Source organism: Stenotrophomonas sp. STEN046 (assembly GCF_056759755.1).
In genome coordinates this window covers 1-48,210 of the sequence record NZ_JBRRDR010000035.1, presented here as the reverse complement: position 1 = coordinate 48,210, position 48,210 = coordinate 1, and the positions used below count along the sequence as shown (strand labels likewise).

Genomic DNA, 48,210 nt, shown 5'->3' with positions numbered 1-48,210 from the left:
GGATGGCGCCATCGAGCCCCCATGGATGGGTTTACGGCGTGTCCTGACCACCCACACCGCCCCGCCATCCCACGAAATGCCGCTTTGGCTTTGGCTTTGGCCGTTGCATTGAGCAGGCGCAGGGCGCAGCCCTGCCGAAAACACCCCGACCATGACTGCAGTCACTTGTCCGAACGCCCGCCGCTGGCGAAAGTCGGGAGGTTGACGTGATCGGAGCGGTCCTTTGCCGCCCGCACGGTTGTGAGAGAGAGACGCAGTGCAACGACGTGAGTTCCTGGCATTTTCCGGTCTGGGCCTGGCGGGCCTGGTGTTGCCGCATTCGCGGCTGATCGCCGCCGAGCAGCTGCTGGCCCCGGTCGATACGGCCCAGCGCCGGCGCCTGGCCGAGGTCGCCCTCGCAGCCGCGCGCACGGCCAAGGCCAGCTACTGCGATGTGCGCATCGGCCGCTACCTCAACCAGTCGGTCATCACCCGCGAACACCAGGTCGGCAACGTGACCAACCGCGAGTCGTCCGGGGTGGGCGTGCGGGTGATCGTCAACGGCGCCTGGGGCTTTGCCGCCACCCACCAGCAGACCGAAGCGGCGGTGCGCACCGCCGTGGAACAGGCCACGGCCATCGCCCGCGCCAATGCCGGTATCCAGACCCGGCCGGTGCAGCTGGCGCCGACACCGTCGGTCGGCGAGGTGCACTGGCAGACACCGATCCGCCGCAACGCCATGGAAGTGCCGATCCAGGACAAGGTCGAGCTGCTGCTGGCGCTCAACGCCGCGGCACTGAACGCCGGCGCCGACTTCATCAATTCCACGTTGTTCCTGGTCAACGAGCAGAAGTACTTCGCCTCCAGCGACGGCTCGTTCATCGACCAGGACATCCACCGCATCTGGCTGCCGTTCACCGCCACCGCCATCGACAAGGCCAGCGGCAGGTTCCGTACCCGCGCCGGGCTGTCCTCGCCGATGGGCATGGGCTACGAATTCCTCGATGGCGACGCGCGCGGCAAGGTACAGCTGCCGGGCGGCATCACCGCCTACCGCGATTCCTACGACCCGGTTGAAGACGCGATCGCCGCCGCCCGCCACGCGCGCGAGAAGCTCAAGGCACCGTCGGTCAAGCCCGGCAAGTACGACCTGGTGCTGGACCCGTCCAACCTGTTCCTGACCATCCACGAGAATGTCGGCCATCCGCTGGAGCTGGACCGCGTGCTCGGCTACGAAGCCAACTATGCCGGCACCAGCTTCGCCACGCTGGACAAGCGCGACGCCGGCTTCCGCTGGGGCAGCGACATCGTCACCTTCTTCGCCGACAAGACCCAGCCCGGCAGCCTGGGTGCGGTCGGCTACGACGACGAAGGGGTGAAAACCCAGCGCTGGGACCTGGTGCGCGATGGCGTGCTGGTCGACTACCAGGCCACCCGCGATGAAGCCCATATCCTCGGCCGCGATGCGTCGCACGGCTGCAGCTACGCCGATTCATGGTCCAGCGTGCAGTTCCAGCGCATGGCCAATGTCTCGCTGGCGCCGGGCAAGGCGCCGCTGAGCGTGGCCGACATGATCAAGGACGTGGAGAACGGCATCTACATCCACGGCCGCGGCTCGTATTCGATCGACCAGCAACGCTACAACGCGCAGTTCGGCGGCCAGCTGTATTACCAGATCAAGGACGGAAAGATCGCCGGCATGGTCGAGGATGCGGCCTACCAGATCCGCACGCCGGAGTTCTGGAACGCCTGCACCGCCATCTGCGATGAGCGCGACTTCCGGCTGGGCGGTTCGTTCTTCGACGGCAAGGGCCAGCCCGGCCAGGTCTCGGCGGTCTCGCACGGTTCGTCCACCACCCGCTTCAACGGCATCAACATCATCAATACCGCGCGCAGTCTCGGCGCCTGAGTCTTCCCATCCTTCGACGTGGAGAGCAGCCTTGCAAAGACGTGACTTCCTGGCCCTGACCGGGCTTACCGCGGGCGGCCTGATCGTGCCCTCCTTCTTCGGCAAGGCGATTGCCGCCGAGCAGCTGCAGAGCACGCTGGACCTGGGGCTGAAGAAGCGCCTGGCCGATGCGGCGCTGGCCGCTGCGCGCCAGGCCGGTGCCACCTACTGCGATGTGCGCATCGGCCGCTACCTGCGCCAGTTCGTGATCACCCGCGAGGACAAGGTGCAGAACGTGGTGAACACCGAATCCACCGGTGTGGGCATCCGGGTGATCGTCAACGGCGCCTGGGGTTTCGCCGCCACCAATGCACTGAGCACCGCCGACGTGGCCCGCGCCGCGCAGCAGGCAGCAGCGATCGCCAAGGCCAATGCCGGTGTGCAGACCGCACCGGTGCAGCTGGCCAAGGCGCCGGGCGTGGGCGAGGTCAGCTGGAAGACGCCGATCCGCAAGAACGCGATGGAAGTGCCGATCAAGGAAAAGGTCGACCTGCTGCTGGACGTCAACGCCGCTGCAATGGGCGCCGGCGCCAGCTTCGTCAACTCGATGCTGTTCCTGGTGAACGAGCAGAAATACTTCGCGTCCACCGATGGTTCCTACATCGACCAGGACGTGCACCGCATCTGGGCGCCGATGACGATCACCGCCATCGACAAGGCCAGTGGCAAGTTCCGCACGCGCGAGGGCCTGTCGGCGCCCATGGGGCTGGGCTACGAGTACCTGGATGGCGCGGCGGCCGGCAAGGTGCTGACCCCCAATGGCGTGGTGAACTACGGCTCGTCCTACGACATGAAGGAAGACGCCATCGCCGCGGCCAGGCAGGCGCAGGAGAAGCTGAAGGCGCCGTCGGTGAAGCCGGGCAAGTACGACCTGATCCTGGATCCGTCGCACACCTGGCTGACCATTCACGAATCGATCGGCCATCCGCTGGAACTGGACCGCGTGCTCGGCTACGAAGCCAACTACGCCGGCACCAGCTTTGCCACCCTGGACAAGCGCGAGCAGCACTTCCAGTACGGCAGCGACAAGGTCAACATTTTCGCTGACAAGACCCAGCCGGGCAGCCTCGGCGCCGTGGCATACGACGACGAAGGCGTGAAGTGCAAGCGCTGGGATCTGATCAGCGACGGCAAGCTGGTCGATTACCAGACCATCCGCGACCAGGCACACATCCTGGGCAAGACCGAATCGGACGGCTGCTGCTATGCCGATTCGTGGTCCAGCGTGCAGTTCCAGCGCATGGCCAACGTGTCGATGGCGCCGGGCAAGACCCCGCTGAGCGTGGCCGACATGGTCAAGGACGTGGAGAACGGCATCTACATCATCGGCGACGGCTCCTTCTCGATCGACCAGCAGCGTTACAACGCGCAGTTCGGCGGCCAGCTGTTCTACGAGATCAAGAACGGCAAGATCACCCGCATGCTCGAAGACGTGGCCTACCAGATCCGCACGCCGGAGTTCTGGAATGCCTGCACCGCCGTGGCCGACGAGCGCGACTACCGCCTGGGCGGTTCGTTCTTCGACGGCAAGGGCCAGCCGGGCCAGGTCTCGGCGGTCTCGCACGGTTCGTCCACGGCGCGCTTCAACGGCATCAACGTCATCAACACCGCACGCAGCCTCGGCTGATCGGTCAGGAGCCCTTACACCATGAGTATCTTCACCGAAGCCCAGGCCAAGACCATCCTCGACAAGGTCATCGCCTTGTCCAAGGCCGATGAGTGCAGCGCCGTGCTGGCCGGTTCGATTGCCGGCAACATCCGCTTCGCACTGAACAACGTGTCCACCAGCGGCATCGTCGACAACACCGAACTGGCCGTCACCGTGGCGTTCGGCAAGCGCGTCGGTACCGCATCGATCAATGAGTTCGACGATGCAGCGCTGCAGCGCGTAGTACGCCGCGCCGAGGACCTGGCGCGCCTGGCACCGGAGAACCCGGAGTTCATGCCTGCCATCGGCAAGCAGAGCTACCGTGCCAGCCCGACCTTCAGCGAATCCACCGCGGCGATCGATCCGGCGTTCCGTGCCAAGGTCGCTGCCGATTCGATCGCACCCTGCCGGGGCAACGGCTTGATCGCCGCCGGCTTCCTCGAAGACGGCCAGGGCTTCTACGCGACAGCCAACAGCAATGGCAACTTCGGCTACCAGCGCACCACCAACTTCGACTACACCTGCACCGTGCGCACCGAAGACGGTCGTGGTTCGGGCTGGGTCGGTCGCAACCTGAAGGATGCGGCCGACTTCAAGGCCGACCAGGACGTGCGCATCGCCATGCGCAAGGCCACCGAGTCGGCCGAGGCCAAGGCGCTGGAACCGGGCAAGTACACCGTGATCCTGGAACCGGCGGCGGCGGCAGGCCTGATCAGCTTCATGATGAACTTCTTCAGCGCGCGCTCGGCGGATGAAGGCCGCAGCTTCCTGTCGAAGAAGGGCGGTGGCAACAAGCTGGGCGAGCAGGTGTACGACCCGCGCGTGACCATGCACGCTGACCCGTGGCATCCCGAAGCGCCGGTGCTGCCGTGGGATGGCGAAGGCATGCCGCGCGAGCGCATGGCCATCATCGAAAACGGCAAGATCGCCAACCTGGATTACTCGCGCTTCTGGGCTCAGAAGCAGGGCAAGACCGCCAGGGCGACCCCGGGCAACCTGCTGATGAGCGGCGGCGACAAGAGCACGGCCGAGCTGGTGCGCGGCACCCAGAAGGGCATCCTGGTCACCCGCACCTGGTACATCCGCATGGTCGATCCGCAGACCGTGCTGCTGACCGGCCTGACCCGCGATGGCACCTTCTACATCGAGAACGGCCAGATCAAGCACCCGGTGAAGAACTTCCGCTTCAACGAGTCGCCGGTGATCATGCTCAACAACATCGAAGAGCTCGGCAAGCCGGTGCGCGTGGCCGGTGACGAATCCAGCTTCGTGATGATGATCCCGCCGATGAAGCTGCGCGACTTCACCTTCACCTCGCTGTCCGACGCGGTCTGATGGATCGCCGGGCCTGCCTGCGCTGGTTGGCCGCTGCTGCTTCGGCAGCGGCGCTGCCCGCGTGGGCACAGGCAGGCCCGCGCAGTTCGCGCTACGACTTCTGGTTCACCCGCCTGCAGTACGACTCCGGCGACTGGGATGTGGACGCGCGCATGCCGTCCAACCTGATCACCTCGCTGATCGATTACACCGCGCTGCGGGTGGACCCGCAGGAGCACGTAATCGCGCTGGCCGACCCGCGCATGCTGGAAGCGCCGTTCTGCTACCTGGCCGGGCACACCCTGGTGGAGTTCAACGCCGCCGAGCGGCAGAACTTCGTGCGCTACGTCCGCAACGGTGGCTTCGTCTTCGTCGACGACTGCAACCACGATATCGATGGTCTGTTCGCCACCTCGTTCGAAGCGCAGATGGGCCGCCTGTTCGGGCCGAAGGCGCTGCACAAGCTGCCCAACAACCACGCGCTGTACCGCAGCTTCTTTCGTTTTCCCGAAGGCCCGCCGGCCACCAGTTTCGAACTGAACGGCTGGGGCGACGACCTGGTGCACGACTACCTGAAGGGCATCGAGGTCGACGGCCGCCTGGGCCTGCTCTACAGCAACAAGGACTACGGTTGCGAATGGGACTACGACTGGCGCAACAAGCGTTTTCTTGCCGAGGACAACACCCGTTTCGGCGTCAACATCGTGATGTACGCATTGAACAATTGAACGGACCACAGCCATGACCAGCCCCGACCTCGATTCCCTGCTGCCGCGCCTGCATGATCTGCGCGCTGCGCTCGCACGCGCCGTGGTCGGCCAGAACGCCGTGGTCGAGCAGCTGTTGATCGGCCTGCTGGCCGGCGGCCATTGCCTGCTGGAAGGTGCACCCGGGCTGGGCAAGACCCTGCTGGTGCGCTCGCTGGGGCAGGCGCTGGAACTGCAGTTCCGGCGCGTGCAGTTCACCCCGGACCTGATGCCCAGCGACATTCTCGGCACCGAGCTGCTGGAGGAAGACCACGGCACCGGCCATCGCCATTTCCGCTTCCAGCAGGGCCCGATCTTCACCAACCTGCTGCTGGCCGACGAACTCAACCGCACCCCGCCCAAGACCCAGGCCGCGCTGCTGGAAGCCATGCAGGAACGCACCGTCAGCTACGCCGGCACCACCTATGCACTGCCTGCACCGTTCTTCGTGCTGGCCACGCAGAACCCGATCGAGCAGGCCGGCACCTACCCGCTGCCGGAAGCGCAGCTGGATCGCTTCCTGCTGCACGTGCAGGTCGATTACCCCAGCGAGGACGAAGAACGGCAGATCCTGGAGCAGACCACCGGCGGTGCCACCGACGCGGTGCCGAAGGTGATGGATGCCGAGGCGGTGCTTGCGCTGCAGGGCGCTGTACGCCAGGTACATGTCAGCCCCGATGTGCTGGCCTGGATCACCCGCCTGGTGCGCGCCAGCCGCCCCGGCGAAAGCGCACCGGCAGCAATCAACCAGTGGGTGAAATGGGGTGCCGGCCCGCGTGCCGGGCAATCGCTGGTGCTGGCGGCAAAAGCGCGTGCGCTGCTGCAGGGCCGTTTTGCCGCCACCCGTGAGGATGTGCAGGCCCTGGCCGCGCCGGTGATGCGTCATCGCCTGCTGTTGTCGTTCGCCGCCGAGGCCGAGCAGAAGCGTGCCGACGACGTGGTCGCCGCGCTGCTGCAGGCCGTGCCGTTCCCGGGTTGATCCACGCGTGAACGCGGGTACGCCGTTGGCCCTGCCCCCCGAACTGCGTGCGCGCCTGCGCATGCTGCGGTTGCGCCCGCGCCTGGCCAGCGGCGCCAGTGGCATCGGCCAGCACGCCAGCCGCAGCCGGGGCGCCGGCCTTGAATTCGCCCAGTACCGCGCCTACGAACCCGGCGACGCACTGCGCCAGATCGACTGGAAGCTGTACGCACGCTCGGATCGCTTCTTCGTGCGCGAATCCGAACGCGAAAGCCCGATCACCGTCTGGCTGCTGCTCGATGCCACCGCCTCGGCCGGCCAGACCGATCGCGCGGCACCGCAGCGCACGCGGCTTGACCACATGCGCGGCGTTGCGGCCTGCCTGGTCGAACTTGCCCTGCAGCAGGGCGACCGTTTCGGCCTGCTGGCGATCAATGGCGATGGACTGCAGCTGGTGCCCGCAGCGAACGGCGCACGCCAACGTGACCGCGTGCATCTGCAACTTCATGCGCTGCAGGCGCGCGGCGGCTGGCCATCGGCGGACCGGCTGCGCCCACTGTGGGAACGCGTGCGCCCGGGCGACCTGCTGCTGGCCGTTGGCGATGGCTTCGATGAAGCCGGCATCGTACTGCTGGAACAACTGGCCAGCGCGCGCCGCGAAGTGGCCCTGCTGCAGATCCTGACGGCCGACGAACGCGACTTCCCGTTCGACGCCGGCCATCGATTCCGCGACCCCGAGACCGGCGATGAGCTGCTGGGCGATGGTACGGCGATCCGCATGGATTACCTGCAGCGCTTCGCCGATGCGCGCGCGGCGTTGCAGTCGCGCCTGCAGGCCAGTGGCATCGCCTGCGCGACCGGCTGGCTTGACCAGCCGCTGGACCAGCCGCTGCAGGCGCTGTTCGGCCGTGGGGGCGGCGCATGAGCCTGCTGTACCCGCTGGGACTGGCCGCCTTGGCGGCGTGGCTGCTGCCACTGCTGATCCACCTTGCGCGGCGACATCCGTATACGCCGCTGGATTTCGCCGCACTGCGCTGGCTGCGCGCACAGATCCGGCCGCGTCAGCGCATCCGCTTCGATGACTGGCCGTTGCTGCTGGTGCGCCTGCTGCTGCTGGCGGCGCTGGCGCTGCTGCTGGCACGACCGGCGTTGACCGGCCCGGCGCCGGCACCTTCGGCATGGCACGTGGTGGCTCCCGGGCTGGACGCCAACGCACTGCGCGGTGCTGATGAGGATGGCACCTGGCACTGGCTGGCACCCGGCTTCCCGCCCATCGGGCAGGCGCCAGCACCGTCCCCGGCCACCCTGCCGAGCCTGCTGCGCGAGCTGGATGCGCAGCTGCCTGCCGGCACCGCGTTGGCCGTCCACGTCCCCGATCCGTTGCCTGGGCTGGATGGCGCGCGCCTGCAGCTGTCACGCGACGTGCAGTGGCACCCGCAGCCGTTGCCGATCACCGCGCCTCAAGCTGCAACCGCGCCGCCGCGCCTGCGTGTGCACAGCGATGCAGCCGCCCCGGTCCGGCACTGGTTGGGTGCGCTGCAGCGCGCGTGGGGCATGCAGACGCCACCGGCGTCGCTGCCACAGGATGCGCTGCCCGAGCGCGGCGAGATCGGCGTATGGAGCAGCAGCGAGGCTTTACCGGCGAACTGGCAGGCCTGGCTGCACGGTGGTGGCAGCGTAGTGACCGCGGCCAAGCCCACCGCCAAGGCCACTGTCCTGTTGCGTGATACCAATGGCATGCCGTTGCTGTGGCAGCAGCGCATCGGCCAGGGCCGCCTGTTGTCGCTGACCGGCGAGTGGAACACCGCCAGCAACGCCGCACTGCGCGATCCAGAGCTGCCGCGTTCCCTGCTGCTGGCCCTGCAGCCGCTGCCGCCGCCGCGGGTAGGTGATGCAAAGGACCACGCGCCACATCGGACCGCGCTTCCCGCGGCAGAGCCGGCAGTGCGCGAGCCCACGGCGTGGCTTCTGCTGGCAATCGTGCTGCTGTTCGCACTGGAACGCTGGATGGCCAGCAGCGCGCGGCGCAGGGTAGTCGCATGAAGGCGCTGCAGCATGCCTGGCAACGTGCGCGTCGTCGGCGCGCCGCCATCGCCCTGCTGCTGGGCCTGCCGTGGACGCTGGCCGCCACGGTGCTCGCGCTGCGGCTGTTCGGCTTCGATATCGCCTGCGTGGTCGCCACGATCACCGTGCTGGCCTGCGCAGCGTTCGCCACCGCCCGCGCCCGCCAGCTGGATCGCCGATGGCTGCAGCGCCAGCTCGATGGCAGCGGCAGCAGCGAAGACAGCGCCGACCTGCTGTTCGCCGACGCGGCTACGCTCAACCCGTTGCAGCATCGGCAGCGCCGCCATGTGCTGGCCACGCTGGAAGGCACGATGCCGGACCTGCGCCCGCATTGGCCGCGCCGGGCAGTGGCGCTGTGCTGGATCGGTGGCCTGACTGTGGCCCTGCTCGCCTTCGGCTGGCCGCGTTCGGGCCCGGTCCCGGCAGCGCTTCCTTCCAGCGCAGCGGGCAGCACGGCCAGCGCAGGCCCGCTGCGACTGCAGTCCAGCCGCCTGCGCATCGACGCACCGGCTTACACCGGGCAGGCCACGCTGACCCAGAACACGCTGGATGCAAAAGTCGCCGTCGACAGCCGTTTGTCCTGGTCGCTGCGCTTCGACCGCACGCCCGACAAGGCGTGGCTGCAGTTCCACGATGGCCGGCGCCTGCCGCTGAGCGAGCACGACGGCCAGTGGCAGGCACAGGATGTGGCGCGTACGCCGGTGCTGTACCGGGTGGTGAGCGAACCGGCGCTGGCTGAAACCCGCCTGCATCGGCTGGACGTGATCGCCGACCGCGCGCCCAGCGTGCGTGTGCTGGAACCGGCCACCAGCCTGGTGCTGGGTGCGCCCGGGCAACGGCAGTGGGGGCTGCGTTTCGAAGCCAGCGACGATTACGGTGTTGCCGCGCAGGCCACGCTGTCGATCACCACCACCCAGGGCAGCGGTGAGAACATCACCTTCGTCCGGCGCAGCGTCGGCCTTGCCGGCAGCGGTGTACCCACGGCACGGCGCTTCGCTCACACCCTCGACCTGGCCACACTGGGCGCGCAGCCCGGCAACGATGTGATCGTCCAGCTGGAAGTGCGTGACAACCACGCGCCGGCGCCGCAGACCGGGCGCAGCAGCAGCGTGATCCTGCGCCTGCCCAGCGCCGAGGTCGCGCTCGGCGCCGAACTTGAAGGCCGCATCAAGAAGACCCTGCCGGCCTACTTCCGCAGCCAGCGGCAGATCATCATCGATGCCGAAGCATTGATCCGGCAGCGCCGCAGCCTGCCCGCCGAAGACTTCGTGAAACGCAGCGATGCGATCGGTGTCGACCAGCGCATCCTGCGCCTTCGCTATGGCCAGTTCCTGGGCGAAGAAAGCGAAGGTGCACCGAAGCTGCCGCCGACCAGCGACCTGCCCACCAGCGATACGCCGGCCGCAGGCGACCACGACGACGATCACGATCACGACCATGGCGCCGATGCCGGAGCGCACGACGGGCATGGCCATGATCACGGCGGCAAGGCTGCCAACGCCGATACGCCACCGGTGTTCGGCAGCGACACCGACGTGCTCTCCGAATACGGCCACACCCATGACCATGCCGAGGCGGCAACCCTGCTCGATCCGCAGACCCGCGCGACGTTGAAGGCGGCGCTGGACCAGATGTGGTCGTCCGAGGGCGAGCTTCGGCAGGGCCGCCCCGAGCAGGCGCTGCCGTTTGCCTACAAGGCATTGGCCTTCATCAAGCAGGTGCAGCAGGCCGAACGCATCTACCTGGCCCGCGTCGGCCCGGAGCTGCCGCCGATCGATGAAGGCCGCCGCCTCGGCGGTGATCGTGCCGGGCTGGCCAGCCGCGAGCTGCCGCTGGCCGCACGTACGCCGCCGGACCCGGCCATCGTCGAAGCCTGGCAACGCCTGGGCGACGACGCCGGCAGGCCCGACCTCGACGCGCTGGCCCAATGGCAGCAGCGCAACGCCGCCTACCTGCCCGACGCGCTGGATCTGGCCGCGGCGATCGAGCAGCTGCGCATCGAGCCCACCTGCAACGACTGCCGCAAGCGCCTGCGCGCGCAGCTGTGGCGTGCCCTGCAGCGCCCACTGCCGCAGCCGATGCGACGCAGTGCGGCCGATGCGATGGGGCAGCGCTACCTCGATGCGCTGGAGGCGCAGCCATGAACGCCTCCGGATTGAACCTGTGGATCGCTCTGGCACTGGCTCTGGTCGTTGTCATCGCCAGCGTGCGCCAGCTGCGCGGTAGCGCCACGCGTCGTGGTCGCCAGTGGATCGTGATCGGTCTGCAGCTGGTCGCCGCTGCGCTGCTGTACGTCTGCCTGGTGCCGCCCACCCATCAGCGACCTGCCGCGGGCCTGGTCGTACTCACCGCCGATGCCGGCAAGGCCGGCGCGCTGCCGGCCAGCAACAGCCCCCCGATACTGTTGCCGGAAGCGGCCGACATGCCCGGCGGCCAGCGCGTACCCGACCTCGCCACGGCCCTGCGCAAGTACCCGGCATCCACCGTCACCCTGGTCGGCGCAGGCCTGGTCGCACGCGATCGGGACGCGGTGCTGCCGCAGGACGTGCGCTGGCAGCCGGTGCCGGCTCCCCACGGCTGGATCGCATTGCAGGTGCCGGCCGATGTCGCTCCCGGTGCGCGCTTCGATGTGCACGCACAGGCACGCGGCGTGGCAAAGGCAAAGGCCGAACTGCTCGACCCGGCCGACAGCGTGGTCGATCGCGCGGACGTAGCCCGCGACGGACGCGTGCAGCTCAGTGGCATCGCCCGCGCTGCGGGCCGCAGCGTGTTCCGCCTGCGCCTGCTCGATGCCGACGGCCATGTGGTGGACAGCGTGCCCGTGCCACAGCAGACCCTGCCGGCGGCGCCGCTGCGCCTTCTGGTGCGCGCCAGTGCGCCGGGTCCGGAACTCAAGTACCTGCGCCGCTGGGCGGCCGATGCCGGCATCGCGGCGCAGGTGCAGGCCGATACCGGTGCCGGGCTCAGCGTGGGTGACGGTGCGGTTTCTCTCGATGCGGCCGCGTTGACGCGCAGCGATCTGCTGCTGCTGGACGAGCGCAGCCTGGCCGCATTGAGTGCCGGCCAGCTGGCTGCCGTGGCCCAGGCACTGCGCGACGGACTCGGTGTACTGGTGCGTAGCGCAGGCGCACCTTCAGCCAGCGCCCGCCAGCGCTTCCGCGAGCTGGGCCTGCCGCTGCAGGGCGATGGCAGCAGCCATGCCGTCGAACTTCACGGTGACGGCGAAAGTGCCATGCTTGCCGCGCGCCGTGGTCCGCTCGCCGCCGGCACCCTGCCGACCCGCGACGGTGAAGAGGCCGACCGCAGTTCGCACAGCGCGGCGCTGCCTGCGCTGGAAGTGCTGGCACTGCAATCGCCCGGTAGCAACACCCTGCTGCATGACAACGAGGACAAGGTGCTGGGTGGCTGGCGCGCGGTCGGCAAGGGCCGCATCGGCCTGTTGCCGCTGACCGACAGCTGGCGCTGGGTGCTGGCCGGCCGCGATGATCGGCATGGTGAACTGTGGAGCAGTGTGGTCGCTACCCTGGCGCGTGCGCAGGGCAGCGGCGATGCCCTGTGGTCGCCGCTGGCGCTCGCCTGGGCAGGCGAGCGACAGGCACTGTGTGGCCTGCAGGCGCCACTGCAGGCCTTCAACGAACACGGCGATGGCGTGCCGCTGATCGCCGATGGCAGCACGCCTGCAATGCGCTGCGCCGGCTGGTGGCCGCGTGACGCGGGCTGGCAGCGCCTGCAGCATGGCGACAGCACTGTCTGGCGCTACGTATTCGACCCGAAGGATGCACCCGCGCTGCATCGGCAGGCGATGATCGATGCGACCTCGCAGGCGCTTGCATTGACCTCGTCCAGCCGTACCCAGGCAATGCAGCACGTGCCCGGCTCACGCTGGCCATGGTGGTTCGCGTTCGTGCTGTGCGCCGGGTTGCTGTGGTGGCTTGAACGGCGGCGCTGATCCCGGGGTCGGATACCTTTCGCACGTGAAAGGGCTCTGACCCCACCGATCGGATCGCAGACAGCATCCACGCATGGCGTGGATCTACTAACCGGTTGCGCGTTTCAACGCGTGCCCACGCGCCGGTACACGCCGTTGAAGCGCACGTTCATGCCGCCGCACTCGCTGTTGTCGGCCACGATCAGTACGTCACCCAGCGAGTGCACCTGCACCTTGCAGGTATCCTCGGTGAATTCGACTTCGGTGCCGCGCGGTGCAGCACGTGCGTCCACCTGGCCCATGTTCGGTCCATACGGGCGCTGTTCCGGCGTAGGGTTCGCCGAAGGCCAGTACGCATCGCCTTCCACATGCAGCTGCCCACCCTGCACCGAAATGCGCAGGCTGTTGTCGCCATCCTGCCAGTCACCGGCCCAGTCCTGCAGGGTCGGCGTCACCGGCGGTAGCGGCTGCAGCCTGCTGCGGTCCACCCAACCGGCACTGCCGCCCACCTTGTTCGGGAAGAAGGCGCAGCGATAAGCCCCCTGGTCGCGCCCGGTCACCACGGTGTCACCGCGGACAACGTAGCTGCGCTGGCGGCAGGCGGGCTCGCCCTTGGCCGGGCACCCGTCCAGGTCACCCAGCAGGTACAGGCGCTGCGTGCCTGCCACCTTGGCCAACGCAAAGTCCGATTGTTGGGAAGGGAACGCGCCATTGCGGCACGAACCGTCATCGGTCAGGTCGCTGGCCAATGCCGCAAGCGGGCTCAGCGTGGCAAGCAATAGCAGGGAGCGCAGCCGCATCCGGATGGCCTCAAAGGGAAGGCCCGCAGAATAGCGCCTAGTTCTCCGGCGGTGCGCCGCACCCTTCCTGCTGCGCGCAGAACTGCAGCGCACGCCGCTGCTGCTCGGCGCTCAGTTCCGGCGGCGGGCGGGCGATGGCCGACTGGATCTGGTCCGGCCCGCCGGTCAGCTTGTTCAGGCCCCGGCCCGCTGCCATCACGCCCTTGACCACGCCCATCATGATGTAGCCGCCGGCCATGCTGACCTGCTCCGGTGAAGGCGGCTCGCTCCAGTTGCGGCTGAAGCGGTTGTTCTCCGCCTTCAGCGGATTCTTGAAGCGATACAGGTCCAGCGGCTGATCATCCTCGGGCTTGAGCGCGCGCACCTCACCCAGGGTGGTGACATCGCCCTGCGCCGGCGCAGCGATCACCGGCACGTCGTCGGCGGTTGCCGCAGCGGGCACCTGCGCCGCTTCCGGTGCAGGCGGGGGTGCCGTGACCGGTGCGGCCTGCTGCGCATGCGCGATGCCCGCCAGCAGCATGCCGGCCAGAAGTGCTCCCTGCGTTGCGTGTCGTGCCACAGCCATCGGCCCCTGCCTGTTGCGTCCAAGGGTTGAGGATACGGATCCTGCCTTCAGATTTCGTTGGCGGGCGTGGGGACGTTCAGCGTGTGTCCGAGCTCAGCGGTTTGCACCGCCGACGCACTGAATGATTCACCGCGTCCTGTCGTTGCGTCTCACACCCTGAGACCCATCTGTGGTGCCATGTGATCCCCTGGAAATCGTCTCCTCATGGCTTACGAACTCGCCAAGCGCACCGCCGATGCGGAGCAGAAGCTCGCCACCCGTGATGGCCTGCCCGCCCGCGACGGCGCCCTGCTCAGTGCGCGCCTGCAGCGCCGCTATCAGGACCGCATCACCGGCAGCTTCGCCATCCCCGGCCGCGAAGGGCGCTACGCGCCGATTCCCGCAACGGTGCCTCCAGCGCTGGCCGCCGCACTGAAGGCGCGTGGCATCGAGCAGCTCTACAGCCACCAGGCCGAAGCGTGGGACGCCAGCCAGCGCGGTGAACACGTCGCCATCGTCACCCCCACCGCCAGCGGCAAGTCGCTGTGCTACACCCTGCCGGTGGTGAGCGCGGCCATGCAGGACAAAGCCAAGGCGCTGTACCTGTTCCCGACCAAGGCACTGGCCCAGGACCAGGTGGCCGAGCTGCTCGAACTCAACCGCGCCGGCGACCTCGGGGTGAAGGCCTTCACCTTCGATGGCGACACCCCCGGCGACGCGCGGCAGGCGATCCGCCTGCATGGCGATATCGTGGTGTCCAACCCGGACATGCTGCACCAGGCCATCCTGCCGCATCACACCAAGTGGGCGCAGTTCTTCGAGAACCTGCGCTACATCGTCATCGACGAGGTACACACCTACCGCGGCGTGTTCGGCAGCCACGTCACCAACGTACTGCGCCGGCTCAAGCGCATCTGCGCGTTCTATGGCGTGCAACCGCAGTTCATCCTGTGCTCGGCCACCATCGGCAATCCGCAGGCGCATGCCGAAGCGCTGATCGAGGCACCGGTCACCGCCATCACCGAATCCGGCGCGCCCAGCGGGCCCAAGCAGGTGCTGCTGTGGAACCCGCCGGTGATCAATCCGGACCTGGGCCTGCGCGCCTCGGCACGTTCGCAGAGCAACCGCATCGCCCGCATCGCGATCAAATCCGGGCTGAAGACCCTGGTGTTCGCGCAGACGCGGTTGATGGTGGAAGTGCTGACCAAGTACCTGAAGGACATCTTCGACCACGACCCGCGCAAGCCGCCACGCATCCGTGCGTACCGGGGTGGTTACCTGCCCACCGAACGCCGCGAGACCGAACGGGCGATGCGCGCGGGCACCATCGACGGCATCGTCAGCACCTCGGCGCTGGAGCTGGGCGTGGATATCGGCAGCCTGGACGTGGTCATCCTCAACGGTTACCCCGGCAGCGTGGCCGCCACCTGGCAGCGCTTCGGCCGCGCCGGCCGCCGCCAGCAGCCGGCACTGGGGGTGATGGTGGCCAGCTCGCAGCCGCTGGACCAGTACGTGGTGCGTCATCCGGATTTCTTCGCCGAGGCCTCGCCCGAACATGCGCGCATCGCCCCGGACCAGCCGCTGATCCTGTTCGACCACATCCGCTGCGCGGCCTTCGAGCTGCCGTTCCGGGTGGGCGATGGCTTCGGTCCGATCGATCCTGAAGTGTTCCTGGAAGCACTGGCCGAGACCGAGGTGATCCATCGCGAAGGCGAACGCTGGGAATGGATCGCCGACAGCTATCCGGCCAACGCGGTCAGCCTGCGCGCGGTGGCCGATGGCAACTTCGTGGTGGTCGACCGCAGCGATGGCCGCCAGCAGATCATCGCCGAGGTCGACTATTCGGCCGCTGCACTCACCCTGTACGAAGGTGCCATCCACATGGTGCAGTCCACCCCGTACCAGGTGGAAACGCTGGACTGGGAAGGTCGCAAGGCCTACGTCACCCGCACCCACGTGGACTACTACACCGACAGCATCGACTTCACCAAGCTCAAGGTGCTGGACCGCTTCGACGGCGGCGTGGCCGGCCGTGGCGATTCGCACCATGGCGAGGTGCACGTGGTGCGCCGCGTGGCCGGCTACAAGAAGATCCGCTACTACACCCACGAGAACATCGGTTACGGCCCGGTCAACCTGCCCGACCAGGAACTGCACACCACTGCGGTGTGGTGGCAGCTGCCGCAGGCGCTGCTGCTGCGCGCGTTCGCCAGCAAGCAGGATGCGCTGGATGGTTTCCTCGGTGCGGCCTACGCGCTGCACATCGTCGCCACGGTGGCGGTGATGGCCGATGCGCGTGACCTGCAGAAATCGGTCGGCAACGGCGACGGTTCCTGGTTTGCGATTGCCGACCAGAGTGGCCGTGGCCAGCTGCGCGGCAGCGAGGGCGATCCCGGCGTGGTGGAGCTGCTGCAGGAATTCGTGCCCACCGTGTACCTGTACGACAACTTCCCCGGTGGCGTCGGCCTCAGCGAGCCGCTGTGGCAGCGCCAGGCCGAACTGGTGCAGCGCGCGCGCGAACTGGTGCAGCGCTGCGACTGCAAGGCCGGCTGCCCCGCCTGCGTCGGTCCGGTGCTGGCGGCGCAGGAAGAAGATGACACCTCGCCGCGTACGCTGGCACTGCGCGTGCTCGACCTGTTTGATGCCCAGGCCTGCCAGCACGTTCCCGACGTGGTGGTGACCACCCGCGATTCGATGGAACTGCTGGCACCGTGAGCCTGAGCCTGGACAAGCTGCGCCTGCTGCGGAAGCAGGCCGGTGACCCGAAGGCGGTTGCGCCGGCCGCGCCCGCGCCGACGCCCGTGTCATCGGCCCCGGTGGCCGCCAACGATGCCGCTCAGCCGCCGGCTGAACGCTCGGTGTTTGCGTGGGTGGAACAGGAGGTGCGGCATAAACCGACCGGTAGCGCTGCGGCGGTGCCCGTTCCATTGCGCCGCCCTGAAGTCGGCAGCCTGCATCGCCTGCTCGGCCTGCGTACGCGCAGCGGCCCCGCACCTGCACGCGCCAGCGAACAGGACCGCCAGCTGCCCGGCGAGGAAATCGCGCCCGGCCTGTTCCTGATCGAGTCGCTGCAGCCGCAGCCGATTCCGGCGCAGCCGCTGTCGCTGGATTTCGCCCGCCGCGAAGGCGAGCACGTGGCCGCGCGTGACCTGTTGTTCTTCGATACCGAAACCACCGGCCTGGCCGGCGGCACCGGCACCCGTGCCTTCATGATCGGCGCGGCCGACTGGCATGCCTGCCCGCAGCGCGGCGAAGGCCTGCGCATCCGCCAGCTGCTGATATCCACGATGGCCGCCGAGGACGCGATGCTGGCCACCTTCGCCGGCTGGCTGCAGCCTTCGACCGTGTTCTGCAGCTACAACGGCCGCAGCTACGATGCGCCATTGCTGAAGACCCGCTACCGGCTGGCCCGCCAGCCGTGCCCGATCACCGCGCTTGACCACATTGATCTGCTCTATCCGACCCGTCGCCGCTACCGCGGCACGTGGGAGAACTGCAAGCTGTCCACCATCGAGCGCCAGCTGCTGCGCGTGGTGCGCGAAGACGACCTGCCCGGCTCGGAAGCACCCAGCGCGTGGCTGCGTTTCCTGCGCGGTGGCGATGCGGTCAACCTGCGCCGGGTGGCTGACCACAATCATCAGGATGTGGTCACCCTGGCACTGCTGCTGCAGCGGCTGGTGCACGAAGAACAGCGGGAGCGCGAGACGCTGGCGCTGGTCGGTCAGTAGCCCCCGGGCCCGGTTCAGGCTGCGTTGACACCGCCGCTACGCGTTGCGGCGACACTGCCCGCAATCCCATCAGCTGGAGCCGTACCCATGCGTTCCTCTTCCCTCCTGCTGTTGGCGGCCATCCTGCCGCTGGCTGCCTGCAGCCATGCCGGGGCCAACAGCACGGCCGACAACGGCAGCCTGCCTGCCAAGGTGTCCGACGGCCCGCACGAATGCCGGCCGGATGCACTGGAAGCATTCGCCGGCAAGACCGCCGATGAAGCCACCATCAAGAAACTGGTCGCCGACAGTGGCGCGCGCAACGCACGCGTGGTCAAGCCGGGCATGGCGGTCACCATGGATTTCCGCCAGGACCGGGTGACTGTGCAGGTAGACGCGCAGAACCGCATCGAGCGCGCCAGCTGCGGTTGAGGGGGTAACGCCGGGCATGGCCCGGCGCTACCGTGCTGGGTTACAGCTGCTCGGCCTTGCCGCTGGCCAGCGCGCGGGCGATCACCTGCTGTGCTTGCTTCGAGGCCTGCACCTGAAGCTTTGCCTGGCGTTCGCCCAATGCAGCCTGTCGGCTGCCCAGTGCCGCCTGCTGACTGCCCAATGCAGCCTGCTGGCTGGCAAGGCGGCTCATTTCGCGGCTGCGCTCTGACTGCAGCGACTGGTTGCGCGCCTGCTCCGTCTCACGCCGGGCTTCGGCTGCCGCCTCGCGCGCGATGGCCGCCTCATTCATGGCACCGCGCGTAGCGCGTGCAGCTTCTGCGGCCGCTTCACGGTTGATGTCACGCGTGTTGAGGGCACTGCGTGCCGCGCGCGTTGCAGCGAGGGCGATCTCACGCGCTTCCTCGGCCTGCAGCCTGCCCAGCTCGCCCTGTTCGCGGCCGATTTCGCCCTGCTTGCGGCCCAGGTCGCTCTGCTGCCGCCCCAGTTCGCTCTGCTGACGGCCCAGCTCTGCAGCGCCGGCGTAGGCACGCTGCAACGTCTGGATCAGCATCGGGTCGCGCACCACATAGCGCTTGTCGCCCTGCCGGAACCACAGTGCCGGGCCATCGCCGATGCGGCTGCGCGCCTGCATCACATCGTCCATGCCGGCGTTGGCAAACGCCTGGCCATGATCGACCAGCACGAAGGCCTGCTGCGGCGGTGTGCCCAGATCAAGTTGGCCATGGGTGACGATCGTGGTCTCGGTACGCGTGTGGGTGCCCGCATCCTGCTCCTCATATTCGTCTGCGGCAGCAGCTTCCTCTGGCTCGACCGGTTCCACCGGCTCGGCCCAGTCTGCAGGTTCTGCGGGCTCGGCAGCCGCTGGCGGTGCGACTGGTGCGGCAGGCGCAGCCGGCGGTGGCGGCGGCGCAGGCACGGCGCGCGGCGGGGCTGGCGGGGCTGGCGGAACCGGTGCGGCCACCAGACGCATCGGCGCCACGCCCACCGCCAGCACGGCCACGGTCAGACCGATCGCCAGGATGCGCGGACAGGCCCGGCGCGACTGCAGCGACAACAGCCGGCGCTTGAGGCTGGTGGCACTCGGTGCGGCACTGGCCACGCCCAGATGTGGCTGCGGCGCCACACCCAGCTGCAGCAGCAGGCGGCCGTAGGCATGGCGGCTGGCGCCGTGCTGGCCGACCACCGCTGCATCCACCGCTTCTTCGCGCGCCTGGCCATACTCACGCACGGCCAGCCGCAGCAGCGGATGGAAGAAGAACAGATGCTGGGCCAGGGCCGGCAGCAGGCCCCATTGCAGGTCCCGACGCTGCAGGTGCTGCAGTTCATGGGTCAACGCCAGATCCAGCGCATCACCCTGCAGGGCGTTCATCCCTGCCGGCAGCAGCAGTACCGGGCGGAACGGCCCCACCAGTTGTGGTGCATCGACCTGTTCGCTCATCCACAACCGCGGTGCACGGCGCAGGCCATGTGCATCGGCTGCCAGCTGCAGCGCCTGCACCAGTGCCTGGTCCTGGCAGGGGTAGGAGGCAGCCAGCAGCGCGCGGCAACGGCGCCATTCACCGAACGTGCGCCAGCTCATCAGCAACACCCCGGACACCCAGAGTGCAGCCAGCGCCAACGCCCACCACGCCACCGGCGAGCCACCGGCTTCGCTGATCGGTGCCGCCGCCAGCATCTGCGCCGACAGCTCCGGCGCCATCGGATAGACCGCGTCGGCTGCAAGATCAACGGTGTTCATGGCCACCGTCTCGGGTGCGGGCAACCAGGCCAGCTGCAGCGGTTGGCTCCAGGCCAGGCCGACCAGGGCCTGCAGCGACACCAGCCACCACAACCGGCAGCGGGTGGCCGCTGAAACCGAAGGCAGTGCGCGGCACAACAGGTAGACCACCGCAACCAGCAGGGCGGTCTGCAGGCTGGTCCAACCCAGCCGCTCCAGCATCGGCATCAACATCGGCGTATCCATGGCTCAGTCCTCCTGACGACGCGATTGCAGTTCGGCCACCAGCGCTTCCAGCTCGGCCAGCTCGTTGTCGCTCACTTTCTGGCGCTGCGAAAGATAGGCCACGAAGGGCGATACCGAGCCTTGCAGGGTGTTGTCGACGAACTGGGCAACCGCGCCCTGCAGCACGCTGTCCGGGCCACGGGTGGGCTGGTAGCGGTAGATGCCCTGCTGCTGCCGGCGCTGCAGGTAACCCTTGGCGCGCAGGCGCTCCATCATCGTCAGCACGGTGGACCGGGCCAGCCCGCGCGGTTCGCCATAGCCACTGGCCACCTCGCCCACGCTGGCCGGCGCCTGCTCGTCCACATACTGCAGCAGGGCCAGTTCCTGGTCCCCGATCGTCTTGCCACGCATGACACCACTCCCTTGACTACACGTGTCGCCACTGTCGCCATGACGACAACTGTAGTCAACCCCCCGGAAGTCATGGGCCGACGAACGGCAGGGTGGAAGATGGCTTAAACCCTTTCCCCAGCCGCCGCATCCGATCCTCGACGCCCCGCCGGAAATCCGCATGTTCCGCCCAATGTTTCGAGTCGCACTCCTGCTCCTCAGCACCCTGCCCTTCGCCGCCGTCTCCAGCCCACAGGACCAGGCCAACGAACAGACCCGCCGCCTGATCCGCCAGATCATGCTGGAGCAGCGCATCCCCGGGCTGCAGATCGCCGTGGTGAAGGGTGGCCGGATCGTGCTGTCCGAGGCCTATGGCCTGGCCAATGTCGAGAACGGCGTGGCCGCCTCGCGCGATACCCGCTTCCCGCTCAACTCGGCCACCAAGGCCTTTACCGGTGTGGCCATCGCACAACTGGCACAACAGGGCCGGCTGGACCTGGATGCCCCCGCCTCGCGTTATCTGGATGATCTTCCGGCCGCCTGGAAGGATGTGCGCGTGCACCAGCTGCTGGCACATACCTCCGGACTGCCCGACATCCTCGATGCGAAAGGCCTGCTCGGCGGTGGCTCGGAAGCGCAGGCATGGGCGGCGGTCACCGCGCTGCCGATGGAGGCGACTGCGGGGCAGCGCTTCGCCTACAACCAGACCAACTACGTGCTGCTCTCGCGCATCATCGCCCGGCAATCGGGCATGCCCTACGCGCGCTTTCTGGCCTCCGGCCAGTTCAGTACTGCACGCATGGCGCGCACCACCTTTGGCGACAGCTACGACCTGATTCCGGATGCGGCCACGATGTACAGCCTGGCCCCGCGCGCGACCGACGCCGCCGATGCACCGCAGCGCCTGTCGCACTGGTTCTACGACATGCCACCCAGCCTGTGGGCGGGCGGCGGCATCCTCACCACCGCCGATGACACCGCGCGCTGGCTGGTTGCGCTGGGCGATGGCCGCCTGCTGGGCGACGCCGCGCGTGCACGGATGTGGACCGCCGAGCCGCTGGCCAATGGCGCAGCCGGCCCGTGGTCCGCCGGCTGGCCGCTGCTGCAGGGCGCGCCGGACCGCCAGATCGCCGGCATCGGCGGCGCGCGTTCGGCCTTCATCGTCTATCCCGATCGTGGCGTCGCGGTGGTGGTGCTGACCAATCTGGTGGGCTCCAATCCACAGCAGTTCATTCCGCGCATCGCCGATTTCTATTCACGCGACGCCTCAGCGCCCGCTCACGAATGGATCGTCGCCACAGGGCTTCAGGGGGCTGTCGTCGCAGGGCCATAGCGCTGCGGGCAGGGTTTGAGTGGCTTCGAAGCGATCCTGGTTCCAGCGCAGGAAGCCACCATGAACAGCGTTGCCGTGGTCGAAGGTGCGCGCGTCCTCGGCCAGAGGCTGCTCCGGATCGGCCTCAGCCACCCAGCGCAGCACCGGCAGCGTGTCCAGCTGCCCGGTGAAGGCGAACAGATCGCCAGCGCCCTTGGCCTGGTAGGCCGTCAGCGTCGCTGCGTCCGGCAGCCCCGCCTGCGCCAGCAATGACGCGGTGACATCCTGCAGCGGTGCGGTTCCCTCTGCGATGTAGGCGCGCATGCCTGCGGTGGTGCCCGGGCAGTCCTTCAGCTGCACCAGATAGCCGGTGGTGCCACCGCCGCCGGCAAAGGAACGGATCCAGTAACGGAAGCCAGGCCCACTGCGGTCGGTGACCATGAAATCCTGCTGGCCGCCCTGTGCAGGAAGGGAAAATACCTGCACGTCGCTGGCGCCGTCCACGTCGCACTTCAGTTGCGTCAGCACCCGCCTGGCCGGTTCCGGCAGCGGACCGTAGCGGCCGCCGGAATGGGCGCTGCCGGAGGCTTCCGGCAACCCGGGTAATCCACGATCAGGCGACAAGGGCTGCGCTGGCACGGATGACGGTTTCGCTGCGGGCGATGCAGGCGCCGGGCGGTCCTCTGCCGGCGCACATGCACTGCATGCCAGCAGCAGCAACAGCGAGGCACTCGGCAGCAAGTGGGATCGGAGCATGGTTCAACGCCCTCCCATCGCAGGGGCTTCGGGCTGCTGTGCGGGTATGTGCGCAGGTGCGCTCTGCTCGCGTGATTGCTGCTGCAACTGGCGCAGGCTGGTTTCCACCGACGTTTCGCGCACCTCCGCCGCATTGACCCCTGCGCGCAACGCCGCGGGATCACCCGGGCTGCCCTGCACCAGGAACAGCGTCTCACCGGCTGCACGACCCGCGCTGGGGTTGCTGACCACGATCTGGTCGACCTGGGTGATGCCTGCCGCCTTCGCTTCGCGCAGCATCACCAGGCTGTAGGCATCGGCATGCTCGGCGTAGTGTCCACCCACAGCCTGCAGGCGCGAGCTGATCTGCTGCTGCAGCGCATGGTCGCGATGCTGGGGCTGGCGTGGATCGTCATTGACGGCATGCTGCGCGTCCTGCCCCAGCTCACGCGCCTGCCCCGGTGCGACCGAGGTCAGAACGTACTGCCAGCGGTTCTGCCCGGGCGTGCCGCGCACCGTGGCCACGAAGTCGTCGTACTCGCCGCCGCCGATGGTCTGGCAACCGGCCGAATCGGTGTTTGCCCGGCTGCCGCGGTGGATCTTGAAGGTGTCGTTGAGGTCCTGCACGCCTTGGGTGTCACGCGCGTCGAACCAGCCGTCGCCATTACTGTCCCGCTCCACCCGGCCAGCACCGGCGGTTACCGCGTCCTGCGAGGGACGCAGCGCGAACTCATCGGCATGGCCGTGGCGCGGATGGGTGGTCGCGCGCATTTCGGTGGTGCCTTCGCCCAGTCGCCCCAGATCCCTGACCCGGTCGCCATCGACGTCCTCACCCTCGGTCTTGGTACGTGGTGCCACGTTGCCAAAGCCCGGACTGCGTGGCGTGGTCTTGGCATGACCGTCGTACTGCGCGGTCGGCTCGGTCGTGGCCTGGTTGAACTCGCGCACATGGCCGTGGCCCTGCGCGTCTTTCCACAACACCACGATACGATCATCGTAAACGCCACGCCCACGCGCTTCGGTGGTGCGGTTCTCGTCACGGAGACCCAGCACCACACGGTCCTGCGTCGCCATTGCTTCGTTCGCTGCCGTGTTGCCGCGCTGGGCTACGATGCTACCGTATACGTCGTACTGCTGGGCCTGGCTCAGGCCTGCGGTCTCCGCCGCCTCGGGCATCCGCGGTGGGCGCGTCGCCTCGCGCAGGCGGTCGAGCATGGGGTTCACCGTGGCCGCATCTGCCGCCGCAACACCACCGCTTCGTCGCAGCGCCTCAATCTCGGTGGCTGCACGCACCGAGATGTAGCGATCCAGCGACTCCTGCACCACCACACTCTGGCCGTCGCGCAGGGCATCCAGGCGGGCGGCGGCCCCGCGCGCGTCGTTCTGCCGCAACAGGGTGACGACTTCACTGGCCGCCGCGTTGATATCCATCTCGGGCATGGTCGGTCCCTGATCGTGATCGGTGAAGGGTCAGCCTACCCCACCCTCGCGGCGGGGCCTTTGACGCACTGCACACCTTTGCTGCCACTGCAGCCACGCCGCTCTCATGCAGATCACGCCATGGCTCACCCCCGTGGCCCGCCCATCACCGGCAGGATCACCCCGCTGATGTAGCTGGCGCAGGCCGGTGAGGCCAGGAACACGTAGGCCGGCGATAGTTCTTCCGGCTGCGCCGCGCGGCCCATGTCGCTGTCCTTGCCGAAGGCGGCCACGTCCTGCGCCTGTTTGTCGGCAGGGTTCAACGGCGTCCACACCGGGCCCGGCGCCACGCAGTTGACCCGGATGCCGCGCGGCAGCAGCTGGCTGGCCAGCGCCTTGGTAAAGGCATGTATGGCGCCCTTGGTGGCCGAATAGTCGATCAACGCCTTGCTGCCGAACAGGCCGGTTTCCGAACCGGTATTGATGATGCTGGCACCCTCGCCCAGGTGCGGCAGCACCGCCCGCGCCATCTGGATGTAGCCACCGATGTTGGTCTGCAGCGTCTCCTGCAGGTGTGCATCTTCCAGGTCTTCCAGGCGTTCGCAGTGCAGCTGGAACGCCGCGTTGTTGACCAGGATGTCGATGCCACCGAAGGCTTTGGCTACCTGCTTCACTGCCTTGTTGCAGAAGCGCGGATCGCGTACATCGCCGGCGATCACCACGCAGCGTCCACCTTCGCGTTCAACGTGCTGGCGGGTGATATCGGCGTCCTCGGCTTCATCCAGGTGCAGGACGGCCACATCGGCGCCTTCGCGGGCGAACAGCACGGCGACCGCGCGGCCGATGCCGGAATCACCACCGGTCACGACCGCGCGCATGCCCTGCAGCTTGCCGCTGCCGACATAGTCAGGCGCGAGGAAGCGCGGTGCCAGTTCCAATGCATGTTCATGGCCAGGCTTGGCCAGGTGCTGGGCCGGCATGGTTTCCGGCTGCCTGCGCGGGCCGGCCTGGGTGGCGGTTTTCTTCACGGCCTTCTTCGCAACCTTCTTGGCTGCGCGCGCGTCCTTGGCCTTCTCCTGGTCCTGCAGGCGTCGCTGCCGTGCCGCCACGCGAGCCGCACGCGGATCGCTGCCGGCGGCCTTGCGGGTGGCGGTCTTCACCACGCGCGGGCGATCAGGGTCGGCAACCGTCTTGGTGCCGGTGCTGCCTTTGCGCACCTTGGGGGATGCCTTGCGGCGGGTGGAGGTCTTTTTGCTGGTGGCCATGCAGGTCTCCTCGGGAGGGAAGGGGGCTGCCGGCCAGCGGCCGGCACTACCGGGGCGGCGTGCGCCGCTCGTGCAGTGTCTCCACCTGGGCTGTCGGTGGCAGTGAGCGCACCGTGTCCACGGCGTGCACGACATTCATTCCACCACCACGCGTGTCGTCGCACCCTGCATGCATCGACACGACACACGGAACCCCCGCCATGAAACTTGCCCTTGCCACCGCCGCCCTCAGCCTCGCCCTCAGCGCCTGCAGCAGCAGCCCGGTCGCCCAGATCCAGCCGATCGATGGTGTGATTTCCGGCCAGTGCCACACCGACAAGGTGCGCGGCGCCGTCGGTCTTGCTGCCTCGGACATGACCGTCGAGCGCGCGCGTGTGGACAGCGACAGCCTGCACGTGCAGGTCACCCGCGGCAGCCGCGAACAGAGTGGCAACACGGCCAGCGGCACGGCAGATCCGGCGGCCGGTGCGGCACAGGAAGGCGGTGATCGCCTCACCATCGAAACCGGCCGCACCAACAACATCACCGCGATCTACTGCGGCTGATTGCTGCGGTTGAGCCGGCGTGCGCGGCGCAGCACTTTCAGCGCCGCCTGTTCCCACTGGCGCGGCCCACGCAGGCCGGCCAGCTTGGCCAAATCGCCGTGTTCCCAGCCAGTGAATACGCAGGGATCGATATAGGCCTTGCGGCAGACCGCCGGTGTGTTGCCCAACCGGCTGGCGACCTGGCACACCACGTCGCGCTGCACCTTGGCCAGTGCGCGCTGGCTGGACGGTTCGGGCAGCTCAGTGGCGGCAAACACCCTGATCGCCTCCACCGTGCCGCCCCAGGTGCGGAAGTCCTTGGCGGTGAAGTCTTCGCCCATCACCTCGCGCAGGTAGTCGTTCACCGCGCCCGAATCCACCGGCTGCACCACCCCGTCGTCGTCGCGGTACTGGAACAGGGCCTGCCCCGGCAGCTGCTGCACGCTGCGCACCAGCGCGCCCAGCCGGCGATCACCTACCGTCACCTCATGCAGCTGGCCGGATTTGCCGCGGAAGCGCATGCGCACGCGGCCGCCACGCAGCAGGTCCAGATGGCGGTTGCGCAGCGTGGTCAGGCCGTACGACTTGTTTTCCTGTGCGTAGGTTTCATTGCCCACGCGCACCAAGGTGTCGGCCAGCAGCGCGACGACCACTGCCAACACTTTCTCGCGGGGAAAACCACGGAGCTTGAGGTCCCGGCCAAGCCTTCGCCGCAGTGTCGGCAGTGCCTGGCCAAAGGCGATGATGCGATCAAACTTGCCGGCATCCCGCATGGCCGCCCAGTCGGGGTGGTAGCGGTACTGCTTGCGACCGCGCGCATCACGCCCGGTGGCCTGCAGGTGGCCATTGGCATGGGCGCAGATCCACACGGCGGTGTAGGCCGGCGGCACCGCCAGAGAGCGGATGCGCTGCAGCATGGCCGCGTCACGCACGGCATGGCCATCGGCGTCGCGATAGGAAAAGCCCTTGCCGGCGCGGACGCGACTGATGCCGGGCTGGGTGTCGTCAACGTAGCGCAGGCCGGCGGCGCGCGCGGCCTGGCGTTCGGGGGTGGGGGTGGCGGGCATGGCCGCAGTCTGGCAATCCACGCGGCGAGGCCGCGTCAATAACGCAAGACAAACACGTGAGGGTGCCTTCGCCGCTATGCTCGGGCTTTCACCCGCCCTTCCATCCCGGAGTCATGATGTCGTTCCCGATCCGCGCCCGTTCCCTGTCCGCTCTGTTGCTGCCGGCCGTGCTGGCCCTGTCCGCCTGCCAGGCGCCGTCGCTGGATGAGCAGGACGCCGCCACCGCCCACGCGCAGCAGGCCGCCGAAGCCGCCAAGGCACCCGCCGACGAAGCCGGCAAGGCCACCGAAGCACCGCCGGTCGGCGCCTGCGATGCCAGCCAGGTGCAGAGCCTGGTCGGTCAGGCCTACACCGAAGCACTCGGCAAGCAGGCGCAGGAGGATTCGGCCGCCACCCAGCTGCGCGTGCTGCACCCCAACGACATGACCACGATGGAATTCGTGGGCGACCGCCTGAACATCGAGGTGGATGCCAAGGACGTGGTCAGCGGCGTTCGCTGCGGCTGACAAACCCTGCGCCGGCAGGCTTTGCCGGCGCTTTGGTTGCGGCTGCAACCGTGTATTGCGGCGTTGCAGCAACCTGTGATGTAGTCGGTGCATCCGGTGGCCTCATGATGCGCTCCAGGGATTGGGCGGGCAGGAGTGTCCCCGTTCATTTCAATCTGCATCGAGGTAGAGATGGCCCCCCGCAACCGCCAAGGGCTTTACGACCCGCGCTCCGAGCGCGATGCCTGTGGATTTGGCATGGTCGCCCAGCTCGACGACCAGCCGTCACGCCTGCTGGTTGATACCGCCATCGCCGCGCTCTCGCGCATGACCCACCGTGGTGGCGTCGCCGCCGACGGCCTGACCGGTGATGGCTGCGGCCTGTTGCTGCGTCGCCCCGATGCCTTCCTGAAACTGCTCGCCAGCGAAGCCGGCATCAGCGTCGGCGCGCGCTTCACCGCCGGCCTGGTGTTCCTGCCGCACGACGCCGATGCCGCACAGGCCTGCCGCGCGCAGCTGCAGCAGCAGATCGAAGCGGTGGGCTGCAAGGTCGCGGGCTGGCGCGAGGTGCCGACCGATGACAGCGTGTGCGGCCAGCTGGCACGCGACACGTTGCCGCGCATCGAGCAGGTGTTTGTCGATGCCGGCGTCGGCCAGGACGATGCGGGCTTCGGGCTGGCCCTGTTCCTGGCCCGTCGCCGCAGCGAACAACAGCTGCGCGACCACGCCGACTACTACGTCACCACGCTCAGCCCGAACGCGATCAGCTACAAGGGCATGGTGCTGCCGGATAAGCTCAGCCGTTTCTTCCCGGACCTGCAGCGGCGTGAGCTGGCCGCCAGCGCGATCGTGTTCCACCAGCGCTTCTCCACCAACACGCTGCCGCGCTGGCCGCTGGCGCATCCATTCCGGATGCTCGCCCACAACGGCGAGATCAATACCATCGAAGGCAACCGGCGCTGGGCGCAGGCGCGCAGCAAGGTGTGGAAGACACCGCGCTTCGACATCGGTGAATTCGACCCGGTCATCTCCATGCATGGCTCCGATTCGCAGAGCCTGGACAACATGCTGGAACTGATGGTGTCCGGTGGCATGGAGTTGATCCAGGCGCTGCGCATCCTGGTACCGCCGGCGACGCAGTCGCTGGAATTCAAGGATCCGGACCTGGCCGCGTTCTATGAATTCCACGGTCTCAACAGCGAGCCGTGGGATGGCCCGGCCGGCATCGTTGCCTGCGACAGCCGCTATGCGGTGTGCACCCTGGACCGCAACGGCCTGCGCCCGGCGCGCTGGATGCTGACCGCCGATCGCCACTTCCTGGTCGCTTCCGAAGCGGGCGTGTGGGAAGTGCCGACCGAGCGGGTGGTGCGCAAGGGCAAGCTCGGCCCGGGCGAAATGATCGCCATCGACCTCAAGCGCGGCGACCTGCTCGATTCCGAGGCCATCGACCGCATCAACCGCGGCCGCGCACCGTACAAGCAATGGCTGCAGCAGGGCGTTACCTACCTGCAGACCGAGCTGATCGACCCGTCGCTGGTGGAAGAACCCTTCGACGAAGGCACCCTGCGCAGCTACCACAAGCTGTACCAGCTCAGCAGCGAGGAAGTGGAGCAGGTGCTGCGGCCGCTGGCCGAGACCGAACAGGAAGCCACCGGCTCGATGGGCGATGACACGCCGATGGCGGTGCTCAGCCAACGCAGCCGTCCGCTGTATGACTACTTCCGCCAGGCCTTCGCGCAGGTCACCAACCCGCCGATCGACCCGCTGCGCGAAGACTGCGCGATGTCCCTGTCCACCCAGCTTGGCAAGGAGACCAACATCTTCCATGCCGGCCCGGAGACGGTGAACCACGTCATCCTCAATTCGCCGGTGCTGAGCCAGCGCAAGCTGCGCCAGCTGCTGAAGATGGACCAGTACGTGCAGGCCAACCGCCTGCTCGACCTGTCCTACGGCGAGGACGAGGGCCTGCGTGCCGGTATCGAGCGCATCTGCGCCGAAGCCGAACAGGCCGCGCGCGATGGCATGGTGATGCTGCTGTTGTCCGACCGCTACCCGGTGGCCGGACGTCCGATGGTGCATGCCCTGCTGGCCACCAGTGCGGTCCACCACCACCTGTCGCGGCTGGGCCTGCGCTGCGACGTCAACCTGATCGTGGAAACCGGTACCGCGCGCGATGCGCACCACATGGCCTGCCTGCTCGGCTTCGGCGCCACCGCGGTGTATCCGTACCTGGCCTACCAGACCCTGTTCGACCTCGGCCGTCGCGGCATCCTCAAGCTGAGCAAGGGCGGCGAGCAGTCGCAGATCGGCCGCCGCTACCGCAAGGGCATCTACAAGGGCCTGTCCAAGATCATCTCGAAGATGGGCATCTGCACCGTGGCCAGCTATCGCGGCGCGCAGCTGTTCGAGATCATCGGCCTGGAGCCGGAGGTCGTGGACCTGTGCTTCCCCGACACCGCCTCGCGCATCGGCGGCGCCGGTTTCGCGCGGCTGGATGCCGACGCCCGCGAACTGTGCTCGCAGGCCTGGGATGCGCAGCAGGGCGTGGATGTCGGCGGCCTGCTGAAGTATGTGCACGGCGGCGAGTACCACATGTACAACCCGGACGTGGTGACCACCCTGCAGCGCGCGGCGCGCAGTGGCGACCCGCGTGCGTGGCAGCAGTACTGCGATGCGGTGCATGCGCGGCCGCCATCGGCCCTGCGTGACCTGCTGCAGCTGGTGCCGGCGAAGACGCCGACGCCTCTGGATGAAGTCGCCCCGGCCAGCGACCTGTTCCCGCGTTTCGATACCGCTGCCATCAGTCTCGGCGCGCTGTCGCCGGAAGCACATGAGGCGCTGGCCATCGCCATGAACCGCCTGGGTGGCCGCAGCAATTCCGGCGAAGGCGGCGAAGATCCAGCACGCTATGGCACCGCGCGGCGCAGCAAGATCAAGCAGGTGGCCTCGGGCCGCTTCGGCGTTACGGCCGAATACCTGGTCAATGCCGAAGTGCTGCAGATCAAGGTCGCCCAGGGTGCCAAGCCCGGCGAAGGCGGCCAGCTGCCCGGCCACAAGGTCAACGAACTGATCGCGCGGCTGCGTTATGCCAGGCCGGGTATCGGTCTGATCTCGCCACCGCCGCACCACGACATCTACTCCATCGAAGACCTGGCGCAGCTGATCTACGACCTCAAGCAGGTCAACCCGACCGCGCTGGTGTCGGTGAAGCTGGTCAGCCATGCCGGTGTCGGCACGATTGCGGCCGGCGTGGTCAAGGCCGGTGCCGACCTGATCACCATTTCCGGCCACGATGGCGGTACCGGCGCGTCGCCGGTCAGCTCGATCCGCTATGCCGGCGTGCCATGGGAACTGGGCATTGCCGAAGCACACCAGGCGCTGGTGGCCAACGACCTGCGCGGGCGCACCCTGCTGCAGACCGATGGCGGCCTGAAGACCGGCCTGGACGTGGTCAAGGCGGCGCTGCTGGGCGCCGACAGTTTCGGCTTCGGCACCGCACCGATGATCGTGCTGGGCTGCAAGTACCTGCGCATCTGCCACCTCAACAACTGCGCCACCGGCGTCGCCACCCAGGACGAACGGCTGCGCGAGAACCACTTCACCGGCCAGCCCGAACGCGTGGAAAACTTCTTCCGCCTGCTGGCCGAGGAAGTGCGCGGCTGGCTGTCCGTACTGGGCGCACGCTCGCTGCAGGAAATCGTCGGCCGCACCGACCTGCTGCGCCAGCTTGAGGTCTCCCCGCGCGAAGACGTGCGCGTTGACCTGTCGCGGCTGCTGGCCGATGCCAGCTACGAAGGCAGCCACTGCGCCGCACAGCGCCTGTACGAATCGCCGGACAGCCTGGCCACGCAGATGGATGGGCTGCTGGCCGAGGCCATCGAGCACAAGCGTGGCGGCGAACACCGCTTCCTGATCCACAACACCGACCGCAGCATCGGCTCCCGTCTTGCCGGTACCGTGGCCCGCGCGCATGGCAACCAGGGCATGGCCGAATCGCCACTGGAACTGCGCTTCCGCGGCAGCGCCGGGCAGAGCTTCGGCGCATTCAACGTCGGTGGACTGCACCTGGAAGTGGAAGGCGAAGCCAACGACTACGTCGGCAAGGGCATGGCCGGCGGCCGCCTGGTGGTGCGTCCGCCGCGTGGCGCGCGCTTCGAGGCACGCAGCACCGCCATCATCGGCAACACCTGCCTGTACGGCGCCACCGGCGGCGAACTGTTCGCGGCTGGACGTGCCGGCGAGCGATTCGCCGTGCGCAATTCCGGCGCGCTGGCGGTGGTGGAAGGCGCCGGCGACCACTGCTGTGAGTACATGACCGATGGCGTGGTGCTGGTGCTGGGCAAGGTCGGCCTGAACTTCGGTGCAGGCTTCACCGGCGGCCTGGCCTACGTGCTGGATGTCGACCGCGATTTTGTCGACCGCTACAACCACGAGCTGATCGACATCCATCGCGTGTCGGCCGAAGGGTTCGAGAACTACCGCCAGCACCTGCACCGCCTGATCGGCCGCCACCGCGAGCTGACCGGCAGCATCTGGGCGCAGCAGATCATGGACGAGTTCCGCGATTACATCGGCAAGTTCTGGCTGGTCAAACCCAAGGCCGCCAGCATCGAATCCCTGACCGAAACCCTGCGTCGCGCTGCCTGAGCGCGCGCACTGCACTGCCGAGACGATCATGAGCCGCAAGCACGCCTTCCAGTTCCTCGACCTGCCCCGCACCATGCCGCAGCGCATTCCGGTGGAACTGCGCACCTCCGGCGACTGGGGCGAGCTGTACGGAAAATTCGGCAAGGAAGACGCCCAGTACCAGGCCGGGCGCTGCCTGGACTGCGGCAACCCCTACTGCAGCTGGAAGTGCCCGGTGCACAACGCCATTCCGCAGTGGCTGCAGCTGGTGCAGGAAAACCGCATCCACGAAGCGGCCACCCTGTGCCACAGCACCAACCCGTTGCCGGAAGTGTGCGGCCGGGTGTGCCCGCAGGACCGGCTGTGCGAAGGCAGCTGCACGCTGGAGGAATTCGGTGCGGTGACCATCGGCGCAGTCGAGAAATACATCGTCGATACCGCGCTGGCGACCGGCTGGCGGCCGGACATGGCCGCCGTGCAGGCCACCGGCCACACGGTGGCGGTGATCGGCGCAGGCCCGGCCGGTCTGGCCTGCGCCGACCGCCTCGCGCATGCCGGCATCACCGCGGTGGTCTACGACCGCTACGAGCAGGTCGGTGGCCTGCTGCAGTTCGGCATTCCCAGCTTCAAGCTGGACAAGGACGTGATCCGTCGCCGCCGCGAGGTGCTCGAAGGCATGGGCGTGCAGTTCCGCCTGGGCGTGGAGATCGGCCGCGATGTCAGCCTGCAGCAGCTGCTGGACACCCATGACGCGGTGTTCCTCGGCACCGGCGCCTACCGCTACACCGATGGCGGCCTGGACGGCCAGGACCTGAAAGGCGTGCTGCCGGCTCTGCCCTTCCTGGTGCAGAACAGCCGCATCGTCGGTGGCGATGATCCCCAAGGCCGGCCGATTGCCGGCTGGGAAGACACCATTGCCCTGCCCGACCTCAACGGCAAGCGCGTGGTGGTGCTCGGCGGCGGCGATACCGGCATGGACTGCGTGCGCAGCGCGGTGCGCCTGGGTGCGGCCAAGGTCACCTGCGCCTACCGCCGCGATGAAGCCAACATGCCGGGCAGCGCGCGCGAAGTGGCCAATGCGCGCGAGGAGGGCGTGCGCTTCCTGTTCAACCGGCAGCCACTGTCGATCGAAGCCGGTGCCGATGACGAAGTGATCGGCGTGACCGTGGTTGAAACGCGGCTGGGCGAGCCCGATGCCAATGGCCGCCAGAACGCGGTACCGATCGAAGGCAGCGAATCGCTGCTGGAAGCGGACGTGGTGATCATCGCGTTCGGTTTCTCGCCGAGCGTGCCGGCGTGGCTGGCCGAACATGGCGTGGAGGGCCAGTCCAACGGCCGCATCCTCGCCGGTGGCAAGGACCGCCTGCCGTTCCAGACCGCGCATCCGCGCCTGTTCGCCGGTGGTGATGCGGTGCGCGGCGCCGATCTGGTGGTGACCGCCGTGGCCGAGGGCCGCGACGCCGCCGCCAGCATCGCCCGGCTACTGGCCCACTGAAGGCGCGGCCTGCCCGGCCAGCACCGCCACAAGGGTCGCGTGCAGTGCGTCGCGCTCGACCGGCTTTGCCAGGAAGTGGTCGATGCCGGCGGCACGACAGGCCTCACGCGTGCTCTCCAGCACGCTGGCGGTCAACGCGATGATCGGTACCTGTGCAGCGCCGGCGCGTGTATCGGCGCGGATCGCGCGGGCCAGTGCGAAGCCATCCATGTCCGGCATGTGGCAGTCGGTGATGACCAGCGCAAAGCGCTGCGCCTGCCACGCCTGCCAGGCCTGTCGTCCATCGGCGGTGGCATGCACCTGCAGGCCCAGCTCCTGCAGCCGCCCCACCAGCAGCTGCAGGTTGGTGGGATGATCTTCGGCCACCAGCACCCGCACCGGTGGCAGCACCTGCAGGCCGGTCACCGCTTCGGCAGCCGCCAGCGATGGCAGCGCGCATGAGGCGGCGAACAGGTCCAGCCAGATCACCGTGCCTTCGCCTACCGCACTGCGCAGCTGCAGTTGTGCCCCCATCGAAGCGGCCAGCTCGCGGCATATCGCCAGGCCGAGTCCACTTCCACCGAAGCGGCGGGTGGTCGACGCTTCGGCCTGGGTGAACGCTGCAAACACAGCGCGCTGGCGCTCGCGGCTGATGCCCACGCCGGTATCGGTCACCTGCAGGCGCAGCTGCTGGCCATGCGGATGCTGCTGCAGCACCCGCAGTTGCAGGTCAACGCTTCCCTGCAGCGTGAACTTCAATGCGTTGCCCGCCAGGTTGAACAGGATCTGGCGCAGCCGCAGCCCGTCAGCCAGCGACCCGCGCTGCAATGCCGGGTCCACCTCACAGCGCAGATGAAGCCCCTTGCTGGCCGCTACGGGAGCCAGCAGCCGCTGCACGGCCCGCAGAAGCTCGGCCATGTCGGTGGGCACGCACTGCGGTGGTTGTGGGCCGGGCTGCAGGCGCTGGCTGTGCAGCACATCATCCAGAATCTGCCGCAGCATTTCCGCCGCGTCATCGATGGTTGCCAGCACCTGCCGCTGGCGGCCATCGAGCGTGCTGCTGCCGAAGCACTCGAGCATGCCTATCAGGGTGCTCATCGGCGTGCGTATCTCGTGGCTCATGGTGGCCAGGAAGTGGGTCTTGGCCGCATCGGCCTGCTCGGCCTCGCGCCGCGCATCGTTCAAGGCCTGTGCACGCGCATGTGCCTCTGTGACGTCCATCCAGTAGCCGCTCCATTCCACGCCACTGTCGTTGCAGGCGATGGGGCGTCCATGCGAACGCACCCAGCGCCAGCCATGCGGACCGCGCGTACGGAAGGTGATGTCGATCGGTCCCCGCACCAGCGCGGCAGCATCCACGCAGGCCAGCACCAGAGCGCGGTCCTGTGGATGGACCGCGGCCAGCAGGCGTCCGTGGTCGGCCCGCGCGGTGTCCACGCTGATCCCGAACAGCGCATGCACGTCACCGGCGATATGCGGAACGCTGTACTGGCCGGTGCTGCTGCGCCGCGCCTGGTACACCACCGCCGGCAGATTGGCGGTAACGTCCTGCAGCCGCTGCTCCAGCGCCTCCCGGCGTGCTCCCTCGCGATGCAGCCGCCAGTAGCCGAAGGCGTAGACCAGGCCCATCGACAGCAGCACCAGCAGCAGGGCGATGGACCAGCGCAGCGGCGACACCGGCGCCTGGCTGCGGCGCGCGGCGGTGAACGTCCAGTTCGCCTGCAGGGCATCGCGCTGGGCCTGCGTCATCTGCGCCTGCAGCTGGTTGAACCGTACGACCAGGTCGGCGCACGCCGGTGCGGTGGCCAGTACCAGCGCATCGCTGAAACCTGCTGGCGCCGCCACGTCCAGAGCGCCGCCCGGATGGCTGCGCAGCGCCGCCTCGATCTCGACCAGATTGGCCACCACGGCCTCGACCTGGCCGGCGGCAAGCAGCTGCAGTGCCTTGTCCACGGCAGGCACCTGCAGCAGCGGGATATCCAGTCCTTCATCTTCCAGCACACGGGCCAGCGCCACGATGTCCGGGCTGGCCACGCTGCCCCCCTGCAACCCTTCCAGGCCGATGACCGGCGCTGCGTCGTGACGTCGCACGATCATCTGCGGCACGTGCAGATACGGTGTGCTGGTCACCCATCCCTCGGGCGCGCGGGCGCGCGGCCAGCCCAGTGTGGCGACGGTTCCGGCCGGCAATGCGGCATCGGGCAGGAACGTCGCGGCGAGCGGCGTGGCGCGCAACGTCGGGTACTGCGCCTGCAGCAGCGCCAGATAGGCGGCCACCAGGCCCTGCGGTTGCCCCTGCAGGCTGGATGACAGCGGCGCACGGTCGGCCGGGTAGACCAGCAGGATCGGACCTTCGCAGCCACCGGCCCATGCCGTGGCCGGCACCATCGACAGCAGCGACAGCAGCGACAGGGCAGTAATGCGGGCAAGCCTGCCGGCTGCATTCAAGGTGGACGTCCTCATGGCACAAGCGGGGGCGTGGGTCGCATCGCGATACGCCCCCTTGCCACGCTAGCGACGCACTTTCCGACAACAATAAGGAAATTTGTAAAACCCTCCGAATGCGCCAGTAGCGACATACACTGCCGCTTCTACCGACCCCGGAGCTTTCGATGCGCATCGGCCTGGCCGCCAACCGCCTCCATCACAACGACGCGCGCGCAGCTTTGTTCCGCTGGTTGCGTGCCAGCCAAACCGGGCTGCGCGAACTGGGCGTAAGCCTATGCGCGGTTGGCCGCACCCACGATGCGATCCAGCACAACGGGTTCCTTGCCGGATACGACGGCCTGCTTCGCTATCCGTATGGACGTGACGGCGGATTGATGAAGCTGGTGGCCGAAGTGGTGGGCATGGGCGCCGAACGTACGCTGGACGGCGCGATCTACCTGATGGATCCGGTCGACCCCTCTTCGGTGTTTCCCGAAGCCACCGCACTCAAGCGCCAGTGCGTGATCCACGGCAAACCGTTCATTTCCACGGTGGCCACCGCGCGCGACTGGATCGAGGTCGAACGCGTCCACGCCGGGCTGCCGGCGGACCGCAGCGCCGATGACCTGCATGCGTTCGCCGGGCAGACCCTGGCCCTGATCGCGCATGACGCGATGAAGCCAGCCATGCTGGCGTTCGCCGACGAACACTTCGACGTGCTGGCGCGCTTCGGTGAGCGGGTGGCGACCGGCACCACCGGGCAACGCTTGAACGAGCTGGCCTGGAGCCGTGGTTGGCCGGCCGATAGTGCATGGGTGACGCGCTACCAGAGCGGCCCGATGGGTGGTGATGCGCAGATTGCCGACCGGGTGCTGGAAGGCCGCTGCCAACGCGCGATCTTCTTCGAGGACCCGCATGTGGCCCGCCAGCACGAAGCGGACATCCAGCTGCTGGAGCGGGCAGTGACGACGGTGACCGATCAGGCGGTATGCATCACGGCACCACGCGTAGCGGCACGCTGGGCGGAGGCTGCGGCATTGCGCGTGGGTCGATGAGGTTCGCGGCCAACGGCTGAGCCCCTCGTGGCTGACACTGGGTAGAGTCGACTGTGGGTCGACTGCCGTTTTGGGGTGGCCGGGTGGGTAGGCCGCGCAGGGGACGCCGTGAACCCATCCATGGGGGCTTGTGAGCGCCATCCATGGCGCTCGCACCCCTGCGCAACCTACCCACCCGACCTCCTGACAGTTTCCGCGCGCGTCCAGCCACGGAAGAAAATTGGAAAGCAGGAGCAAAGCGGATCGCGCGCTATACGCGCTTCTGTAGCGCGCCCCGCCATCCACGGCCGCGCGGCCGTCTGTCTGGTGTGGAGCCCCTTCTGTTGAAGGGGCGCGCCGAAGGCGGGGGTAGAGGAAGAATGCGTGGGCAGCTGCTGTAGCGCGTAGCGCCATCCACCGCTGCGCGGCCGTCTGTCTGGTGTGGAGCCCCTTCTGTTGAAGGGGCGCGCCGAAGGCGGGGGTAGAGGAAGAATGCGTGGGCAGCTGCTGTAGCGCGTAGCGCCATACACGGCTGCGCGGCCGTCTGGCTGGTGTGGAGCCCCTTCTGTTGAAGGGGCGCGCCGAAGGCGGGGGTAGAGGAAGAATGCGTGGGCAGCTGCTGTAGCGCGCTACAGCAGCTGCCGCAGCATCGCCTTAAGGCGACGCCCATCCTGCTGGAAGTAATCGCGCTGCGCGCGCCAATCCGGGAAGCGTTGTTCCACTTCATGCCAGAACGCGGGCGAGTGGTTGGCCTGGATCAGGTGGCAGAGTTCGTGCACCAGCACGTATTCGAACGCGGCGGGGCTGCCCAGCACCAGCGCCAGGTCCAGCGCCATGCTGCCGTCCGGGGCCAACGAGCCCCACTGCGAGGACATCACCTTCAGCCGCAGCCGGCTGGGCGCGCGCGGCAGCGTGGACAGGTACTTCGGCAACCAGCGCCCGACATCGGCGCGGGTCTGTGCTTCATAGAATTCGCGCAGCAGCCGACGCAGGGTCGCATCGCCGGCGCGGGTCGGCCACTGCACGCAGGCCCCCTGCGCGTCGATTTCCAGCCGCGCGTAACGGCCTTCCTGCCAGCGCAGCGGCAACAGCTCGCCACGCAACGGCAGCACACCGTCGATGCCCGGCTGCAGGGGCGCCGGCAGCGCATGGCCCTGGTAATGGCGCAGCTGCAGACCCAGCCACTCGCGGTGCTGCTCCAGGAAACGCTCGCCCATCACCAGGCTGGCACGCGGTGGCAACGTCAGCCGCGCACCGCGCTCATCGACACTCAGCTTGATCCGTCGCGCACGCGGATCGCGCACGCGCAGCACTTCGATATCGGTATCTTCCAGGCGCAGGCGAACGGTGTCGCGCTGCACGGTGGCGGGCGGGACCGGCGAGATCAGGCGGCGCAACAGGCGGCTCATGCGTGCAGCATAGCGCCGCTGGAGGCCGCCGGATGACCGGCGGCCCGAGCGGCGCCTGTTCAGTCAGCCTTGCTGAGCTTGAAGGCTTCTTCAAGCAGCAGGAACAGGCGGCGGATCTCCGCACTCTGCAGGGCGAAGCGGGCATCGAACTCGGCGCGGCGGCCGTCCTCGTCAGCGTGTTCCAGCTGGTCCAGCGCGCCGTCGAGGAACTTCAGCTTGCGCACGATCAGGTCATCGCCGAGCACGAAGGACAGGTTGTCCTCGAAGATCAGCGCCAGTTTGGTCACCTGCTTGCCGGCGTCCAGGTGCTTGTCGATCTCGTCGCAGCGCAGTTCCTGGTGCTGGCACTTGACCACTGCGCCACCTTCCACCGGATCCTTCATCTCGCACTCTTCGCCCAGCTCGAAGCCGGTCGGCAACGGCTCGCCCGCAATCCAGCCAGTCAGGATGGAGCGCGGGGCGACTTCGGCGTTCAGCGGCATTGCCGGGAAACTGCCGAGCAGGCCGCGGATATCGGACATGAAGTATTCGCCGGTCTTGCGGCTGGAGGTGTCCACCACCACGTAACCGTGCAGCTGGTCGATGAAGGCGTCGTTGCGCGAGGACTTCACGAAGGCGCGCGGCAGCAGTTCATGCAGCAGGTCGTCCTTCATGCGCTTGCGCTCGCGGCCACCGGGACGGCGGCCTTCCTTCTCCTCGATCTCCTCCAGCTTGCGCTCGAGCAGGTCGTTGACCACCGCGCCGGGCAGGATCTTGTCTTCGCCGCCTACGGTCAGCCACAGGTGCTCGGCGATGCGGTGCGAAAGCAGTTCCTTCTCTTCGCGGCCAAACGGCGAGATGAAGCCGCGTGAATTCATTTCCAGTGCGCCGACCGGCTTCAGCAGGGCGTGCGGCAGCAGGGTATCGACCTCGGAGAAATCAGTGGTGGTCGGGAAGCGGAAGAACGTCAGGTTGCGAAAGAACATGGAATTCCGGTGTCTGAAGAAGAAGGGCGCCCGACCTTAAGCGGCAGGCGTCTCGGGAACTGCGTCGGCCAGCCAGGCAGCGGCGGCGACGGCGACGGGCGGCGCCGCATCCTCGCGGCGGCCCAGGGCCATGAAATCGAACAGGGTGGCATCGGCCAGCTGCGCCGGGCGCACGTCGGCCATCGCACGGGCGATCTGTTCGATGCGGCCGGGATGGTCGTGGTCCCACTGCTTGAGCATCAAGCCCACCTGGCGACGCTGCAGGTTTTCCTGGCTGCCGCACAGCGTGCAGGGAATGATCGGGAAACGGCGAGCCTGCGCGTACTCGACGATATCGTGCTCGCGCACGTAGGCCAATGGCCGGATCACCACATGCTGGCCATCGTCGCTGAGCAGCTTGGGTGGCATGGCCGCCATCCTGGCGTGGTGGAACAGGTTCATGAACAACGTGGCCACCGTGTCGTCGCAGTGGTGGCCCAGGGCGATCTTGGTGAAACCGTGCGCCTTGGCGTGGTTGTACAGCGCGCCCCGGCGCAGGCGCGAGCACAGCGAACACAGGGTCCGCCCTTCCGGAATGACCCGGCTCACCACCGAGTAGGTGTCCTGTTCGATGATCTGGTACGCCACGCCCAGACCGGCCAGGTACTCCGGCAACACATGCGCAGGGAACCCCGGCTGCTTCTGGTCAAGGTTCACCGCCACCAGTTCGAACGCTACCGGCGCCCTCTTCTGCAGCTGCAGCAGCATGTCCAGCAGGGTGTAGCTGTCCTTGCCCCCGGACAGGCAGACCATCACCTTGTCGCCGGCCTCGATCATGCCGAAGTCGGCAATGGCCTGACCGACCTGGCCGCGCAGGCGCCGGGCCAGCCGATCCGGTCCGCGCCCGGCCGCACGCCGATCGCGCGGCGCGCGCTGCGGGGGATCGGGCAGGGAGATCACGGCGGTCATGCCACCATTCTAACGGCTTGCGGCGGCCCGGACCCGGGGTCGGGATTCCCCTCTCCCGGCAGTCATCGTCGCTGTGTATGCTCGGAGACTGTGGACACCTACAGCCCCGCCGAAATCGTCGAACGCCTCGTCGCCCTGCGCGCCGAGCACCGCTCGCTGGATGAACAGATCACGCGCATGGCCGCCAACGGCGACGATGAGCTGGAGTTCAAGCGCCTGAAGCGGCGCAAGCTGCAGTTGAAGGACTGCATCACCAAGCTGGAAAGCCTGCAGATTCCGGACGAGCCTGCGTAACCGGTGGCCCATCCACGCATGGCGTGGATCTACTGCTGGATCGAAAGCACGGTAGGTCCACGCCATGCGTGGATGGGGCCCTTCATCAACGCGGCAGTGCCAGCTCCGCGCTCCAGGCCGCCTCGCCGTCCACGGTCAGATCGCAGCGGCGCAGGCTGCCAGCCCCCGTGCAGCGCAGCCACAGCGGGTGGCCGTACCAGTCACCGCCAAGCCCTTGCCGCACCGCCGGCTCATCGCCGGTGATGCGCACTTCACCGGCCAGCCACAGGGTGTACTGCGGCGCCCGCCGATCGCTGGCCTGGATGCACAGGCGCACCGGTGCATCAGCCAGCCGCCCGGGCAGGTTGTCGTTCTCGCATGTTTCGGCAGCCTGCGCGGCATTCACCGCCAGCATCGCGGCGGCGAACAGCGCCCACCGCGCCAGCGCAGGCCGCAGGATCAATCCTGCGGCGCCGGTTCGTCCGGGCGTGCCGCTTCCGGGCTGACCCGTTCGATGGTGTGGCGCAGTTCGCGGCCGAGGATGAACTTGGCATCCTTGGCCCACGCATCCAGGCGATCGTCGAACAGCAGCTTGCTGTTCTCGTCCGGCCACACCAGGCGCAGCTCGCGCAGCTTCTGGATGAAGCCGCGGAACAGCGACTTGTCGAAGAACTCCGGCGCGGCCGGTGCATACAGCAGGCTCAGGCGCTGCGCGGCCTGCTGGCACAGGCTTTCCAGTTCGGCGGTACCGAGCGTGCCCGGGCCGTTCTTCACCAGCACCGAGATGGCGATGTAATAGCGCTCGAACGCCTGCTGCAGCGAGTGGCCGATCGCACGCAGGCGGAACACTTCATCGGTCTGCCCGGTGTTGCGGGCCAGGATGCCGCCGTCGTCTTCGTTGACGTTCTGCAGCAGGCCTTCGCGCACGAAGACGTTGATGGTCTGATCGATGCGCTGGGCGAACTCGTCCTCGGTCCAGGGCAGGAACAGCTCGGCCTGCAGGAACGGATACACCGTGCGGCCCAGCTGCACCAGGCCGGTGCGGCTCATGCGGCGGTTGTTCTGGAAGCAGCAGGCCACCCACGAAGACGCGGTGAACAGGTGCACCACGTTGTTGCGGAAGTAGCTGAGCAGCACCGCGGTATCGCCGCTGACGCTGAGCACGTCGCCCAGCGGGTGCTTGATGCGGGTGAGGACGTTGATTTCCTCGGCGTGGGCGATGATCCGCTCCGGCGAGTGCGGGGTTACCGTCACCCGGTCCGAATAGGGCATTTCCACCAGCAGGGTCTTGCACAGCTCGATCTGCGCGATCAGGTCCGCCTCGCCCATCGCATGCTTGGGCGTGGACAGCAGCGCCAGTGCCAGCAGATTGATCGGGTTGACGTCGGCGGCACCGTTGATGCGCACCTGGATGCGCTCGGCCAGGGTATCGACGGTGGTCGACAGCCACGACGGCTTCTCGTCCTCGGACACCGCTTCGCCGCCCCACTCCGGCGCCTTCTCGGCCAGCACATCGTTCAGCGCGATCGGCTCGCCAAAGTTCACCACCACCTGGCCGTAGTTCTGCTTGAGCACCTTGGGGATGCCCCACAGCAGCGACCAGATCGATTCCTTTTCCTTCGGCCGGCCGGACAGTTCGTCCAGGTAGCTGCCGCCTTCCATCAGCTTCTCGTAGCCGATGTAGATGGGCTGGAACAGCACCGGCTTGCGCGGCTGGCGCAGGAAGGCGCGCAGGGTCATCGAGATCATGCCGCCCTTGGGCTGCAGCAGCCGCCCGGTGCGCGAGCGGCCACCTTCGACGAAGTACTCGATGGAGTAACCACCGGCCACCAGCTGCGCCACGTATTCGCTGAGCACGGCCGAGTACAGCGCGTTGCCACGGATCGAACGGCGGATGAAGAACGCACCGCCCTTGCGCAGCAAGGTGCCGACCACTGGCAGGTTCAGGTTGATGCCGGCCACGATGTGCGGCGGCACGATGCCACGGTCGTACAGCAGGTAGGACAGCAGCAGGTAGTCCATGTGGCTGCGGTGGCTGGGCACGTAGACCACTTCATGCCCCGGCGCGGCCGCCTTGAACTTGTCCAGATGGTGGACCAGCACGCCGGCGTAGATGCGGTTCCACACATGGCTGAGCATGAAGCTGGCCGAGCGCACCACCGGGCTGGAATAGTCCGCGGCGATTTCCCAGGCGTAGGCGTGCGCCTTCTTCCAGGCGTCGGTCGTCTTGCTGTTGTCGCGCTTGGCCTGTGAGGCGATCGCCTCACGCACGGTTTCGGCGGCCAGCACCTGGTCCACCAGCAGGCGCCGGGTCGAAAGGTCAGGGCCGATCACCGATTCACGGATGCGGCGGAAGTGGGTGCGCAGCACGCGCTGCAGCTTGCGCACCGTGCGTTCGGGCTCCAGGCCCTCGTCGATGGTGGAGCGCAGCGAGATCGGCGGTGCGAAGCGCACGATGGTGCTGCGACCATTCAGCAGCAGGCCGAGCAGGCGGCGGAAGCGGCCGACCAGCGCCCAGTTTTCCGAGAACAGCACGGCAAACCAGCCGCTCTGCTTGTCCGGGGCACGGCCGACAAAGATCGACACCGGCACCAGGTGCACGTCTAGGTCATCGCGCACGCGATGGGCCTGCAGGACCTTGGCCAGCGAATCGGAATGGGTCTTGGCGCCGCGCTGCTCGGGAATCAGCGAGTTGCTGGAACTGCGCCGCGACAGGGCCAGGTAGGCCCGCTTGCGGCCGGTGGGGTCACCGGCCAGCGGCACCAGCGGCGAGGGCAACCCGGCCTGGCGGCAGGCCTTGTCCAGGATCAGCGCGTTGGACAGGCCGTAGTCTTCCAGCACGTACATGACCGGGCGGCCATCGTTGTACTGGCCCGGGTCCTCCGGCTCGATCTTCAGCGACAGCCACGGCTCGACCAGGCGGCCCAGCAGGCGGGCCCACAGCGGACGGCGGCCAGCAGGACGCGCGTGCACCGGCGTCGCCGCCGGGCTCACGCCGGCGTCGGTCGAGGGGGACGACTGCGCCGTATCGGCGGGCGTCGGCTGGGATTGTTCGCCGGGGAACGGCAGCGGGTTCTGTTTCGACATCGACGTCATTATGGCTTAGCCGACGGTGTTGCCGCTTCCCCATCGGTAGCCGGGGCGGTTGCCGGCTCCGGCGCAGCGGCGGCACGCGCGGCATCGGCCTGGCGCAGCAGGGCGTCGGTGTCGGCCAGGGTACGGGTGAGGTACCAGTGACCCTCGCGCCGGCTCAGCGGGACCTGCACGGTCATCGCACGGCCGGCCAGCTCGTACTGCAGGCGCACCAGCGCATTGTCCCCTTCCACCGACAGCAGCTCCCCACGCACGCTGCGCAAGGCTTCATCCACCCCCAGCCCATAGCTGGCCAGGACCGCCTTGAGCGTATGGATGAACGGAGCAAGCTGCTGCAGGCTGCCCTCCATGCCCGCTGCCTGCAGGCCGGCATCGTCCTGGAAGCCGACCTTGGCGGCGGCGCCGACCAGGGCGGCAATGCTGCTGCGGGCCCGCGCGCGGTCGCTGATCGGCGCGTCCTGTGCCCAGGCCGCCAGGGTCTGCACCAGTTGGATGTAGTGCGCCTGCTGGCCGGGCGTGTAGCCCTTCTGGTGCCGCAGGTACTGCACGCCAAAGTTGCCCATCGACTGTGCGGCCTGGCGCACGGCGCTGGCCTGCCCGGCCAGCTGGCGGTCGAAGCTGCGCTGCAACTGCGCATCCGCGCCTGGCGCACGCAGTGCCGCCAGCATCGGCAGCAGCTGGTCGCCCAACGGCAGGCCGGTCAGCGGCCACTGGCTGTGGCCCTCCGCCCAGGCCTGCTGCAGGCGCTGGTACTGGCTGGGCGGCACCGACAACCGTGCGTAGCCGATCAGATCATCCTCGGCCAGCCGTTGCGCCATCGCCTGTACGGCGGCGACAGGTTCGGCCGGCGCGGCGGCCGGATCGCCGCCCGGTTGCCGGCACGCGGCCACGGCCAGCAGCAGCACGGCCGCCAGCCCCCATACGCGTGCAGACCTTCCTCGCACTCCAACGCTCATGCAATCGGACTCCCCGGACCGGTCCGCATCTTGCGGCCTGTGAGGTGACAGCGGCAAGCCGGGCGGTCACGCTTTCCGCTTCGGGATACGCAACGGCTTGATCCACAAAAAAAAAGAGCCTCGACCACACGGATCGCAGGCTCTTCAAACCGGCACGAAGCCGGTGGACAGTGTTGTGGCGCATGTCCGGCCCGAAGACCGGATGGCGGCGATCGTACGCTGCCCGCGAAGTTAAGGCAACACATGATGAAACATCATTCAACTTATTGATTTAATTGAATCAATCGCGTTGCCAGACCGACTCGATGAAATCTACGGCATGTTTTTCGGCGATTCGGGCATAAACGCCGGGGTAGCCGGCCAACGCGCAGCCCTCGCCCCAGCTGACCACACCGAACTGGGTCCACCCCTCGCGCAGCCGCAGCAGCAACGGGCCGCCGGAATCGCCCTGGCAGCTGTCCATGCCCTCGCGGCCTGCGCAGATGACCTTGCCGCGTGACAACTCGCCGCCATAAGCCTGCTGGCACTGCTCGAACGGCACGAACGGCACCTGCACCGTCTGCAGCTGGGTGGGGAATACCTTTCCGTCGCCGATGTCGGTGTCGCCCCAGCCGATTACCGTGAACGCGCGCCCCGGCTTGAGGTAGCTGGCGTCCGGCCGCAACCGCAAGGCCACCGGCTGCGCGTCGGGCAGCGGGGTGTCGAGCTGGATCAAGGCCACGTCATGCTCCAGCGAGTTGCCGCTGTTGTAGGCCGGGTGCATGTGGATCGCCTTGATGTTGGAGACCGCCGCCGACGGTTCGGTGGACAGGGTAGTGACCCCACCGAGCACCGCCAGGTCGCCCGGGCGATCGCCCTCCACGCAGTGCGAGGCGGTCAGCACCCACGAGGGCGAGATCAGCGTGGCGCCACACCAGTGACGACCATGGTCGCTGTCGCCCAGCGAAAGACGCTGGATGCTGACCATGAACGGGTACTCATCGGGTGCGGCGTTTTCGCCACCGATGATGCGTGGCGCTTCCTGCGGCGTGGGTGTGGCGTTGGCGGGCAGAGCGAAGGCGGCAGCCAGCAGGGAGCCGAACAACAAAGAGGTGGTGCGATACATATCCGTGTATTCCCTCTATCAATGGATGGGTACCGGACGGCCGCGGTCCGCGCCGGTGCATCGATTGATAGGAGGAGTGGTCCGCGCACACGGCGACCCGGCGCACAGTTTCATCCGTTGGGGGCAGCTGCGTCATCGCCAGCGCTGTAAATGCGAACGCCATCCCGCAGTGAACGGGATGGCGTTCGTGGTGCCGGCGTGACCGACATCGAGGCGATGTCAGCGCGCGGCCAAAGCCGACGCGATTTCCAGCTGGATCGCCCGTGCCGCTGCCTGCGGATCGGCAGCCAGGCGGATCGGGCGACCGACCACGATCGCGTCGGCGCCATCGGCGAAGGCCTGGGCCACGCCGACGGTGCGCTTCTGGTCATCGCCGACCGGACCACCCGGACGGATGCCCGGGCAGACGATCGAGAATCCGGCGCCGGTGGCGGCACGGATCGGCGCCGCTTCCTGGCCCGAGGCGATCACCCCGTCGATGCCCGCCGCCTGGGCGGCCAGCGCGCGCTCGACCACCACGTCCACCGGCTCGCGGTCGATGCCCATCTGCGCCAGGTCCGGGCGGCCCATCGAGGTCAGCACGGTCACCGCCAGCAGGCGCATGTCGCTGCTGTTGGCTGCCGCGCAGGCTTCCATCATCGCCGGGTGCCAGCCGTGGATGGTGGCGTAGCTGACCGGCCACTGCGACAGCCGCTTGATCACCGCCGCAGCGGTGGCCGGAATGTCGAAGAACTTCAGGTCGACGAAGACGCGCTTGTTGCGGCGGGCCAGTTCATCGAGCACCTGGAAGTACTCGCCGGAGGCCAGCAGTTCCATGCCGATCTTGTAGAACGCCACGCTGTCGCCAAGACGCTCGACCCAGTCCAGCGCCTGCGCGCGGTCGGGCACGTCCAGGGCGAAGATCAGGCGCTCATCGGCGCGCAGCGGCAGCGGGGCGCGGCTCACGGCGCGTAGTCCAGCGCGGCGCGCTTGGCGTCGTGGCGGGCTTGGCGCGACTGGCTGTAGTCATTGTTGAACTGCGCCGGCTCGAAGCCGCCGTAGGTCGGGTTCGGCAGCATCCACCAGCGCTCGCCGAACCAGTCGTGGTACTGCTGCAGCAGGGCATCTCGGCCCTCGTTGGTGTTGGCGGTCACTTCCACGAAGTCACCCAGCTGGTCGCCGAACTGCATCAGCACGCGGTACTTCTGGCCGGCCAGGCGACGGCGGCAGTTCTTCTCGCTGCCGGCCTGCTCGCAGCCTTCAACCACGGTGCCCAGGCCCAGGAACACGCTGTCGTCGGCCACCGGCAGGCCCTGCTCGCGCAGGTTGGCCAGGGTCGCGTCCTTCAGGTGCACGGCGCGGTTGGAGATGTACAGCAGGGTCACGCCCTTGGCGTTGGCAGCCTTGGCGAAATCGACCACGCCCGGGATCGCCTTGGCCTTCTTTTCGGCTACCCACTGGTCCCAGCTCAGTTCGTCGTATTCCTTGCCGTCGCGCACCAGGCGCGCCTGGTAGGGCGAGTTGTCCAGCACGGTCTCGTCCACATCCAGCACCACCGCCGGCTTCAGGCCCTTGGCCTCGTTGCCGCGTTCTTCCGGCACCAGCGCATCCCAGTGCGCTTCCTTCAGCGCCACATCCAGATGGTCGGCGGCGGCGCGGTAGGTCTGCTCGGTGATCGCCTTGTATTCCTGCGCGCGCTGCATCCACAACACCGCGTTGAGGTTGTCGTTGGCGGTGGCGTCGAGCGCGTCGCCGGCCTTGGCGGCAGCGGCCGGTGCCGCCGGTGTGGCCGCTTCGGCAGGCGCTTCCACCCGCTTGCAGGCGGACAGGCCGATCACCGCGGTGGCGAGCAGGGTCAGGGACAGGGAAACGGGACGACGCATGGAATTCACCGGCTGCAGATATCGGGGCATTTTACCGTCAAAGCCGCCATCGGGACGGCTATGCTTGATGGTTGACCCGTTGCCCCTGCGGAGGCCGCCATGACCGATTCCACCCAGACCCCCGACGTTCCGCTGCTGGATGCCGTGCAGGCCCGCCTGCTGGGCTGCCTGGTGGAGAAGGAAGCGACCACCCCGGACACCTACCCGCTGACGGTGAATGCGGCCCAATCGGCGGCCAACCAGAAGACCGCCCGCGAGCCGGTGATGAACGTGAGCGCCGGCAGCGTGGAGCACGCCCTGCGCCAGCTGGAAACCCTCGGTCTGGCGCGCCAGCACTTCTCATCGCGCGCCGATCGCTACGAGCACCGCCTGCAGAGCGCACTGGACCTGACCCGGCAGCAGACGGTGCTGTTGGCCCTGCTGTTGCTGCGTGGCCCGCAGACCCTGGGCGAGCTGGTTACCCGCGCCGAGCGCCTGCATCGCTTTGCCGATGCCGACGAGGCCCGCCACGCGATCGAGCGCCTGCAGCAGCGCGGGCTGCTGCTGGTGCTGCCACGTGCCAGCGGCCAGCGCGAAGACCGCTACATGCACCTGCTGTGCGGTGAAGTGGACGGCGCGGCGCTGGCGGCGAAGTACGCCAGCAGTGGTGGCGGCAGCGAGCCGGCCGACCCGGGCCTGGCCGAACGCGTGGCCCAGCTGGAAGCGGCGGTCGCCGCGCTGCAGGCGCAGCTGGCCGAACTGCGCGGCTGAAGCAACCCCGTGGGTGCCGACCGTTGGTCGGCACTGCATTTGAATCGTGCCGACCAACGG

The 48,210-nt window shown here is 68.0% G+C and carries 38 protein-coding genes; 20 read left to right on the top strand and 18 right to left on the bottom strand.

The genetic code is table 11. From position 1 onward, the window contains the following. The first annotated feature begins 256 nt into the window (after positions 1 to 256). The 9 genes from ACVOLJ_RS15485 to ACVOLJ_RS15445 are packed head-to-tail and all read left to right on the top strand — an operon-like array spanning position 257 to position 12,606. Positions 257 to 1,888 (top strand): TldD/PmbA family protein, encoded by a 1,632-nt coding sequence (locus ACVOLJ_RS15485; RefSeq protein ID WP_475281120.1) that lies wholly within the window; start codon positions 257 to 259, stop codon positions 1,886 to 1,888. A gap of 31 nt (positions 1,889 to 1,919) precedes the next feature. Continuing rightward, positions 1,920 to 3,554, top strand: coding sequence for a TldD/PmbA family protein (locus tag ACVOLJ_RS15480; protein ID WP_475281119.1), 1,635 nt, complete (start codon positions 1,920 to 1,922; stop codon positions 3,552 to 3,554). Positions 3,555 to 3,575: 21 nt separating this feature from the next. Then, entirely contained in the window at positions 3,576 to 4,910 is a 1,335-nt protein-coding gene (locus ACVOLJ_RS15475) for a TldD/PmbA family protein (protein ID WP_475281118.1), read from the top strand. Then, positions 4,910 to 5,617 carry a DUF4159 domain-containing protein gene (locus ACVOLJ_RS15470; RefSeq protein WP_475281117.1) on the top strand — a complete coding sequence of 236 codons (708 nt, stop codon included), beginning with the start codon at positions 4,910 to 4,912 and terminating at the stop codon, positions 5,615 to 5,617. The genes ACVOLJ_RS15475 and ACVOLJ_RS15470 overlap by 1 nt, the downstream gene beginning before the upstream one ends. 13 nt (positions 5,618 to 5,630) lie before the next feature. Further along, positions 5,631 to 6,614, top strand: a complete 984-nt coding sequence (locus ACVOLJ_RS15465) for an AAA family ATPase (protein ID WP_481564511.1) — start codon at positions 5,631 to 5,633, stop codon at positions 6,612 to 6,614. Between the two features lie 7 nt (positions 6,615 to 6,621). Further along, positions 6,622 to 7,518, top strand: a complete 897-nt coding sequence (locus ACVOLJ_RS15460; RefSeq protein ID WP_481564510.1) for a DUF58 domain-containing protein — start codon at positions 6,622 to 6,624, stop codon at positions 7,516 to 7,518. Then, positions 7,515 to 8,636, top strand: coding sequence for a BatA domain-containing protein (locus tag ACVOLJ_RS15455; RefSeq protein ID WP_481564509.1), 1,122 nt, complete (start codon positions 7,515 to 7,517; stop codon positions 8,634 to 8,636). Before ACVOLJ_RS15460 ends, ACVOLJ_RS15455 begins: the two co-directional genes overlap by 4 nt. Next, the gene (locus ACVOLJ_RS15450) at positions 8,633 to 10,801 is read left to right on the top strand and encodes a hypothetical protein (protein ID WP_481564508.1); all 2,169 of its coding nucleotides are present in this window, start codon (positions 8,633 to 8,635) and stop codon (positions 10,799 to 10,801) included. Before ACVOLJ_RS15455 ends, ACVOLJ_RS15450 begins: the two co-directional genes overlap by 4 nt. After that, positions 10,798 to 12,606, top strand: a complete 1,809-nt coding sequence (locus ACVOLJ_RS15445; protein WP_481564507.1) for a hypothetical protein — start codon at positions 10,798 to 10,800, stop codon at positions 12,604 to 12,606. Before ACVOLJ_RS15450 ends, ACVOLJ_RS15445 begins: the two co-directional genes overlap by 4 nt. A 104-nt stretch (positions 12,607 to 12,710) precedes the next feature. On the opposite strand, the gene ACVOLJ_RS15440 is transcribed toward ACVOLJ_RS15445, so the two are convergent. Beyond that, positions 12,711 to 13,385, bottom strand: a complete 675-nt coding sequence (locus ACVOLJ_RS15440) for a hypothetical protein (protein ID WP_475281111.1) — start codon at positions 13,383 to 13,385, stop codon at positions 12,711 to 12,713. 37 nt (positions 13,386 to 13,422) lie between these two features. Further along, positions 13,423 to 13,950 (bottom strand): hypothetical protein, encoded by a 528-nt coding sequence (locus tag ACVOLJ_RS15435; RefSeq protein ID WP_481564506.1) that lies wholly within the window; start codon positions 13,948 to 13,950, stop codon positions 13,423 to 13,425. A 204-nt stretch (positions 13,951 to 14,154) separates the two neighbouring features. On the opposite strand from ACVOLJ_RS15435, the gene ACVOLJ_RS15430 reads away from it, so the two are divergent. The 3 genes from ACVOLJ_RS15430 (at position 14,155) to ACVOLJ_RS15420 (ending at position 18,068) form a co-directional block, all read left to right on the top strand. Next, the gene (locus tag ACVOLJ_RS15430) at positions 14,155 to 16,644 is read left to right on the top strand and encodes a DEAD/DEAH box helicase (protein WP_481564505.1); all 2,490 of its coding nucleotides are present in this window, start codon (positions 14,155 to 14,157) and stop codon (positions 16,642 to 16,644) included. Continuing rightward, positions 16,641 to 17,657, top strand: a complete 1,017-nt coding sequence (locus ACVOLJ_RS15425) for a ribonuclease H-like domain-containing protein (RefSeq protein WP_481564504.1) — start codon at positions 16,641 to 16,643, stop codon at positions 17,655 to 17,657. The genes ACVOLJ_RS15430 and ACVOLJ_RS15425 overlap by 4 nt, the downstream gene beginning before the upstream one ends. Positions 17,658 to 17,744: 87 nt before the next feature. Next, a complete protein-coding gene (locus ACVOLJ_RS15420; RefSeq protein WP_481564503.1) occupies positions 17,745 to 18,068 on the top strand; it encodes an I78 family peptidase inhibitor in 324 nt (107 codons plus the stop codon). 40 nt (positions 18,069 to 18,108) lie between these two features. Here ACVOLJ_RS15420 and ACVOLJ_RS15415 read toward each other — a convergent pair whose 3' ends face one another. Both ACVOLJ_RS15415 and ACVOLJ_RS15410 read right to left on the bottom strand, forming a co-directional pair. Next, entirely contained in the window at positions 18,109 to 20,052 is a 1,944-nt protein-coding gene (locus ACVOLJ_RS15415) for a M56 family metallopeptidase (protein ID WP_481564502.1), read from the bottom strand. A gap of 3 nt (positions 20,053 to 20,055) precedes the next feature. Then, positions 20,056 to 20,442, bottom strand: a complete 387-nt coding sequence (locus tag ACVOLJ_RS15410) for a BlaI/MecI/CopY family transcriptional regulator (RefSeq protein ID WP_475281105.1) — start codon at positions 20,440 to 20,442, stop codon at positions 20,056 to 20,058. Positions 20,443 to 20,632: 190 nt separating this feature from the next. On the opposite strand from ACVOLJ_RS15410, the gene ACVOLJ_RS15405 reads away from it, so the two are divergent. Beyond that, positions 20,633 to 21,754 carry a serine hydrolase domain-containing protein gene (locus tag ACVOLJ_RS15405; protein ID WP_481564512.1) on the top strand — a complete coding sequence of 374 codons (1,122 nt, stop codon included), beginning with the start codon at positions 20,633 to 20,635 and terminating at the stop codon, positions 21,752 to 21,754. On the opposite strand, the gene ACVOLJ_RS15400 is transcribed toward ACVOLJ_RS15405, so the two are convergent. The 3 genes from ACVOLJ_RS15400 to ACVOLJ_RS15390 all read right to left on the bottom strand — a co-directional run bounded on the left by ACVOLJ_RS15400 (position 21,689) and on the right by ACVOLJ_RS15390 (position 25,152). Continuing rightward, complete coding sequence (locus ACVOLJ_RS15400; RefSeq protein ID WP_475281104.1) at positions 21,689 to 22,330, bottom strand: hypothetical protein; 642 nt, start codon at positions 22,328 to 22,330, stop codon at positions 21,689 to 21,691. The two genes, ACVOLJ_RS15405 and ACVOLJ_RS15400, sit on opposite strands and share 66 nt — an antisense overlap. A 162-nt stretch (positions 22,331 to 22,492) precedes the next feature. Then, positions 22,493 to 23,908, bottom strand: coding sequence for an XVIPCD domain-containing protein (locus ACVOLJ_RS15395; RefSeq protein ID WP_475281103.1), 1,416 nt, complete (start codon positions 23,906 to 23,908; stop codon positions 22,493 to 22,495). Positions 23,909 to 24,033: 125 nt separating this feature from the next. Then, entirely contained in the window at positions 24,034 to 25,152 is a 1,119-nt protein-coding gene (locus ACVOLJ_RS15390; RefSeq protein ID WP_481564501.1) for an SDR family oxidoreductase, read from the bottom strand. 200 nt (positions 25,153 to 25,352) lie between these two features. On the opposite strand from ACVOLJ_RS15390, the gene ACVOLJ_RS15385 reads away from it, so the two are divergent. Beyond that, entirely contained in the window at positions 25,353 to 25,697 is a 345-nt protein-coding gene (locus ACVOLJ_RS15385; protein ID WP_475281101.1) for a hypothetical protein, read from the top strand. Here ACVOLJ_RS15385 and ACVOLJ_RS15380 read toward each other — a convergent pair. Continuing rightward, entirely contained in the window at positions 25,685 to 26,743 is a 1,059-nt protein-coding gene (locus ACVOLJ_RS15380) for a DNA topoisomerase IB (RefSeq protein WP_481564500.1), read from the bottom strand. The two genes, ACVOLJ_RS15385 and ACVOLJ_RS15380, sit on opposite strands and share 13 nt — an antisense overlap. 116 nt (positions 26,744 to 26,859) lie before the next feature. Here ACVOLJ_RS15380 and ACVOLJ_RS15375 point away from each other — a divergent pair, with 116 nt between their 5' ends. The 3 genes from ACVOLJ_RS15375 (at position 26,860) to ACVOLJ_RS15365 (ending at position 33,349) form a co-directional block, all read left to right on the top strand. Then, positions 26,860 to 27,249, top strand: coding sequence for an I78 family peptidase inhibitor (locus tag ACVOLJ_RS15375; protein WP_475281099.1), 390 nt, complete (start codon positions 26,860 to 26,862; stop codon positions 27,247 to 27,249). Between the two features lie 171 nt (positions 27,250 to 27,420). Further along, positions 27,421 to 31,875, top strand: a complete 4,455-nt coding sequence (gene gltB, locus ACVOLJ_RS15370) for a glutamate synthase large subunit (protein WP_481564499.1) — start codon at positions 27,421 to 27,423, stop codon at positions 31,873 to 31,875. A 28-nt stretch (positions 31,876 to 31,903) separates the two neighbouring features. Further along, positions 31,904 to 33,349 (top strand): FAD-dependent oxidoreductase, encoded by a 1,446-nt coding sequence (locus tag ACVOLJ_RS15365; protein WP_481564498.1) that lies wholly within the window; start codon positions 31,904 to 31,906, stop codon positions 33,347 to 33,349. Here the strand turns inward: ACVOLJ_RS15365 and ACVOLJ_RS15360 are convergent. Beyond that, the gene (locus ACVOLJ_RS15360) at positions 33,335 to 35,791 is read right to left on the bottom strand and encodes a response regulator (protein WP_481564497.1); all 2,457 of its coding nucleotides are present in this window, start codon (positions 35,789 to 35,791) and stop codon (positions 33,335 to 33,337) included. The two genes, ACVOLJ_RS15365 and ACVOLJ_RS15360, sit on opposite strands and share 15 nt — an antisense overlap. A 149-nt stretch (positions 35,792 to 35,940) precedes the next feature. Between ACVOLJ_RS15360 and ACVOLJ_RS15355 the strand changes: the two genes are divergently transcribed. Then, complete coding sequence (locus tag ACVOLJ_RS15355; protein ID WP_481564496.1) at positions 35,941 to 36,810, top strand: methylglyoxal synthase; 870 nt, start codon at positions 35,941 to 35,943, stop codon at positions 36,808 to 36,810. A 608-nt stretch (positions 36,811 to 37,418) separates the two neighbouring features. Here ACVOLJ_RS15355 and ACVOLJ_RS15350 read toward each other — a convergent pair. The 3 genes from ACVOLJ_RS15350 to ttcA are packed head-to-tail and all read right to left on the bottom strand — an operon-like array spanning position 37,419 to position 40,111. After that, on the bottom strand, positions 37,419 to 38,198 hold the full coding sequence (locus tag ACVOLJ_RS15350; RefSeq protein ID WP_481564495.1) for a M48 family metallopeptidase: 780 nt from the start codon (positions 38,196 to 38,198) through the stop codon (positions 37,419 to 37,421). A 59-nt stretch (positions 38,199 to 38,257) separates the two neighbouring features. After that, entirely contained in the window at positions 38,258 to 39,163 is a 906-nt protein-coding gene (locus ACVOLJ_RS15345) for a recombination-associated protein RdgC (protein ID WP_481564494.1), read from the bottom strand. Between the two features lie 36 nt (positions 39,164 to 39,199). Next, a complete protein-coding gene (ttcA, locus tag ACVOLJ_RS15340; protein WP_481564493.1) occupies positions 39,200 to 40,111 on the bottom strand; it encodes a tRNA 2-thiocytidine(32) synthetase TtcA in 912 nt (303 codons plus the stop codon). Between the two features lie 90 nt (positions 40,112 to 40,201). Between ttcA and ACVOLJ_RS15335 the strand changes: the two genes are divergently transcribed. Further along, complete coding sequence (locus tag ACVOLJ_RS15335; RefSeq protein ID WP_481564492.1) at positions 40,202 to 40,405, top strand: YdcH family protein; 204 nt, start codon at positions 40,202 to 40,204, stop codon at positions 40,403 to 40,405. Between the two features lie 85 nt (positions 40,406 to 40,490). Here the strand turns inward: ACVOLJ_RS15335 and ACVOLJ_RS15330 are convergent, their stop codons facing one another. From ACVOLJ_RS15330 to ACVOLJ_RS15305, 6 genes are all read right to left on the bottom strand, one after another. After that, entirely contained in the window at positions 40,491 to 40,847 is a 357-nt protein-coding gene (locus tag ACVOLJ_RS15330; protein WP_481564491.1) for a hypothetical protein, read from the bottom strand. Further along, positions 40,844 to 43,480 (bottom strand): glycerol-3-phosphate 1-O-acyltransferase PlsB, encoded by a 2,637-nt coding sequence (gene plsB, locus ACVOLJ_RS15325; RefSeq protein ID WP_481564490.1) that lies wholly within the window; start codon positions 43,478 to 43,480, stop codon positions 40,844 to 40,846. Before plsB ends, ACVOLJ_RS15330 begins: the two co-directional genes overlap by 4 nt. Continuing rightward, a complete protein-coding gene (locus ACVOLJ_RS15320) occupies positions 43,480 to 44,433 on the bottom strand; it encodes a hypothetical protein (RefSeq protein ID WP_481564489.1) in 954 nt (317 codons plus the stop codon). Before ACVOLJ_RS15320 ends, plsB begins: the two co-directional genes overlap by 1 nt. Positions 44,434 to 44,713: 280 nt before the next feature. Continuing rightward, positions 44,714 to 45,538 carry a S1 family peptidase gene (locus ACVOLJ_RS15315; protein ID WP_481564488.1) on the bottom strand — a complete coding sequence of 275 codons (825 nt, stop codon included), beginning with the start codon at positions 45,536 to 45,538 and terminating at the stop codon, positions 44,714 to 44,716. Between the two features lie 219 nt (positions 45,539 to 45,757). Next, entirely contained in the window at positions 45,758 to 46,483 is a 726-nt protein-coding gene (gene pyrF, locus ACVOLJ_RS15310) for an orotidine-5'-phosphate decarboxylase (protein WP_481564487.1), read from the bottom strand. After that, positions 46,480 to 47,400 carry a 5'-nucleotidase, lipoprotein e(P4) family gene (locus tag ACVOLJ_RS15305; RefSeq protein WP_481564486.1) on the bottom strand — a complete coding sequence of 307 codons (921 nt, stop codon included), beginning with the start codon at positions 47,398 to 47,400 and terminating at the stop codon, positions 46,480 to 46,482. The genes pyrF and ACVOLJ_RS15305 overlap by 4 nt, the downstream gene beginning before the upstream one ends. A 99-nt stretch (positions 47,401 to 47,499) precedes the next feature. On the opposite strand from ACVOLJ_RS15305, the gene ACVOLJ_RS15300 reads away from it, so the two are divergent. Then, positions 47,500 to 48,150 carry a YceH family protein gene (locus ACVOLJ_RS15300; protein WP_481564485.1) on the top strand — a complete coding sequence of 217 codons (651 nt, stop codon included), beginning with the start codon at positions 47,500 to 47,502 and terminating at the stop codon, positions 48,148 to 48,150. Positions 48,151 to 48,210: the final 60 nt, after the last annotated feature.

Coding starts and splice junctions, on each gene's coding strand:
- ACVOLJ_RS15365 (WP_481564498.1), top strand. CDS start 31,904: ATGAGCCGCAAGCACGCCTTCCAGTTCCTCGACCTGCCCCGCACCATG.
- ACVOLJ_RS15305 (WP_481564486.1), bottom strand. CDS start 47,400: ATGCGTCGTCCCGTTTCCCTGTCCCTGACCCTGCTCGCCACCGCGGTG.
- ACVOLJ_RS15455 (WP_481564509.1), top strand. CDS start 7,515: ATGAGCCTGCTGTACCCGCTGGGACTGGCCGCCTTGGCGGCGTGGCTG.
- ACVOLJ_RS15360 (WP_481564497.1), bottom strand. CDS start 35,791: ATGAGGACGTCCACCTTGAATGCAGCCGGCAGGCTTGCCCGCATTACT.
- plsB (WP_481564490.1), bottom strand. CDS start 43,480: ATGACGTCGATGTCGAAACAGAACCCGCTGCCGTTCCCCGGCGAACAA.
- ACVOLJ_RS15380 (WP_481564500.1), bottom strand. CDS start 26,743: ATGCCCGCCACCCCCACCCCCGAACGCCAGGCCGCGCGCGCCGCCGGC.
- ACVOLJ_RS15435 (WP_481564506.1), bottom strand. CDS start 13,950: ATGGCTGTGGCACGACACGCAACGCAGGGAGCACTTCTGGCCGGCATG.
- ACVOLJ_RS15410 (WP_475281105.1), bottom strand. CDS start 20,442: ATGCGTGGCAAGACGATCGGGGACCAGGAACTGGCCCTGCTGCAGTAT.
- ACVOLJ_RS15465 (WP_481564511.1), top strand. CDS start 5,631: ATGACCAGCCCCGACCTCGATTCCCTGCTGCCGCGCCTGCATGATCTG.
- ACVOLJ_RS15355 (WP_481564496.1), top strand. CDS start 35,941: ATGCGCATCGGCCTGGCCGCCAACCGCCTCCATCACAACGACGCGCGC.
- ACVOLJ_RS15445 (WP_481564507.1), top strand. CDS start 10,798: ATGAACGCCTCCGGATTGAACCTGTGGATCGCTCTGGCACTGGCTCTG.
- ttcA (WP_481564493.1), bottom strand. CDS start 40,111: ATGACCGCCGTGATCTCCCTGCCCGATCCCCCGCAGCGCGCGCCGCGC.
- ACVOLJ_RS15375 (WP_475281099.1), top strand. CDS start 26,860: ATGTCGTTCCCGATCCGCGCCCGTTCCCTGTCCGCTCTGTTGCTGCCG.
- ACVOLJ_RS15345 (WP_481564494.1), bottom strand. CDS start 39,163: ATGTTCTTTCGCAACCTGACGTTCTTCCGCTTCCCGACCACCACTGAT.
- ACVOLJ_RS15395 (WP_475281103.1), bottom strand. CDS start 23,908: ATGCCCGAGATGGATATCAACGCGGCGGCCAGTGAAGTCGTCACCCTG.
- ACVOLJ_RS15385 (WP_475281101.1), top strand. CDS start 25,353: ATGAAACTTGCCCTTGCCACCGCCGCCCTCAGCCTCGCCCTCAGCGCC.
- ACVOLJ_RS15415 (WP_481564502.1), bottom strand. CDS start 20,052: ATGGATACGCCGATGTTGATGCCGATGCTGGAGCGGCTGGGTTGGACC.
- ACVOLJ_RS15320 (WP_481564489.1), bottom strand. CDS start 44,433: ATGAGCGTTGGAGTGCGAGGAAGGTCTGCACGCGTATGGGGGCTGGCG.
- ACVOLJ_RS15440 (WP_475281111.1), bottom strand. CDS start 13,385: ATGCGGCTGCGCTCCCTGCTATTGCTTGCCACGCTGAGCCCGCTTGCG.
- ACVOLJ_RS15420 (WP_481564503.1), top strand. CDS start 17,745: ATGCGTTCCTCTTCCCTCCTGCTGTTGGCGGCCATCCTGCCGCTGGCT.
- gltB (WP_481564499.1), top strand. CDS start 27,421: ATGGCCCCCCGCAACCGCCAAGGGCTTTACGACCCGCGCTCCGAGCGC.
- ACVOLJ_RS15390 (WP_481564501.1), bottom strand. CDS start 25,152: ATGGCCACCAGCAAAAAGACCTCCACCCGCCGCAAGGCATCCCCCAAG.
- ACVOLJ_RS15315 (WP_481564488.1), bottom strand. CDS start 45,538: ATGTATCGCACCACCTCTTTGTTGTTCGGCTCCCTGCTGGCTGCCGCC.
- ACVOLJ_RS15430 (WP_481564505.1), top strand. CDS start 14,155: ATGGCTTACGAACTCGCCAAGCGCACCGCCGATGCGGAGCAGAAGCTC.
- ACVOLJ_RS15475 (WP_475281118.1), top strand. CDS start 3,576: ATGAGTATCTTCACCGAAGCCCAGGCCAAGACCATCCTCGACAAGGTC.
- ACVOLJ_RS15350 (WP_481564495.1), bottom strand. CDS start 38,198: ATGAGCCGCCTGTTGCGCCGCCTGATCTCGCCGGTCCCGCCCGCCACC.
- ACVOLJ_RS15300 (WP_481564485.1), top strand. CDS start 47,500: ATGACCGATTCCACCCAGACCCCCGACGTTCCGCTGCTGGATGCCGTG.
- ACVOLJ_RS15470 (WP_475281117.1), top strand. CDS start 4,910: ATGGATCGCCGGGCCTGCCTGCGCTGGTTGGCCGCTGCTGCTTCGGCA.
- ACVOLJ_RS15450 (WP_481564508.1), top strand. CDS start 8,633: ATGAAGGCGCTGCAGCATGCCTGGCAACGTGCGCGTCGTCGGCGCGCC.